This is a genomic window from Streptomyces sp. NPDC020362, from assembly GCF_040642095.1.
GTDB lineage: Bacteria > Actinomycetota > Actinomycetes > Streptomycetales > Streptomycetaceae > Streptomyces.
This window is the reverse complement of the sequence record NZ_JBFAET010000049.1, coordinates 1-53455: the sequence shown is the minus strand read 5'-3', so window position 1 is coordinate 53455 and position 53455 is coordinate 1. Positions and strand designations below refer to the sequence as shown.

Below are 53455 nucleotides of genomic sequence, written 5' to 3'. Positions count from 1 at the left end.
GCCCTGAGCACCCGGGCGGTCGCCCTGCGCGCCGAGGGGCCGGTGCCGATGCGGTCACCCGGGCCAGGACGGGCGCCGCCACGGCGCCCGGCGGAGGCCCGCCGGAGCCGTACCGGCCCGACACCGGTCCGCGCGTCCGGGTCAACCAGGTCGCCTACCTGCCCGCCGGTCCGAAGAACGCCACCCTCGTCACCGCCACCACCACCCCGCTGCCCTGGCAGCTGAAGGACGCCGGCGGACGGACGGTCGCCCACGGCCGGACCGTACCGCGCGGCACCGACGCCTCCTCCGGACAGAACGTCCACTCGATCGACTTCGGTGCCTTCCAGGGGCGCGGCACGGACTTCACCCTGACCGCGGACGGGGAGAGCAGCCGCCCGTTCGACATCGCGTCCGGCGCCTACAGCCGGCTCGGCCTGGACTCGCTGAAGTACTACTACACCCAGCGCAGCGGCACCGCGATCCGCGACGACCTCCGCCCGGGCTACGGCAGGCCCGCCGGCCATCTGAACGCCGCCCCCAACCAGGGCGACGCGCACGTGCCCTGCCGACCGGGCCTGTGCGACTACACGCTGGACGTCACCGGCGGCTGGTACGACGCCGGAGACCACGGCAAGTACGTCGTCAACGGCGGCATCTCCACCTGGGAGCTGCTGAGCACCTACGAGCGGTCCCTGCTCGCCCGCACCGGCGAGCCCGCCCGCCTCGGCGACGGCAGCCTCGACCTGCCCGAGAGCGGCAACAACGTGCCCGACATCCTCGACGAGGCCCGCTGGGAGCTGGAGTTCCTGCTGAAGATGCAGGTACCCGACGGCCGGCCGCTCGCCGGCATGGCGCACAGCAAGGTGCACGACGCCCAGTGGACCGGCCTGCCGCTGCTGCCCGGCGACGACCCGCAGAAGCGGGAACTGCACGCCCCGACCACCCAGGCCACCCTCAACCTGGCGGCGACGGCAGCCCAGGCCGCCCGCCTGTACCTGCCCTACGACCGGGCGTTCGCGGCACGCGCCCTGACCGCCGCCCGCACGGCATGGCAGGCCGCCCTCGCCCACCCGCGGATGTACCCCGACCCGGACGACGGCACCGGCGGCGGCGCCTACGCCGACGACGACGCGTCCGACGAGTTCTACTGGGCGGCCGCGGAGCTGTATCTCACCACGGGGGAGCGGCAGTTCGCGGACCACGTCCTCACGTCGCCCGTCCACACGGCGGACGTCTTCGGACCCCTCGGCTTCGACTGGGGCCGCACGGCGGCGGCCGGCCGACTCGATCTCGCCACCGTGCCCAGCGGGCTGCCCGGCCGGGACGAGGTCCGCCGCTCGGTGACCGAGGCGGCCGACACCTACCTGGCCACGGCCGCGTCCCAGCCCTACGGCATGCCGTACGCACCCGGCGGCAACGTCTACGACTGGGGCTCCAACGCCCAGGTCCTCAACAACGCGCACGTCATCGCCACCGCCTACGACCTCACCGGCAGTCCCCGGTACCGCGACGGCGCACTGGAGAGCATGGACTACATCCTCGGCCGCAACGCGTTGAACATCTCGTACGTCACCGGCTACGGCGAGGTCGCTTCCCACCATCAGCACAGCCGTTGGTACGCCCGCGAACTCGACCCGAACCTCCCGGACCCGCCCAGGGGCACACTCGCCGGGGGCCCGAACTCCGGCATCCAGGACCCGTACGCCCAGAGCAGACTGCAGGGCTGCACGGGCCAGTTCTGCTACATCGACGACATCCAGTCCTGGTCCACCAACGAGACGGCCGTCAACTGGAACGCGGCGCTGGCCTGGATGGCCTCGTTCGCGGCGGACCAGGGTCAGGGCCCGTCCGCGCAGCGGAGCGGCCGGAGTCGTGGGCCGGCCGAGCCGTCATGGCGCGGAAGTGCTGCGCCCTGCCTGCCCGTTGCCGTACCGGGAGAAGGCCCGGTGGGAGACGCCGTGGCGGGGGCCGCTCACCCGGGCGGCACCGCCATGTGTTCCAAAGCCTTGCGAGCGGCGAGACAGCCCGCAATTCTGAACGCCGGCTCGTGGGAGCCCATCGTCAGGGCGCGGGCTCGCCGCAGCACCACCCTGGTGGCGACCACGACACCGTGCTCGGCCAGACTCAACTGCTCCCTGATGCCCGCGGCGGCCGCGGCGAAGAAGAGCGGCAGATCCGCGGCGGGTTCGTAGTCCACCGTCAGCCCCTTGGCCACGTCGAAGGCGAAGCCCTGGGCCGCGGGCTCGAAATCCACCACGATCTCCGCGAAGTGCGGCGCGCAGTTCTGCCTCTGATGCAGCACACGCACGCCACGGATCGGATACGGGGGAAACCGGGACGGCGCTGACGTCATACCGCAACGCTACCGCTCCCCGGTTTCCTCGCACCGCCGGAAAGGCCGACCTTCAGCAGTCGGGTGCCGGGGCGAGGCGTCCGGGTGCCGCCGGGCCGTCCCGAGCCGGCGCACGGTGGATCGGGCACCCTCGCATCGGAGCCGGGGAGCCTGCTGCAGGACGCCAGGACGTTGCTCACACGCACTGGCTCCTCGCGACAACCGACGGTTTGATGCCTGAATCACCACAGCCACGCCGGAGCCTGATCGGACAACCGGTCCTCGGCGAGCCACAACGATTGGTTGGGCGCGCCTAAGATGAACCAGTGGACACCGAGGCATTGCGATCGTTCGTCCGGGCAGCCGAGTTCGGACAGTTCCAGCATGCGGCCGATGAGCTGGGCGTGACACAGCAGGCGGTCTCCAAGCGGATCGCCGGCCTGGAGCGCGAGCTGGAAGTCCGTCTGTTCACACGTACGGCCCGAGGGGTTGAGCTGACGCTCGATGGCCAGGCGTTCCTCCCCCACGCGCGGAGCATCGTCGCGGGCGTCGAGCGCGCCGTCACCGCGGTGAGGCCGGGCTCCCGGGCCCTTCGGATCGACGTTCTCGGCCTGCGCAGCGCGCAGGCCGTTGTTCTGCACGACTACTGGCGGTCCCATCCCGAAACCAATCTCGACGTGGTGACCCTCAGGGTCAACGACCCGCGTGTGGCGGTCGCCGCCGTCGAAGCAGGCGATGTCGACGCCTCGTTCCGTACCGTCACCGATCCGGCCGCACTGCCGCCCGAGGTCCAGATGATCCACGCGTTCGACTCCCCGCTGGAACTTCTCGTCGGCCCGAGACATCCGCTCGCCTCCGCGCGAAGACTGACGCCGGCGCAGCTGCGCAAGCACCGGATTTGGGTGCCGGGTATCGCACCCCGGAGTGAATGGGCAGAGTTCTACGATCAGCTCGCCACCGGCTTCGACCTGCGCATCGACGCGGCAGGCCCGCACTTCGGAGACGAAGTACTCCTGGACACCCTTGCGGACTCACGGACGTGGCCACCCTCGTCGGGGTACGCGACCGGTACATGTGGCCGACGAACTACGACCTGCGCCGCATCCCTGTCGTGAATCCGACCCTCGCATACCCGCTCTCGCTCATCCTCCCCAGAGCGAATCCACATCCAGAACTTCGTCGCATCATCACCCACCTCGGAACCCTGCCAAGACTTCCAGAGGCGGTCTGGCGTCCGTCCTGGGCAACGACGCCACAGCGCGGTGACAGCGACGACATCGCGAATGCTCGCAGGTCCTCACCCCGACAACGGTGACTCGATGGGCTCCTGACAGCATCTACCACCAGTGCCTTGGTGAGGCATGAGGCTCTCTCGGGCAAGGTGTGAACAGGGGGACAGGGGCCACGTGTTGGCAGCAACCGTGCACATGGTGCTACACCGCTCAAGTGCGTACGGTCGCGGGGTCCGGGGAGGGTGAGGAATCGGCGTACGTTCCGTGTGCGCCTCGGGTGCCTCGTCCTGTGAACCCGGCTGCCGGGGGACAATCCCGGGAACGGGGGAAGGAGCCGCAGCCCATGCTGTCCGCAGTCTTATGCCGTGCTCTCAGACGTCGCGCCGCGCTGGGGCTGTCCGCGTGGGCGACGGCCGTCGCGCTGACGCTGACTCCCGTGCTGCCGCCAGGAGTAGCGGCGGCCCAGTCCGCGGCGGCCGCCGACACCGCCGCCCGGGGCACGCCGAAGAAGCCGCCCGCGCAAAAGCCCCGGGGCAAGCAGATCACCAAGTGGTTCCAGGACCCCGTCGGCAACCTGGCCTACCAGGCGCGCAAGACCGCCGGGCTGGACCGGGCCTACGGCCGCAACCTGGCCATCGGGTTCGTGGACATCACCGGCCTGGACAACGCGGACACCACCGGCTACCGCGTGGTCGAGGCCGAGGAGCTGAAGCAGAACGACCCCGCGCTGTACAAGTCGCTCGGCCTTGCCAAACGTCCGCAGGTCGAGCGGTTCGTGATCGTTCCCACCTTCAACAACCCCTCCACCGGAGACGTCGACGGGGCGCACTCCGAAATCCGTTTCTTCTCACAGGAGCTGCTGTACATGGGGGTGACGGACCCCGCTCGTACGTTCCTCCTGTACTCCGACCTGTCGCCGTGCGACGGATGCGCGCCGAAGATCCCGGCGAACACCGAAGTGCGCTGGATGACCAAGCAGGGGGAGGGCTCGTACCAACGCAGGGAGCGCATCCTCAACGCCGCCGCAGCCGCGGACCACGAGGCGAACATGACGGACGCCGACCGCGAGCGCAACGCCAAGGCGGTGGCGCGCACACGGCAGCAGACGCTGGAGAAGCGGGCACGCGAAGCGGAACGGCTGGCGAAACTGTGGGGGAAGACGCCGTCGACGGCCTGCGCGACACCGCTCGCGGCGCCGCTCCCGGGAGGCGGGTCCGGTGTCCTGGCACGTGCGGCCCGCTGGTACGTCGTGGCGGCCGACTGCGAGGAGCCGGACGAAAAGGCCGCTGTACGGGCCGCCCCGAGCGGACTGGGCCGCGCACTGGCCGGACCCGTCGCCCAGGCACCCGGCGGCATCGACTTCTCCGCCCTCCAACTGCGCTACCTCTCCGACCCGGGCGACGGCAGCGGCCTGCAGTACTCCTTCGAGGCCCCCGCCTCCACCACCGGCGGAACCCCACCGACAGCAGGAACGAACGCCGCCCGGCTCAGTTCGGACGCCTTCTTCGTCTGGTTGGAACTGAACCCCTCGACGTTCTGGGTGAACCTCAACCCCACCGAACCCGACCGCATCGTCGACGCCGACATGGGCCGTACGGACGTGGGACGGGTCATGCTCCAGGCTGACCTGCGGCTGAAGAAGGACGTGGGCAGGCTCATCCATCCGGGCACGGAGCTGGGCGAGGAGTACCACGACCGGCTGAAGGGCACCTGCTCGTCGTCACGCGTGTGGATCGTGCCCGACCCGGCCGACGTCCACGTCGACGGTGACAAGCTGTACATCCTCAAGGCACCGCTCAAGGTCAAGATGGAGTCCGAGTACGTCCATCTCCCCAAAGGCCAGAGCGAGTTGGGCAACTGTCCCAAGGAGGACGACTCGACCCGCAGGCACAACGAGTCGCTCTTCCGTGGCCTGATCCTGCCGAAGCTCACCGAGCTCGTGAACATCGACTCGCACTACGCCGACCTGCGCCGCGTCCACCTCTCCCGCGTCGCCGCCCAGTGGTACCGGGACCTCGGCGCCTCCCGGCACACCACCTACCGTGATCTCGTCGATCAAGGCGACATCAACTCCTGGACCACCAGGACCGGTTGGAAGCCCAAGGACACCTTCGACCGGTACGTCAGCTCGTACACGAAGGGTGACTACCACTACACCCGCAGGGAGACCAAGGGGAAGTACATCTACACGTACACCTATGTGTACGGGGGAGTGGACCTCACCTCCGTGCCGCTGCGGAAGATCCCGGACAGCACCTTCGTCGCGCAGTACTCGAAACTGCCGAAGGACATCGACGCTTCCCTGACGCGCCCGGCCGGCGGGGGCGGGGCCGACGGCTCGCTGTGGCTGGGCTCCGGTACTCCGCGCCGGGCGGCAGCAGGCCCTGGCGCATCCGAACGCAACGACAGGCCGGGTGGGTCCGGACGGAACCTGACGACAACGTGGGTGCTGCCGCCGGCCCTGCTGATCCTCCTCGCTGCCGTCCTGTTGTGGCGGCGCCGCCGTCGCCTGTCCACTCCCGGTACGGCAAACCCCTCGCGCCGCTCCTCCGCCGGCACGGGCGCCGACCGGCCCCGTTCGCCCTACGACGACTACCTGTGAACCCGGACTCGACCACGGCTGCCCGGGACGGATACACCGTCCGGGCGTGTCACGGTGACCGACTTGGCGCCCGTGCGTGTGCCGGCGCGTGCTCGGGCAGTTCTCCACCTCGACGATCCCGTCCTGTGTCCGACCGCCGCCGTACACGGACGGGGGGTCGCACGGGTACCGCAGCCCGCCGGGCGCCACTTGGGCGGGCTGCGGTCCGGCTCTGCTGTTGCTTCACCTCGGTTCTGATCGTTCGTGGCGGTTACTTGCGGTATCCGAGGACCGTCATCATGCCGCTCTCCGAGTGGTACTGGTTGTGGCAGTGGAGCATCCACAGGCCGGGGTTGTCGGCGTCGAACTCCGCGACGATCTTGCGGTGGGGGAGGATGATGGCGGTGTCCTTGCGCGTCCCGGCCCCGTCCAGACCGGTCAGCGCGAAGGTGTGGCCGTGCAGGTGCAGCGGGTGCCACATGCTGGTGGCGTTGATGAGGGTGAGCCGCACCCGCTCGCCGGTGCGGACCGGGTGGCGCTCGCGGACGTCGTAGGCCTTGTGGTCGAGGCCCCAGTCGTACCTCTTCATGGTTCCGGTGAGCCTGATGCGCATCTCGCGGTCGGGTTCGCGGTCGTCCAGGGCCACTGAATCGTGGGGCACGAGCCGGCGGGCGGGGACGACCTTCCCGTCCAGTTCGTCCGGGCGGACATTGGCAGGCGGAGCGTTTCTTCCCTTGCTGGTGCGCAGGATCGCGAGGGCCTGACCCTTCTTCCCTTCGGCCAGCGCGACGAAGGGGAAGACGCCGTCCTTGGCGGTGACGAGCACGTCGTAGCGCTCTGCCATGCCGATCAGGAGGGCGTCGGTCTCCTTGTGCTCCACGGGATAGCCGTCGGTGTGCGTGACGGTCATGGCGTGCCCCCCCAGCGCGACACGGAAGGCGGTCTCGGAGCCGGCGTTGATGATGCGCAGCCGGATGCGCTCGCCGGGCTTGCACCGGAACTCCGAGGGATGGGTGGCCACACGGCCGTTGACGAGATAGAGGGGGTAGTTGACGCTGCCCGCCTCCCCGTGGAGCATGCGGCTGTGCGAGCCGTGCAGCACACGGTAGGGGCCGCTCGCCTTGTGGGAGTGCATCGCGTGCGGGCTCGCCGCCCGGCCGGGGCCGGAGCGGCCGCTTTCGGGGCCCATGGCCATGCCGCCCGCCTCCATGCCCGGCTTGAGCTGGGCGAGCACGTTGTCGGGGGTGGAGCCGTCGACGCCGTCGAGCCAGTCGTCCAGGACGAGGATCCATTCCTTGTCGTACTTGAGGGGCTCCTTGGGGTCGTCGACGATGAGGGGCGCGTACAGGCCCCGGTCCGGCTGCATTCCGACATGCGAGTGGAACAGATACGTCCCTGGATGCGCGACGGTGAACCGGTAGGTGAAGTCGGCCCCCGGATCGATGGCCTTCTGGGTCAGGCCCGGAGCGCCGTCCATGTCGCAGCGCAGGCGCACGCCGTGGGAGTGGAGCGTGGTGGTGTCCGGCAGCCGGTTGGCGAGGGTGAGGCTGAGGACGTCACCGGCGGTGACGCGCACGAGCGGCCCGGGCAGCATCTCGTGGTAGGCCCAGGTCCGCACGTGCCGCCCGCCCAGGTCCAGCGTGGACTCGGCGGCGGTCAACCTGAGCATGCGCACCGGACCGGTGCCGCGTCTGCGCTCGGCGGCACGGACCTCCGGACCCGACGGGTCGACATATCCCTTGGGCCCCGGAGGAACGAAGTCCCTCTCGGCGACCGCCATGCCCTCGGGGCCGGAGGGGGCACGGGAGCCGGAGCCGGTGCAGGCAGCCAGGAGTCCCGCACCGGCAGCAGCGATCGGGGCTCGAAGCAGGGTACGCCGCGAAGGTGTGTGCATGTAGGAAATGAGACACGTTTTGGGCTGATATCTGATGGATCTGCGGCGGCGCGTCTGATGATCGGATACTGGAGGCCGTAGGTGCCCCGCCGCTTCAGGCGGCGTCGTGGAACACCAGCCCCAGCGTGCGCCGCCGCCCCGAGCGCACGGTGCTCACCCCATGCCGCATCGCCCCGGCCGACCAGCCTCGGCGCGTCCGGACCGGGCGGTCCCGCGTCGTGAACACCATGCCGTGCCCCTGCCGCAGGCCATTCGCGGTCCCGCGCGACTGGGCCCGTGGCCGCTGTTCCACCATCAGGAACTCGCCGCCGGTGTAGTCCGTGCCGTACGCGTCCAGGGCGATCACCACCTGGAGCGGAAAGACCAGCTCTCCGAACACGTCCCGGTGCAGGGCGTTCCAGTCGCCCGGGCCGTAGCTGAGCAGGATCTGTGCCGACCGGTCCTGGCCGGCCGCGTGGCAGCGCTCCAGCCATGCGTCCAGGGAGTCCGGCCAGGGCGCCGGGCGGCCCAGACGGGCCGCCCAGTCCCGGGCGACGGGCAGCAGGCGCGGGTAGAGAGCGGCGCGCAGCGCGGCCACGGGAGCGGGCAGGTCGTGCGTGAAGTAGCGGTACGCACCCGACCCGAACCGGTGCCGGGCCAGGTCGACGGTGGTGCGGAACAGGTCCGGCTCGTCGTAGAGACCCGCCAGTTCGGCACACTCGCCGGGTGTCAGCAGGGGGCCGGTGGGCGCGCTGCCGAGCTCGTCCAGCCCCGTCGCGAGCGCGGTCCAGTCGGTGCGGGCGGCGCGCCGTCCGGCCTCGGCAGGGGTGAGGTCCATGTCTCTTCCTTCCCTCACACCAGGGTCGGCTGCAACGCACCCTCATGGGTGAGCAGCCACATCTTGCGCTCCACCCCGCCGGCGTACCCGCGCATCGAGCCGTCCGTGCCGATCACCCGGTGGCAGGGGCGCACCAGCAGCAGGGGATTGGCGCCGAGGGCCTGCCCGACCGTGCGGATCCCCTCCCGGGGCACGCCGAGGCGCGCGGCCAGGTGGCCGTAGCTGACGGTGGTGCCGTACGGGATGTCCTCCAGCGCCCGCCACACCTGCCGGTGGAACGCCGTGCCGGTGACGGCGAGCGGCAGACGGAAGCGGGTGAGGCGGCCGTCGAAGTACGCGTCGAGCTGACGGCGCACCTCGGCGAACGCCCGGTCGTCCCGGTCCTGCGCACGCACCGCGGGCGCGCCGCGTCGCCCCGGGAGGGTCACGGAGGTGAGGGTGAGGCCGTCGGACTGCTCGCCGGTCAGCAGCAGTTCTCCGAGCGGGCTCGCGCAGGTGGTGTGGACGGTGTGCGTGGTCATCGGATCCTCCTGGGTCTCTCCGGGTCCGCCCTCGAGTCTGCTGCGCCCACCCACCCGGCCACCGGCGGAAATCGGACCTGGCCCTCGCCCCCTGTAGGTACCGCCGAAAAGATGGCCTGACCTGGTGGTATTTACGAGTAAGTACCCTCGCGGTACCGTGTGGGCATGCCAGCTCTCAACGTGGAGTTCAGCGAACGCGAACTAGAGGACCTGCGCCAGATCGCCAAGGAGCGCGGTACGTCGATGAAGGCGCTCGTGCGCGAGGCCGCCGCCGCCGACATCGCCCGGCACCGTGCGCTGCAGGAGGGCGCGGAGGCATTCCGGAGCTTCTTCACCGCCCATGCCGAGGAGTTCGCGGCCGCGTTCCCCGACGACGAGCCCCCCGCCAAGGGCGAGGCCGCCTGAACGATGTCCTCCGTCATCCATATCGACGTCCCGTGGCTGCTCCAGCGCCACGAGGAGGTTCTGCCCGACCAGCCCACGGTCGACGACTTCTCCGCGCTGGTCGCCGCCGTCGCCCGGCATCGCGTCGACCCGCCCCGGCTCGGTGTGGACTCCGACCCCGCCTGGCGGGCCGCGGCCCTGCTGCACACCCTCGCCGTCCTCAAGCCGCTGCCGGCGGCCAACGCCCGCTTCGCCTGCGCCACCGCCGTGGCCTACATGTTCACCAGCGGCGTCGGCATCGACCCGCCCTACGGCGCCCTCGTCGACCTCGCCCGCGACCTGATCTCCGGCAAGACCGACGTGTACGGCGCGGCCGACCGGCTCCGCTCCTGGCAGATCTGACACCGCCCGGCCGGCGGGGGAAGCCGCCGGGGCCGCCGGCCGGGGGCGGGAGGAACGGGCCGGCGGCCGGCTTCGCGCAGGAGAGCCGCCGTCCTGCGCGGGCCTTCCGAGAAGGGCCGTGACCCAGTCCACTCCCGGGGCGCGTGACTCGGGAGCGCGCGCGGCCCCCCGGTGTGTGCGCGCCCTTCACACGGGGCGCGGGCAATGCCGGAAACCGGCGTACCGGACCTGGCTCTGCGCCGGATTTCTGACTTTCTTTCAAACCTGTTGATGTCTTACGCGCGCCTTGTTGCGTGTGTGGAAGTTGTGCAAGGGTTGAAACACTCGTGCGGGGGATAATGGCCGGTGCTCTTACGGCAGTTGGGGAACCGGCCCGTCACGGCGCCGGTGAATTCCCGCTCCCCGCGCACGCGACCCAATGGTTCGCACCAACGCACCACACGCATCAAAGGAATCAACTCCGTGCCAACCCCCCACCCCCCTTGTCCGCCCTACCCGCCTCCCGGCGGCGATCCCGGAGAGTCCGACGAGTCCGTCGCCGGGCCCCTGCGTGCCGGTTCCGATGTGGAGGCCGCCCGGTCCGCCGCACTGCTGATGGCCCGGCACTGGCAGCCGGTGCAGGACTACGCGGTCATCTGTCTGGCCGCACCCGGGCCTCTCGCCCACATGGTCACTGCCACCGCCTTCCACCAGGTTCTCGACCGGCTCGCGTTCGGCGAAGGAGCCGACGCGCTGCGGCCCCGCCTGCTCGTGGCAGTGCGGGACACGGTCCTGAACTGGGCGACCGCGGACCGAATAGCCGCCATGCTGCCCGGCCTCCAGAAACCCGCCGGGGGCCGCGGTATGCGCACCGCGAAGTCCCTCATACCGGAAAACCGCGCACTGTCCGAACGTTCTTTCCATAGCCTTCCCCGGCTCGAACAGGCGTTGCTGTGGCACACCGAGGTCGAGGCCGAGCCGATAAACATCCCCGCGGGTCTGCTCGGCATGGATGTCGACAGCGCGGGGGTCGCACGCGAACAGGCCCGTGAGAAATTCCGGGAAGGCTGTGTCCGCGCGCACCGGGAACTCGCGCCCAGTACCGAATGCCGCCACTACAACCGCCTTCTCGACGGGCCGATCCGCCGGGGCGGACCCCTGCTGCCGGACGTCCAGCAGCACCTCGCCGCCTGCCCCTACTGCCGGTACGCCGCCGAGCAACTGGGGCAGATCGAGGCAGGCATCGGCGTGCTGCTCGCCGAAGCGGTCCTCGGCTGGGGCGCCCGCCGGTACCTCGACTCCCGGCCGGGCCGCCGGGGACCGGGCCCCACCCGCGCCCGCAGTGATTCCCGCCGCTCCGGCGGACGCCGGCGCGGCGGCGGAAAACCCGGGCTGCTGGGCCGGATCCCGGTGCCCGGCGGGCGCCGGAGCGGCGGCGCAGTGCCCGGGGAACTCGACGGGATCCCCGCGCCCGCGCATCGCGCCCGCGGGGCCGACCGGGCCGGCTGGTCGTCCAGGACGCTGCTCACCGGCGTCGGCGTCGCCTCGGCCGGACTGCTCGCGACGGTCCTGGTGATCAGCCTGTGGCCGCACGGCGGCGACGGCACCGACCCGGTCGCCTCCAAGGGCGCGGCGGGCGGCACCGACGCCCCGTCACCGCCCGCGTCCGCCACGGCGCCCGGTACGGCGGGCCTGCCCTCGGCCGGCCGGCCGACCCGGCTGCACAACGCCGCCGCCGACCTGTGCCTGGACATCAAGGGCAAGCCGGCCGCCGGCGCGGACGCGGTCCTCGCGGCCTGCTCCTCCGCGCCGACGCAGCAGTGGACGTACGACGCCGACGGGCTGCTGCGCAATGGCGCCGACTCCGGCCTGTGCCTGGACTCGCACGCCGACGCCGGCGTGGTCATCCTCGGCACCTGTCCCGACGCCGGCGCACAGCGCGGGGACGACGCGCGCTACGACCTCACCGTACGGGGCGAGTTGCTGCCCCGCTGGGACGAGACCCTCGCCCTCGCCCCGGCCGGTCAGGAAGCGGGCGCCGACATCGTCGTCAAGGTCCGGGACCGCTCCGCCGGGCAGCGCTGGCTGACCGACGGGCCGTCGGCCAGTCCCGGCTCCCTGTCCGTGGCCGGCACCGGCGGACGCTCCGCGCAGCCGGCGGAGCTGCCCGGGACGGGCACCTAGCACCCTGCGGAGGAGGACACCGCGGGAGCCCCCCCGGGGACGGGGCGGCCGTCCTCGAGGGCTCCCGCAACGCAACGACGGCCGGACCTCACATGTGTCCCTCGTCGAGGTCGTCCGCGGTGACCGTGCCGGGCGTGGCGTGTCCGGCCAGGGCAAGGGTGAGGTCGAACTCCGCGAGGAGACAGCGGATCACGTGCTCTACGCCCGCCTGTCCGTCCAGGCCGAGCCCGTAGACGTACGGGCGCCCGAGCAGCACCGCCCGCGCGCCGAGGGCGAGCGCCTTGAACACGTCGTCCCCGGTGCGCACTCCGCTGTCGAACAGCACGGTCAGCCGGTCGCCGACCGCGGCCGCGACGCGGGGCAGCGCGTCGGCCGCCGCTACGGAGCCGGCCACCTGCCGGCCGCCGTGGTTGGAGACCACCAGGCCGTCCATCCCGGCGTCCGCGGCGAGCCGGGCGTCGTCCGGGTGCAGGACGCCCTTGAGGACGATCGGCCCGTCCCAGTGGTCCCGCAGGAAGGCGAGGTCCGGCCAGGTGTGGCCGGCGTCCCCGAACAGGCCGAGGAAGTGCATCACCGCCGCGTTCGGATCCTCGTGCACAGGTTTGGCCAGGCCCGCCCGGAAGGCCGGGTCGGTGAAGTAGTTGGCGGTGCCCACCCCGTGCAGGAACGGCAGATACGCCTGGTCCAGATCCCGGGGCCGCCAGGCCAGTATCGGCGTGTCCAGCGTGACGACCAGCACCGTGAATCCGGCGGCCTTCGCGCGGGCGAGGAAACTCCGGGTCACCTCGCGGTCCTTGCCCCAGTACAGCTGGAACCACCGCTCCCCGTCCCCCATCGCCGCCGCCACCTGCTCCATCGGCGTGCTGGCGGCCGAGGACAGGACGTACGGCACGCCCTGCGCGGCGGCCGCCCGGGCGACGGCGGACTCGGCGTCCGGATGCATGATCGATACGGTGCCCACCGGAGCCAGCGCCAGCGGTGCCGGCAGGGCACGGCCCAGCAACTCCACCGACAGGTCGCGTTCCTGCACGTCCCTGAGCATGCGCGGGACGATGCGGCGCCGGGCGAGGGCGGCCCGGTTGGCGCGGGCCGTGCTGCCGTCGCCCGCGCTGCCCGCCACATAGCCCACCGGACCCGGCCCGAGCCGGTGTTCGGCCAGTTCCTCCAGGCGGGTCAGGTCGGTGGGCAGCCGGGGCACGGCACCCGTCATCCCGTTCAGATAGATCTCGTACTGGAAGTCCGCCCAGTGCTTCGCCATCCGGCCCTCCCGCCGCTCGTCGCTGAGGTGCGCTGCAGGCCGACGATACGGGCCGGCCGAAGCGGTGCACAGGCGCCCTCAGATCCGGGCGACCGCCCGTACCGGAGCGCCGTCCGCCCCGGGGATCCGCAGCGGGAAGAGGAACACCTCGATCTCGTCGGCGCCCACCAGCCGTTCCAGGCCGGTCAGGTTCTCGGCGATCACCCCGCCTGCGCCGCACAGCACCCGATGGGCCGGCAGGCCGGAGCCGGCGTGCGGATCGCCCGGCCCGGGAGTCGGGTCGACGCTGAGCGCGTCCACGGCCACGGTCCGGGCCCCGGCCCCCACGACGGCCTCGGCCGCCTCGGGAGTCAGCCAGGGGTGGGCGAGATACGCGTCGGTGCCCCAGTGCGCCGACCAGCCCGTGGCGAGCAGCAGCAGCGCGCCGGGTGCCGCCGCGAGCGCGTCGAGCGCGGAGGCCAGCAGGGCCGGGGTGATCGGCGCCCGGGCGGGCAGCCCCCGCACGTCGGCCACGACCGCGCGCCCGGCGAACCGGTCCAGCGGCAGCTCGTCCAGGCGGGGCCAGGCGTCGTCGATGTGGTACGGCGCGTCGACGTGCGTGCCGGACTGCGAACCCAGGTGCAGCGCCAGCACGTTGACGCCGTCGGCCGGCGCCCGCAGGGCGGGCGAGACCGTGACCTCCGGGTCGCCGGGATACACGGGCATCCCGGCGACCACGGGCACCGACAGATCGAGCCAGCCGGTCATCGGCCGCCCTCCGCCGCGAGCGCGGGCACGTCGGCCGCCGGGGCACCCGGTCCGGTGATCGGCGGCACCGGCGCCTCCACGGTACGAGCCAGTCGCGCCCCCTCGGGCCCGTAGGCCGCCCGGGGTTCGGGGAACAGCCGCAGGAGCGTCAGGAAAAGGATCGCGGCGACGGCGAGGGAGAGGGGAAGGCTGATGTCGACGCCGTTCGCGAGGTCGCCCAGCGGGCCGACGAACTGGCCGGGGATGTCGGTGAACAGCACGCCGATCACCGCGGACACCCACCAGGCGGTCATGCCGCGCCAGTTCCAGCCGTGTGTGAACCAGTAACGGCCGCCGCGCTGACGGCGGTTGAAGACCTGCAGCGCGTCCGGGTCGTACCAGCCGCGCCGGGTGTGGAAGCCCAGCATCATCACGACCATCCACGGTGTGGTGCAGGTGATGATCATCGTGGCGAACGTCGAGATGGACTGCACGAGGTCGAGGCCGAACCGGCCGATGAAGATGAACGCGATGGACAACACGCCGACCAGCAGCGTCGCCTGCACGCGGGACAGCCTCGGGAACACGGAGGAGAAGTCCAGGCCCGTGCCGTACAGCGAGGTGGTGCCCGTCGACATGCCGCCGATCAGGGCGAGCAGACACACCGGCAGGAAGAACCAGCCCGGCGAGATGGCCAGCAGCCCGCCCACGAAGTCGGGGGCGGCCGGGTCGACGTACTTGGGGGCCTTCGTCGCGATGATGCTCGCGGTGGCCAGGCCGAAGACGAACGGCAGCAGGGTCGCGAGCTGGGAGAGGAACGCGGCGCCGACCACCTTGCGGCGCGGCGTGGCCGCCGGGATGTAGCGCGACCAGTCGCCGAGGAAGGCGCCGAACGACACCGAGTTGGAGAGCACGATCAGGGCCGCGCCGATGAACGAGGGCCAGAACATCGACTGCGTCGCCGCGTTCGACGAGGCCGTGAACGCACCGGCGTACGACGGGTCGAAGTCACCGGCGAAGGCGATCGCGCCGAGCAGGAACAGCACGGTCGCCGAGGTCACGGCGATCTTGTTGACGAACAGCATGAACCGGAAGCCGTACACGCACACGGCCAGGACCAGCCCCGCGAACAGCGCGTACGCGACGACGTACGACAGGGTGTCGCGCTCCAGGCCGAACAGCCGGTGCGCGCCGCCGACCAGGGCGTCCCCGGAGCTCCACACCGAGATGGAGAAGAAGGCGACGGCGGTGAGCAGGGACAGGAACGAGCCGACGACACGGCCGTGCACGCCCAGGTGCGCCGAGGAGGACACGGCGTTGTTGGTGCCGTTGACCGGTCCGAACACGGCCATCGGGCACAGGATCAGGGTGCCCGCGACGACACCGAGGACGGTGGCCGCGAGTCCCTGCCAGAAGGAGAGCCCGAACAGGATCGGGAACGCGCCGAGGACGCAGGTGGAGAAGGTGTTGGCGCCGCCGAAGGCGACCCGGAAGAGGTCGAGCGGGGTTGCGGTGCGGTCCGCGTCCGGGATGCGCTCGACGCCGTAGGTCTCGACCTCGGTGAGGGACGGCGGCGCGGCGGGGGACTCGGGGGACTGAGGGGTCAAGGAGGGCTCCAGCGAGGTTGCGGCGGTGGAGCGCTTGGTGGCGCGGCAAGGGTGAACGACCGGTCGCTGCCGCAGGGGTGTGCGACGCGGGCGGGGGCCGTCCTCGAGGGGTCTGGCGACGGTACGGCGCCGCCGAAGACCCCTGCCAGAGGACGATTCATCCATCTGCACCGTCGTCGTTGGAGGAATCGGCCACCTCCTCGGCGTCCGGTCCCTGTGCCCGGACCCGCTGGACGTGTTCCAGGGACTCGCGCAGCTCGGTCAGCCAGTCGTCGGTGTGGCGCTGGACCAGGCGCACGCACCAGGCGAGGGCGTCACTGCGGCTGCGCGCGACGCCCCCGGCGATGAGGGTGTCCAGAACCTGCCGCTCGGGCTGCCGCAGCCGGGTCATCACCGGCGCCGCGACGTGCGTGAACAGGGCTCGCTGGGCACCGCACACCACGCCCCACGACACCTTGCGGCGGAACAGGTGCTCGGCCTCGCGGGCCACCTCGATCCGTTCCTCACGGGTGCGCTCCCGGAACTCCTGGATCCGTGCCTGCACGGCGGCCTCCCGCTCGGCGTCCGAGGCGCCCGTGGCGAGCCGGGGCTCGGGGATGCGCCCGATCACCGTGATCTCCTCGCGGTCAGCGGTCACCTCGGCCAGTTCCTCGAAGAGGTCGTCGGGCAGCCGGCCGGCGAACCAGCCGCGCAGCTTCTCTTTCTGCTCCGTTGTAATCATGTAATGAGGATTACTCCGTGCCCTCCATGAACGCAAGGAGTCGTGAAGAGGTCGTGAAGGGGTTCGCCGAGGGGCGAAGGCGGAATGTTTCAGGCCTATTAACGAGGCGGTCTTTTTCAGCCATGGGATCGCTCTCAGCGATCAAGAACCGCTCAGTTGTGCGGTCGAACTGCTCGGATTCCGTGACTTCACGCCACTGCTTCAACACGCAAGGTTACTGAAAGCTGTGGGTGGGATGTGTGTTTCGGAGGCGGACTCGGCAGAGTGGCGCTCGCCGCTCCGGCGCCGACCGGGTCGGAGTGGGCACCCGTCAATTCGAGCGGAAGGATGCATACAATGCGGAACCCCGCGCGCTGGGCAGCGATCTTCGGCCTCACGGCCACGACCGTCTGCGGACCCCTGATCGGGGCTGCCGCCGCTGCACCGGACGCCGCCCCGTCGTCGCTCTACGCCCCCTCGGCGCTGGTGCTCACCACCGGCCACGGCGACAACGCGGTCACGGCCACCCCGGAGCGCGCCGTCACCCTGAACTGCGCCCCGACGGCCTCCGGCACCCATCCTGCCGCGGCCCAGGCCTGCGCCGAACTGCGCGGCGTCGGCGGCGACTTCGCGGCCCTCAAGCCCCGTCCCGACGTGTGGTGCACCAAGCTGTACGACCCCGTCGTGGTCACGGTCCAGGGGGTCTGGCAGGGCAAGCGCGTCTCGTACGAGCGCGTCTTCGGCAACACCTGCGTGAAGGACGCTCTGGACAGCAGCGTCTTCGCGTTCTGAGGACCGGGATCGCAGGGTCTCCTTAGCGCCGGATCAGGCCCGCAAATGGGGAGTGCGGCCCCCTGGAGCGGGGATCTGCGATCTCGTACCGGGAGCGGTGGGCGGAGTGGGGCCGCCCTCCGGTTCCCGGGCACACAGCCGCTCCCCGGGCAGGTCCGTGGGGGGCCCGTCCCGGGGAGCGGCGAAAAACAACTGGTTTCGTCCGGCGCCGCGCTCTCATGTGCCCCGCCATGGTGTGCGCCGCGGCCACCAGGCCGGTACGGCCCGACGGTAGCGCTCGTAGTCCGCACCGAACCGGCGCACCAGCGCCGGCTCCTCGTACCAGCGGACGAAGGCCAGGCTCAGCAGCCAGGCGCCGGCGGCGTACACGAACAGCACCGGCCGCGCCAGCAGCAGCCCCTGCCCGGCCAGTACGGCGGCCACGGCCACGTAGATCGGATTGCGCACGTACCGGTAGGGCCCGCTCACCACCAGCCGTGCGGGCGGCGCGATCGGGGCAGGGGTGCCGAGGCCCTCCAGCGCGAACCGCGCGAAGGCCTCCAGGATCACGGCGGCGCCGGCCGTCAGGGGAACCAGGCCGAGCAGCCGCAGGGGCAGCCACCAGTCACCGGCCCGCCAGCCGCCGGTCAGCCACCACGGCACCAGTACGGCCGCGCTGCCCGAGACCAGGACCAGGAACAGGGCGGTGCCGAGCGCCGCCGACGCCTTGCGCACACCACCACCATGACAGCGTGAAGGGGCCGCCGTCTCCCTGCTGACGGCGGCCCCTTCGTCGTGGGCGGCGGCTACATGTGGACGACCGGTGCCGCTGCGGCGTCCTGTCGCGGAACCCCGCGCCGGTAGAGCAGGAACGCGAGGACCGTGCCCGCGGCGAAGAAGCCCGCCGACCACCAGAAGGCAGTGGTGTAGCTCTCGATCGTCGCCTGGGCCTGCGCCAGCTTGTTCGTGGGGTCGTGGTCCGCCAGGTAGTCGGTGGCGGCGCTCGCGGCGAGGGTGTTCAGCAGCGCCGTGCCGATCGAACCGCCCACCTGCTGCATGGCGTTGACGGTCGCCGAGGCGACACCCGCGTCCTCGGCCGCGACCCCGCCGGTGGCCAGCTGCATGGCCGGCGGCATCACCATGCCGAGGCCGACGCCGATGACGATCAGCTGCGGCAGCACCGCGCTGAGGTAGTGGGAGCCGAGGCCGATGCCGGTCAGCCAGGCCATGCCGGCCGTGGCGATCGCGAAGCCCAGCGGGATGACCGCCTTCGGGCCGATCCGGGGCAGCAGGACCGTGGTGCCGACCTGCGCGGTCACCATCAGCGCGCCGACCATCGGGAGGAAGGCCACGCCCGTCTTCGTGGGGCTGAAGCCGAGGTTGAGCTGGAGGTAGTAGGTCAGGAAGAGGAACACGCCGAACATGCCCGCGCCGGTGATCAGCACCGCGAGGAACGAGGCGCCGCGGTCGCGGTCGAGCAGGATGCGCAGCGGCAGCAGCGGGTGCGCGGCCCGGGTCTGCCACCAGGCGAAGGCCGCCAGCAACAGGCCGCCCGTGATCAGGAAGCCCCAGGTCAGCGGCGAACCCCAGTCGTGCGTCTCGGCGTTGGAGAAGCCGTACACCAGGGAGAACAGACCGGTGGCGACCAGGACCGTGCCCGGCACGTCCAGCTTGGCGTCCGCCGCGTCACGGTGGTTGCCCAGCAGCACCCAGCCGCCGGCGAAGGCGACGACCGCGATGGCCACGTTGACGTACAGGGTCCAGCGCCAGTCGAGCGCGTCCGTCAGCACACCGCCGAGCAGCAGGCCCACCGCACCGCCGGCGCCGGCGATCGCGCCGTAGACGCTGAACGCGCGGGCGCGCTCACGGGCGTCGGTGAACGTGGTGTTGAGCAGGGACAGCGCGGCCGGTGCGAGCAGCGCGCCGAAGGCGCCCTGCAGGGCGCGCGCGACGACCAGCATGGTGAAGCCGTTCGCCGCGCCGCCGAGCGCGGAGGCCGCCGCGAAGCCGACGACGCCGACGAGGAAGGCGGGCTTGCGGCCGAACAGGTCGGCGATCCGGCCGCCGAGCAGCAGCAGTGAGGCGAAGGCCAGCGCGTAGGCGGTCACGATCCACTGGCGGCTGCCGTCGGAGAAGCCGAGGTCGGCCTGGGCGGAGGGCAGGGCAATGTTCACGATCGTGGCGTCGAGCACCACCATCAGCTGGGCGACGGCGATGACCGCAAGGATCCACCAGCGTGTGGGGGAGGCGGCCGGCGGCGCCTCGACGGCGACCTCGGGGGCGCCGTCGGTCAGGGTCTTCTGGGCCATCGGAACTACTCCAGGGAAGTCGTTCGAAACAGGAAAGTGGGACACGGACAGCTCATAAACGAAACTGTTTCGTACGCTTCGAGGCTAGACCAGCTTGAGCGAAACGGCAACGTTTCGTTTCTCGGGACTCGTGCATTCCTTGACGGGCATATAACTCACGAGGCATATTGTCTGTATGTCCGACGCCGCACTCTGGAGCGCCCTCGCCGACCCCCACCGGCGGGCCATCGTCGCGCTGCTCCTGGAGCGGCCCCGGCCCGTCGGGGAGATCGTGGAGGCATGCGGGCTGAGCCAGCCGAGCACGTCCAAGCACCTGAAGGTGCTGCGACAGGCGGGTCTGGTCCGGGTCCGGCAGGACGCGCAGCGCCGCGTCTACGCACTCGACCCGGCTCCGATCGCCGCCCTCGACGCCTGGCTGGCGCCGTACCGCGCACTGTGGAACCGCAGCCTCGACGCCCTGGGCCGCCGCCTCGACGGGACGGGCGAGACGCCGGACGACACCTGAGCCCCCACCACGAAGGACCGAGCGCCATGTCCGTCGACCTCACCGGCACCTATCTGACCCTCGACGACGGCCGCCCCGCCGTTCGCTTCAGCCGCACCTACGACCACCCCGTCGACCGCGTCTGGCACTTCGTGACCGACCCGGACGAGCTGGCGGGGTGGTTCCCGTTCCAGGTCGCGATGGAACTGCGCGCGGGCGCACCCATCCGCTTCTTCGGCGAGCCGGGCACGCCGGAGTTCACCGGCCGGGTCCTCGCCGTCGACCCGCCCAGGCACCTCTCCTTCGCATGGGGCGGCGACGAACTCCACTTCGACCTGGAGGAGGCGGGCGACGGGCGGACCCGCTTCACGCTCACCGATGTCCTCGTCGCCGAGAACACCGCCGCCCGCAACGGCGCAGGCTGGGAGGTGTGCCTGGCCGCCCTGGACGCCAGGGCCCGCGGCGAGCGGTCCGAGGGCCCGCACGCCGGACCGGGCGCGCCCTGGAAGGAGTTCTACGACGGGTACGTCGGCGCCGGAGTGCCCTCGGGTGCACCCGTGCCCGGGCTGGAGTGAGGAGCCCGGTCCGGGGCGGCCGCGCCAGGGAGCCCCGGCGACCGAGGCGGACGGCGTGTCGCCGTTCTGCGCCTGGCGGGCGCGCTGGACGACCATGCCGGCGATCCCCGACAGAACACCGGAGTCGAGTTCCTGGTAGCCGCCGCCGTAGCTGACGCGGAGCACGACGGTGCCCGCCCGGGCGACGGTTGCCATGGCGTAGGTGTACTCCGAGCCGGTGCACTGCCGCTGGGGGAACGCGACGCTCTGGTCGCCGAGCCGGCCCAGCGACATCGACGAGACGTCGTCCCCGAACCGACCGGCCCGGCTCGGTGCCGGTAGCCCGCGGCCGCCGCGTCGGCGCTGTCGTACGCGTCGACGAGGATCGATGCCTGGTCGGAGCCGCCCGGGACGGCGTAGGCGACCTCGCCTTCGCTGAGCAGCCCCCCACAGCTGCCCATGGAACTGTCCGTCGTCCTCCTGGTGTTCGCCTTCTCCGAGAGCGACCAGCCGGAGGGCATGCTCTGCAGGTCCGGCAACACGCCCTTGGCGAGCGCGAGATCCCGGACCGGCGCCACCTTGGCCTGCCCGCCGGCGGGGTCGCCCACGTCCTTCAGGGGAGTCTGTGCGCCGTCGCCGTCCCCCGCGCCGGTCGCACCCGCCGACGTCGTGCCCTGTGCGCCGGAGTCTCGGCCGTCGACAACTCGCACCAGGCCGTAGACGGCGAGGCCGAGGATGACGGCCACGACCAGCACCAGGGCGGTCGGCTTGGCGCCTGTTCCGTTCGTCCTGTGAATGGTCAACGGGCCGAAGGTGATGGTGTTGCCCTTGGTGTGGGCGCCGAGCACAGCGGTGTTCATGTCCCGGCCCGCGTATCGCGGCGACGGTGCCTGCTGCCGGACCTCCTCGCGCAGCTGTATGGGCTGGTCCGCGAACGCGGCGTCCGCGCCGATGGCCGCGGTGAGGCGCCGCTCGACCTCGCCGGGCTCCTCGCCGATCCGGTCGAGAGCGGCGTTCCCCCCGGGGGAGGACCCCAGTCGCTCGCGCACCACCCGCACGACTTCCGCTCCCGCGGCCCCTTCCACCGTGCCCGCCGCCCCGCTCGACACCTGGTTCAGCAGCGGCATGATCCAGGCCGTCGACTCCGATGCTTCCACGCCCAAGGTATGGCCATGTGCATGACCGACAGAGCGGGCGTTTCCGGTCATGGGGGCGTCAGGTCGGCTGGCGCGCCATGGCGGCGTCAGGTCAGCTGCCGCCGCACCAACTCGTGCAGTCGGCCGCCGGTGTCGGCGAGCAGCTGTGCGGGCGCGCCCTGCTGGATGACCTTGCCGTCCTCCATCACGACGACCCGGTCCGCGTCCAGCACCGTCGACAGACGGTGGGCGATGACGATCCGCGTGGCATTCAGCTTGCGGGTGCTCTCGATGACGATGCGCTGCGTGTCGTTGTCGAGTGCGCTGGTCGCCTCGTCGAAGAACAGGATGCGGGGCCGCCGGATCAGCGCCTGGGCGATCATCAGGCGCTGCCGCTGTCCCCCGGAGATCGCGCCGTTGCCCGCGACGATGGTGTGCAGGCCCATCGGCATGCGCTTGATGTCCTCCGCCAGACCCGCCATCTCGGCCGCCGCCATCGCCTCCTCGGGCGTGTACGGCTCGGTGCCGCAGATGACGTCCAGGATGGAGCCGGTGAAGGGCTGCGCGTGCTGGAGGACGACCCCGCACTGGCGGCGCACGGCCGACTGGTCGAGGGCCGCCAGGTCCTGCCCGTCGTACAGGATGCTGCCCGAGACCGGCTTGTCGAAGCCGATGAGCAGGCGCAGCAGGGTCGACTTGCCGCAGCCGCTGGGCCCCACGACGGCCACGAACTCGCCCGGACGGACACTGAAGGACACATCGTCCAGCACGAGCGGGCCGTCGTCCGCGTAACGGAAGGAGAGCCGGCGGGCCTCCACGGCGCCGGACAGCGGGCCCGGGCGGGTGCTCGCCGTGCGCACCTCGGGCGTGGCGTCCAGGACCGGCCTGATCTCCTCGAACAGCGGCAGCGCCGCCACCGCCGACACCAGCGACCCGGTGAGCTGGGTGACCGAGGTCAGCACCATCGTCACCGACGTGTTGAAGGTGAGGAAGGCCGCCGCCGACATCGCACCCTTCGCCGGACCGGCCAGCAGCATGAACATCACCAGGGTGCACACCGGCAGATAGACCGCGCCCAGCACCGAGGTGAGGTTCTTGATCCGGCCGACCTTCTGCTGCAGCTCCCGGCTGCGCGCGAACTCCGCGGCCCAGGCGGCGTACGCGTAGTTCTCCGCGGCCGCCACCCGCAGCTTGGGCAGGCCCCGCAGGGTCTGGAACGCCTGGTTGTTCAGCTTGTTGCCGAGCACCACGAGACGGCGCTGCCAGCGCACCTGCCACAGCCCGAGCCCGAGGAACACCGCCGCAATGACGACGAGCATGCCGATCGCCGCGAGAGCCATCGGCACGCTGTACCACAGCAGCAGACCGAGGTTCATCGCACCGACCGTCACCGACTGTGCGACCACCGGGCCGACGCCCGCCAGCAGCCGCCGGATCGCGCTGATGCCCATGGCGGCACTGGCGAGTTCACCGGTCGAGCGCTGGGTGAAGAACCGGGTCGGGAGCCTGAGCAGCCGGTCCCAGACGGCGGGCTGGAGCGCCGACTCGATACGGCCCTCCAGACGCAGGATGGTCAGGTTCTCCAGCAGTGTGAACGCGGCCGACACGACGGCGCTGATCATCACCGCCAGACAGACCTGGACGATCAGGCCCGTCTGGGCCCTGGGCACGTACTCGCCGAGCACCTTGCCCGTCGCGATGGGCACCAGCGCGCCGATCGCCACCGTCACCAGCCCGGCGAGCATCAGGTTGAGCAGGTCGCCGCGGGTGCCGCGCAGGCTGAACCGGAGCAGCCCGAGCGGCCCGAGCCGTCGTTCGGGCAGCGGCCGGTAGAACATCACCGCGCGCGGCTCGAACTCCTCGGCGTTCGCCTTCTCGACCGGGGTCTCGCGTCCGGTCGCCGGCTGCACGGCCACATAGCCGCCGCGCCGCCACAGCAGGGCGACCGGCGCGCCGGACAGCGCCCGGTGCCCGATCAGCGGGCCCACGTTCTCCCGCCACCAGCGGCCGTCGAGCCGCACGGCTCGGGTACGCACCCGGGAGGCCAGGGCCACCCGCTCGACCGGGTCGAGGCGTTCGCTCTCGGTACCGCTCTGCGCGGGCTCGGCCAGGGTGATCCCGGCAGCCTCGGCGACCAGCTTGCAGGCCGCGTAGGAGGCGTCGGCGTCGGCGGCCGTCGTGCGTCGGGCCGAGCGCTTGCCGATGGCGGCGAGCAGCGTCCGGTCGGCCTGGGCGCGGACCGCCTCGCCGGCCTTGATCCCGGCGGCCGTGCGTGTCTCGTGGGTGCGCTCCAGCTGCTCGATCCACCGGTCCAGCGCGGTCAGCAGCCGGTACTGCTGGTCGACCAGGCTCTGCCACAGGGCAGGGTCCATCAGCAGATCCGCGGCCGCCTCCGCGCCGTACAGGGAGCCGTACTGCACGCTGCCGGGCGGCACCTGCATCCAGAACACGTCGTCGTCGTCCCCCACGCCCGACTGAGCTCCCGCGGGGGCACCCCCATGCGCCGCGGCCCGTTCCTCGGCCATCGGCGCCTGGAAGAGGACCGACAGACCGCGGCCGACGCCCAGCGCGAGGGCGTACTCCAGCGGGCTCGAAGCGGGCGGCACGTACTGGGGGTTGCCGTACTCGTCGTACGACCAGGTCTGGGTGTGCGCGCCCTGGTACAGCTCGCGCAGGTTGACGCGGTGGACCACACAGTCACGGACCGGGCGGGCCACCAGGGTGTGCTGGGGTCCCGCCACCGGGCCGAGCAGCAGCGATCCCGCCTCCAGCCGGCCGAGGTGGTGCCAGTGGCCCTGCTGGGCGGCGTCCACCGCGAACAGGTCCAGGGCGCCGGCCGCGACCAGCCACAGTACCTGCGGACCCTCCAGGTCCAGACGGTTGAACCCGGCGCAGTCGACCCGCGTGCCCAGCGAGCCGAGCGCGCCCACGACGAGGTCGCCCTCGTACCCCTCCTGCACTGTCGTCATCTCACCGCTCCCTGACCAGCGCGGCGTACGCGCCGCCGTGCGCCACCAGCTCCTCGTGCCGCCCGCGCTCGACGACCGTGCCGTGCTGGAGCACCACGATCTCGTCGCTGTCCCGGACCGTGCTCAGCCGGTGGGCGATCACCACACAGGCGCAGCCGCGCCGGCGCAGGTTGTCCATCACGACCAGCTCCGTCTCCGCGTCCAGCGCGCTGGTCACCTCGTCCAGGACGAGGATGCTGGGCCGCCGTACCAGCGCCCGGGCGATCTCCAGGCGCTGGCGCTGCCCGCCGGAGAAATTCCGGCCGTCCTGCTCCACCTTGCTGTGGATGCCGCCCGGCCTGCGCATAACGACGGCGTACAGGGCCGCGTCCTTCAGCGCCTCCACCACGGCCTCGTCCGGGACCGACGGATCCCACAGCGCCACGTTCTCGCGGACCGAGCCCTCGAAGAGGAACACGTCCTGGTCGACGAAGGAGACGGAGGAGGCGAGCGCGCCGCGCGGAATGTCCTCCAGGCGGCGGCCGTCGATGCGGATCACCCCGTCCCAGGGCGCGTACAGACCCGAGATCAGCCTGGAGACCGTGGACTTGCCGCTGCCCGAGCCGCCGACCAGGGCCACCTGCTGACCGGGTCCCACGGTCAGGTCGAAGCCGGTCAGCAGCGGCTGGTCCAGCGGGCTGTAGCCGAAGGTGACGTTCTCCAGTTCGACGTGCCCGTGCAGCCGGCGGGTGGAGTCGCCGCCGGTGCGGGCGTAGAGCGGATCGGCCTGGAAGTTCTCCACGTCCTTCAGCCGCGCCACGTCGGCCGCGAAGTCCTGGATGCGGCCCGCCACGCCGTTGAGCCGGGTCAGCGGGGCGGTGAAGCGGGTGACCAGCGCCTGGAAGGCGACCAGCAGACCCACCGAGATGTGCCCCTCGACCGCACGCATCCCGCCGATCCACAGGATCAGCGCGCTGTTGAGCGTGGCGAGCGTCGGCGCGACCACCCCGAGCCAGGCACTCGGCACGCCGAGCCGCTGCTGCTCCTCCAGCGTGGTGGCGTGCTGCCCGGCCCACTTGCGGAAGTAGCCGTCCTCGCCGCCGGTCGCCTTCATCGTCTCGATCAGCTGAAGACCGGTGTACGACGTGTTGGTGAGCCGGGCCGTGTCCGCGCGCAGCTTCGCCGTCCGGGTCGCGCGCAGCCGTACGACCAGCCGCATCGCCACCACGTTCAGCAGGGCCACGCCGATGCCGAGGAAGGTCAGCTGCGGGTCGTAGGTGTAGAGCAGCACGGCGTACAGCACGACCACGATCGCGTCCACGCCCGCCGCCGCGAGGTCGCGGGCCAGCGTCTCGGCGACCTGGTCGTTGGACTGCAGCCGCTGCACCAGGTCGGCCGGGCTGCGCTGGGAGAAGAACGTGACCGGCAGCCGCAGCAGATGGCGCAGGAAGCGGGCGCTGGAGAGGGTGGAGGAGATGATCCGGCCGTGCAGCAGATTGGCCTGCTGGAGCCAGGTCAGCACCAGGGTGAGCAGCACACAGGTGGCCATCGACGCGAACAGCACGCCCAGCAGCGAGGTCTGCCCGCCGATGAGGAACATGTCGATGTAGGTGCGGCTGAGCGCGGGCACCGCCGCGCCCACCGCCACCAGCAGCAGGCTGGCCAGGACCGCGGCGGGCAGGGTGCCCGCGGTGCCGCGCAGCCGGGCCGGCATCGCGCCGAGCACGCCCGGCCTGCGGCCGCCCTTGGTGAAGCCGTCGCCCGGCTCCATCACCAGCACGACACCGGTGAAGCTGCCGTCGAACTCCTCCATGGGCACGAACCGGCGGCCCTTGGCGGGGTCGTTGATGTACACCCCGCGCCGGCCGAAGCGGCGGCCCATGCCGTCGTAGACGACGTAGTGGTTGAACTCCCAGAACAGGACGGCCGGTGCCGCGACCTCGGCGAGGGCCGCGAGGTCCATCTGCATGCCCTTGGCCGTGAGGCCGTAACTGCGGGCCGCCTTCAGCAGGTTGCTGGCACGCGAGCCGTCGCGGGAGACACCGCAGGCGATGCGCAGCTCCTCCAGCGGTACGTGCCGGCCGTAGTGGCCCAGCACCATCGCGAGGGAGGCGGCGCCGCACTCGACGGCCTCCATCTGGAGGACGGTGGGGGTACGGACCGTGCCGCCCCGGGACTTGGGGACCGGGCGCCGGGCCGGGGCTGCTCGTCTGCGGCCTCGGGCTTCCTGGGTGGTGCTCACGGCAGCAGCCAATCGACGGGACGCTGGTCCGCCAGCCGGATCGAACCGGAGGCGAGGGTCATGGAGTCGAGCCGGTACGGCGGCCCGTCCGCGGACGACCACCGGTAGCCGCTCTTCGTGGACGCGGACTTGTCCAGTGCGACCAGCACGGCCACCGGGCGGCCCTTCTTGGTGAACTGCTCACCGAGCTGGCTGTCGCCGAGGAACGCGGCGATGGACTGGGCGGACTGTGCGGTGCGGTCCACCGACTTCACATGCCCGCGCAGCACGCCGTACTGCTGGGTCGGCACCGACGACACGGTCAGGTCCACCGCGGCGTGCGCCGGGACGGCCGCGGCGTTCTCGGCGGGGACGTACACCGTGGCGTACAGCGGGTCGGAGGCGTGCGCGACCTTCTCGACGGCGGCCACGTTGGCGCCGGTCTGGATGATCTGGCCGATGGTGGCGGCGAGCGCGGTGACGCGGCCCGCGGCGACCGTGCGGACCACCGAGTCGCCCTGACTCGTGCGCACCTTGAGGACGGGGGCGTCGGCGGGCAGCCGTTCGCCCTGCTTGGCGAGTACGGCGGTGACCTGGCCGGCCACGGGGCTCTGCAGCAGATAGCTGCCCTGCCCGTGGGTGAGGATGGCCTGCGCGCCGACCGTGGAGGCGACCGAACCGGTCACCGCCCACACCGAGGCCGCAGCCATGACGACGACGGTGACGCCGAGCGCGAGCCAGCCCTGGGGACGGGCCAGCCGCACCGGAAGGTCCAGCTCCTCCGGCGACTGGAGCTTGGCGAGGGCCTGTTGGCGGAACTGCACGGAACTTCCCTCACCCGAGGAGAGACATCGCTACGACAGGGTTCGGGTGCCTTCAGGCACCCGAGAGTCCCGGAGCCGGGGGGCGGCTCCGGGACTTCGGTTGCACCGAGGTGCGATCAGAGACCGGCGACCAGGCCGGAAACCGGGGCCACGTTCAGGCCGGTGACACCCTCGACGGTGCCGACGGCCGTGTCCACCAGGCCGGAAACCGGGGCGAGGCCGTTCACGGCGCCGGTCACGGTGTTCAGGGCGTTGACGGACAGACCACCGGAAACGTTGTCCAGCTCGGCGTCCGAGATCTCGACGGTCTCAACCTGGGGGGTGGAGTTCATGGTGGAACTTCCCTTCGTATGGATATTTCACAAGGGGGAAAGCGGCCCCCTCTGGGGACAGACGGACGGCCGCGCACCGCGGGCGCCGGGTCTCCGTTTCCGGAGGCCCGGGGGGAGCCCTGCGGTGCGATGGATCAAAGCACGCACGCGGGGCGCGCTTCCAATCAACCAGGCCTCTCACCAGGGAACTTGGCTCCCGCAGGGGCCCATCCGTGCAGGTGCGCGCACGCCTTGTCGGCGACTCCTTCACATGGCACACCGCATCGCCGCACCCCGGCTCTTGTCCGTGCGACCGCGAATCCGGCACTCCGCGCCAAAGGCGTACCGGGGGGCGTGCGGATGTGCAGAACCAGGGGCGGCGGTGACTTGGTTGAGTATTCAATGTGCAGATTCCCTGAAGCAGGGATTCCGGTACGTGTTCGGAACGGACCGTTGCCGATCAGTGGCTGAGCGTGTCAGCCCATGAGTGCATAGACCGTGCTCGCGCGCGCCGCGAGGGCGCCCGAACCGGCGTCGCTCAGCGTGATGTCCGCGAACGCCGTCCGCCGGCCCAGCTTGGTCAGGACCGCTTCGATCAAGACATCCGAACCGGTCACCGCCCGCTGGAACGACGTCGATTGCTGCACGGTCGTCATCGGCACGAAGCCACCCCGCGCGGCCGAGACCGCGATCACCGTCGCCGTGTCGGCGGCCGCCATCAGCGCCTGCCCCGACAGGCCCCCGCCTTCCCGGGCCAGCCGGTCCGACCAGGGAAGACGCAGGATCGCGCGGTCCTCGCCCACCGCCTCCACGGACAGCCCGAGGTCGAGGACCCAGGGGGCGAAGCGGTCGGAGAGGATCTTGTCGGCTTCAGCGGTGGTCATCGTCATATGGGGGATTCTTCCCGGCCGGACGGCCCGACACGCGGTGCGTGGCCGATTCCCGGTCACGGGACGGAAGTTGGCAAGCGGAATTGAACGCACCGTGTGACCCGCCCGTACCTACAGCCATCCAGGCGCCCCCGATCAACTGCCCGACAGCGGCAGACCCCCGTCCCCAGGAGGTCGAGAAGTTTGAGTCACAAGCGAATGCCCAAGCGCAAGGCCGCGATAGCGGTGGGCGGTGTCGCGGCGCTCGGAGCAGCGGCCCTTCTGCTGCCCAACGCCAACGCGTCCCAGGGCAAGAACGATGCCTCGGGAGCCGCCGGCACCGCGAAGACCCTGAAGGCCTCGGACGCCTCGAATCTCGCCGCGCAGCTGCAGAAGGCGCTCGGCGACGCCGTCGCCGGCTCCTACTACGACAGCGGCAAGAAGCAGCTCGTCGTGAACGTGGTCAGCGGCGACAGCAACGTGGTCGTCCAGGCGAAGAAGGCCGGTGCGCTGGTCCGCCAGGTCGAGAACAGCACCGCCGAACTCAAGGCCGCCGCGCACACCCTGAAGACCAGGGCGACCATCCCGGGCACCGCCTGGGCCGTCGACCCGCGCACCGACAAGGTCGTGGTCACCGCCGACTCCAGCGTCACCGGCGCCAAGTGGGACAAGCTCCAGTCGACCGTGCGGAGCCTCGGCTCGGGCATGGCGACCCTCAAGAAGTCCTCCGGTGCCTTCAAGACCTTCGTCTCGGGCGGCGACGCCATCTTCTCCCAGGTGCAGGGCGGCAATGTGCGCTGCTCCCTCGGCTTCAACGTCAAGGCATCCGACGGCAGCCCGGCGTTCCTGACGGCCGGTCACTGCGGAGTCGCCGCCAAGGACTGGTCCGACTCCCAGAACGGCCAGCCCATCGCCACCGTCGACCAGGCCAAATTCCCGGGCAACGACTTCTCCCTCGTGAAGTACAACGACGCCACCACCCAGGCGCCCAGCGAGGTCAACGCCGGCAACGGCCAGACCGTGCAGATCACCCAGGCCCAGGACGCCACCGTCGGCGAGACCGTGTTCCGCATGGGCTCGACCACCGGTCTGCACAACGGCCAGGTGACCGGCCTCGACGCCACCGTCAACTTCCAGAGCGAGACGAACCCGGGCGGCGTCGACACCGTCAACGGCCTGATCCAGACGAACGTCTGCGCCGAGGCCGGCGACAGCGGCGGCTCCCTGTTCACCCAGGAGGGCGGCGCGGTCGGCCTCACTTCCGGCGGCAGCGGCGACTGCACCAACGGCGGCGAGACCTTCTTCCAGCCGGTCACCGCCGCCCTGCAGGCCACCGGCGCCACCCTCGGCGACGGCGGCAACGGCGCGGGTGGCCAGGCGGGCGCCGGTGACCAGAGTGGTTCGGCCGATCCCTCGGCCTCGGCCGGTGACCAGTCCGGCGCCGGCGACCAGGCGGGCGGCAACCAGATCGGCGGCTCCGCCGACCCGTCCGCCTCGGCCGGCGACCAGAGCGGCGCGGGCGCCGGCGACCAGAGCGGCGCCGGCGCGGGCAGCGGCGACCAGTCCGGCGCAGGCACCGGTGACCAGTCCGGCGCGGGCACCGGTGACCAGTCCGGTGCGGGCACCGGCGACGGGTCGTCGTCCCTCACCGGGAGCAACTGATCCGCCCGCAGCGGGACCTCGGGGTCACCCGGGCCGTCTCGTGACTCCCTGACCGGCCCACAGCGGGCCCGACGACAGGAACGGTCCGGCCCTCCCGCGGGAGGGCCGGACCGTTCCTGTCGTGCCGTTCAGCCGGCGTCGTCGCACGCCCGCAGCAGCAGCACCGCCGTGTCGTCCACCCGCTCCCGTGCCGCCACGCTGTGCCGCACCAGCTCGTCGGCCAGCTGCTCCAGGGGCTGGTGGCCGATCTCGGCGAACAGCGCCCCCAGGTCGACCAGGGCGTCCTCGATGTCCATGCCGGGCGACTCCACCAGACCGTCCGTGTACAGGGCGAGCACCGAGCCGGGGGTCAGGGACACCTCGGTCGTCGGGTAGACCGCCGCCGAGTCGATCCCCAGCAGCGGGCCGCCGGCCAGGTCCAGCACCCGTACCCGTCCGTCCGGGCGCCGGAGCAGCGGAGGGGGATGCCCGGCCCGTGCCATCACCGCCCGTCCCCGCGCCGGGTCCAGCCTCAGATACAGGCAGCTGGCGAACAGGTCGGCGCCGAGGTCGATGAGCAGCCGGTTGGTACTGCCCATCACCTCCTCGGGTGCCTGCCCCACCGTGGTGTACGCGCGCACCCCGGTGCGGATCTGGCCCATCAGCGCCGCCGCCGTCACGTTGTGCCCCTGCACGTCCCCGATCACCGCCGCCGCCAGCGGCCGGGTCGGCACCAGGTCGTAGAAGTCGCCACCGATCTCCATGCCCTGGGTGGCCGGCAGATAGCGGGCGGCCGCCTCTATGCCGGGCAGCGGCGCCAGCGAGTGCGGCAGCAGCGACTCCTGGAGCCCCTGCGCCAGACGATGCTCGGCGTCGTAGAGCTGGGCGCGTTCCAGCGCCTGCGCGATCAGGCCACCGAGGCTGCTGAGCACCGCCCGTTCGTCGGCGGGAAAGACATGCGGCTCGGAGTACGCCAGCACGCACGTGCCCACCGGCCGTCCCGACGCGATCAGCGGCAGATACGCCCAGGCGGCGAACCCGTCCGGGGTTTCCGGCGGGCCCGGGTACAGCCGCTCCAGCTGCTCCCGCGAGTCGAAGAACGCCGGCACCCCGCTGGTGAGCACGTGGGCGCCCGGGTTGCGCTCGCTCAGCGGCAGCCCGTCGAGCCGCGCGACGGCGTTCGCGTCCCGGTAGCCGCGATGCCCGAGCACATGCAGCCTGCCGCCCTGGGAGCCGAGGAACACCAGCGCCTGGCTGCCGACCGACGGTGCGACCTCGTCCGCGACCAGCTGCACCACGTCCTGCACCCCCACCGCCTCGGTCAGCGCGCCGGCCAGGCTCAGCACCTGCGAGATGGACACCAGCCGCGAGGGCCCGGGACCCGGCTGCGGCCTCCCCGCGGTCATCTCCGCCACCGCCCGGGCCCGGCTGATCCGTACGCTCAGCCCGGACGTGCTCGGATACAGCCGGAACGACAGCCACTCGCCCGGCGGCCGCAGCGCCACGAACGAGGTCACCTGCTGGCTGATCAGCGCGGCCCGGTACCGGTCCTCGTACATCGGATCGTTCAGCCACGGCACCGACACCCACGGCAGCGTGCCCAGCAGCTCCCCCACGGGCCTGCCCAGCAGCTCGGCGGCCGCCGGGTTGGCGAAGGCGATGCGCCCGTGCAGATCCAGTGACACCAGCCCGTACGGCAGCCGGGCCACCAGCCGTACCGCCTCCACCGACCCCAGCGTCCCCGCCACGCCCGCAGGCGTCATCAGCAGGTCGGCCTCGGGGCCGAGGGGGCTGTTCTCCTGGTCGGCCCGCGCCATCCGCAGGGCCAGCCGCTCACAGCCGGACGTCAGGACGTCGCGCTCCCAGTCGGACAGTTCCGGCGGATGTGCTCCGGGCCAGGTGACGAACACGGCACCGTAGACCCGGTCCGCCGTCGCCACCGGCAGCGCTGCCAGCGCGAACGGGTACGGCAGCACCACCGCGATCCGCGGGTAGCGCCGCGCCATCTCCTCCTCGCCCCCCACCCACACCACCTGCCGCCCCCGCACCGCTTCCGCGACCGGGATCGGCGCGCTCAGCCCGACCCGTTCCCACGGCGCCGCGAACGCCCGCGGCATGCCCGCCATCACCGACATCTCCAGGACCGGCTCGTCGGGCCTGAGCAGGTACACCGCACCGGAGTGCGCGCCCACGTCCTCCATCATCGCGGCCAGCGCGAGCGACAGCACCGGCCTGCCGACCGGCGCCCTGGTGGCCGCCGGTGCCTGCGCAGGCCCTGGCGCGTCGGACACGCCGACCACCTCCTCGTACGGCCGCGCGTCGCACCCCCGGCTCAAGGCTCCCTCGCGGGGGCGCGCCACGCACGGCGAACGCCTCCTGTATGCGCGGGGGCTGCCCTGACCTGCAAAGGGGCGCGGCTGCCCCGGTGGTCCTCCGGATACCCCGTCCGGCCCGGCCCATGCGCCCCGGGCCGAAGCGCAGGGCGGCGTACGGGCGCCCTGCGTGCGCCCCCGCGCACCCTGATGGCCGGTTCTCCGCGCCCGCCAACGGTGACGTTGCCCAAGAATGGGGCACGCGCTGAACACCTGAAGACGTGAGCACGGCGATGCAGGTCGATGTACGGCCAACTGGAGGGGCGGGCAGTGATCCGGGTACTTCTGGTCCACGACGCGTGTCTGGTGCGATCGGTTCTGGCCGAATGGCTACGGCGGGCGCCCGGTCTGCAGGTGGAGGACACACCGTGGCGCGGCGCGGCCTCCAAGGTGCGCTCCTCGCGCCCGGACGTGTGCGCGGCGGACCTGGAGTACGGCGACGGCCACGGCGTGCCGCCGCTCGGCGACCTGTGCCCGCCCGGAACCGCGAGCCGGCCGCCGGCGCTCGTGGTGCTGGCCAGTGCGAACCGGCCCGGGCTGCTGAAACGGGCGGCCGAGGCGGGGGCGCTCGGCTTCGTCGACAAGGCCGGCTCGCCGGACGGGCTCGTGCGCGCGATCCGCTGTGTCGCGGGGAGGGAACGTTTCGTCGATGCGTCGCTGGGCTTCGGCTTCCTCAAGGCGGCGCAGATGCCGTTGACCAGACGCGAGCTGAGTGTGCTGTCGCTGGCTGCCGCGGGGGCGTCCGTCGCGGAGATCGCCGGGAGCCTCCATCTGTCCCACGGCACCGTGCGCAACTACATGGCGGCGATCACCCGGAAGACCGGGGCGCGCAACCGCATAGACGCGATCCGGATATCGCGGGGAGAGGGCTGGGTGTGATCACCGCACCGGTGTGGCCGGACGCGCCGTCCACCCTCCGACCAGGTCCCGGTACAGGGACGAGGTCCGCAGCAGCTCGTCGTGGGTGCCGCAGGCGGTGCACGGTCCGTCCATGACCAGGATGCGGCCGGCGCGCCGGGCCGAGCTGATGCGGTGCGCGACGACCACCAGGGTGCCGTCCGGGCGGGCGGCGAACGCCCGCTCGGCACGGGCCTCGGCCTCCGGGCCGAGATGGCAGGTCGCCTCGTCGAGCAGGGCGAGGGGCGCGGGCGAGAGATAGGCCCGAGCCAGCGCGATCAGCTGCCGCTCGCCCGCCGACAGGGCGGCCGGGTCGACCCGGCCCGCAGGGCCGCCGTGCGCCTCCAGCAGCGGGGTCAGCCCGATCGCGTCGGCGGCGGCCAGCAGCTCCGCCTCGGGTACCGGCTCCGGGCGGAAGAGGCCCAGGTTCTCGGCGAGGGTGCCGCTGTGTACGTATGCCTCCTGCGGGATCAGCACGCGCGACGCGGCAGCCTTTGGTCCGGGCACGGCATGCCCGCACACCCGGATCTCCCCCTCCCTGGGTTCCAGCAGCCCGGCGACCAGCCCCGTGAGCGTCGACTTCCCGATCCCGCTCGGGCCCACGACGGCGAGATGGCCTCCCACGGGCAGGCTGAGGTCGAGCCCGTCGAGGACGGGTTCACTGGCGGGCCCGTAGGCGAAGGAGACGGAGGCGAAGGTGAGCGCGGGACCCGGGGCGGGGGCGCCGGTTGGTGTGGGCGTGGCGTGCGACGTCGGCTGTTGGTGCGGTTCGGGCGTGGCGTGCGACGTCGGCTGTTGGTGCGGTTCGGGCGTGGCGTGTGACCTCGGTTGTTGGTGCGGTTCGGGCGTGGCGTGTGACCTCGGCTGTTCGTGGGGTTCCGGCGTGGCGTGAACCGTCGGCTGCTTGTGCAGGCCGGGCGAGTCATGTCGGGTCGGTCCGTCGTGCGGCCCTGCGTGCGCTCCGTCGCACGGCTCCTCGCGCGGTCCGGCATACGGCCCCCCGCACGGCCCGTCGTGCAGGTGCGCCCGCCCTGTCGCCGGGGACGGACCGGGTCGGTCGTCGGGGCTCGGTGTCCCGGAGGCTGACGGGGGGATCAGGCGGCGCAGGACGACGGTGAGGCGGGAGCCGCTGGTGCCCAGGCCGTGGACGAGGTTCTGGAGGGCGGGGAGCAGGGACTGGGTGATGTAGGCGAGGGCGCCGACCAGCGCACCCGGGGTCACGCCGCGCCCGAGCAGCCATGGCGCGCTGGCGAGCAGCAGAACCAGGGGCAGCTCGCCGCCCACCGCCAGGGCGGCCACGCGGGTCACGCTCCAGCGGGCGAGGGCGCGGGCGGCGCGCCGCTCCGCCTCGATCCGCTCACCGGTGTCGGCCGCCACCTGCGCTTCGGCGCCGGCGGCGGTGACGTCCCGCAGGCCGAGACACACCGCGCCCAGGTCCTCGGCGAGTGCTTCGTCGGCGGCGAGGAACGCCTCCTGACGGCGGGCCAGCGGCCGCAGGGTGGCCACGAACAGGCACACTCCGGCCAGCAGCGGAGGCACGACGACCGCCAGCAGCAGCGGGGCCAGCGAGAACAGGCCGATCAGCGCGCCCGCGGCCGTGAACAGGAACGAGCGGGAGACCAGCACCAGGCCCGCGAGGGTGTCCCGCGCGATCTCCACCTGCTGGGTGAGCCCGGACAGCGCCCCGGCGTCCGCCTCCCGCACCCCGCGCCCGACCACCGCCGCCACCAGGCGGTCCCGTACCGGTTCGACCAGCGCGGCGACCATGCCGTACACCCGCCCGGTCCCGTACGCACCGGCCAGTACCGCGAGCCCGGCCGCTCCGAGCCACAGCAGACCGGCCCGGGTGTTCCCGGCCAGGAACCCGGCGTCGAGCGCCCGTGCCAGCGCGTACCCGGCCAGGAAGGTCTGCCCGGCCTCCAGGACGGACCAGACGCCCAGCCGGACCAGCACCCGCCACCGCGTCCGCAGGAACCGCCCCGCCCGGCTTCGGACGGCCGTCGGCGACTTCCTCTCCCGGCGGGGAACCCGGTGCGCGTTCACGCGTGGTACCCCTCACCGAACACCGCCCGGTACTCCGCGTCCCGCCACAGCTCGGCATGCGGGCCCACCGCCCGTACCCGTCCCCCGTCCAGCCAGGCGACCGTGTCGGCGCGGGCCGCCGTGGCCGCGCGGTGGGCGATCAGCAGACGGGTGGGGCCCGCGCCGGGGGCCAGCAGGGATTCGGTGATCTCGTGCTCGGTGACCGTGTCGAGGCTGGAGAGGGCGTCGTCCAGGATCAGCAGGCGGCCGCCGTGGGCGAAGGCGCGGGCGAGACCGAGGCGTTGCGATTCGCCGCCGGAGCGGGGCGCTGCCGCGCACGGCGTGGCATAACCGTGGGGCAGCCGGCGTACGAAGGTGTCGGCGCGGGCCGCGGCCGCGGCCGACCGGACCCGGGCGGGCGAGGGTGCGCCGAGCCCGAACGCGATGGTGTCCTCGACGGTCGTGCCCAGCAGGGCGGGGCGTTCGAAGGCGTAGGAGACCGCGCGGCGCAGGTCCGCGTGGGCCAGGACGCGCAGCGCAACCCCGTCGAGGAGCACCTCGCCCGCGTCCGGGTCGGCGAGTCGGCCGGCGAGCTGGGCGAGCAGGGACTTGCCGCTGCCGGAGCGGCCGACCACGGCGAGGGTCGTGCCGCCGGGGACGACCAGGTCGACGCCGTCCAGGGCGGTGTGCCGGCCCCGGCGCGCCGTCACGCCCCGCAGCTCCAGCCGCCCCGGGCCGGGCGGCAGGTGCAGGGTGCCGAATCCGGGCGCCGGCTCGGACAGCACCTCGGCGAGCCGCCCGGTCGCCGCGCGGGCCCGGGAGAGCGCGGCCAGGTGGCCCACCAGCACCCCGACGCCCGTCGCGAGGACCGCGTAGCGGGAGGCGGCCAGCAGCTCGCCCACCGTGAGCCGGTGCCGCACGAGCAGGAGCCCGGCCACCGCGACCACGCCCAGGTTGAGCAGCGGTGCCACGGTCATCGCCTGTGCGGCGGCTCGCCCCTGCACCCGCCACATGCGGTGCCCGGCGCGGGACAGCTCGGGCAGCGGCGCGAGGATCCTGGCCGCCTCCCGGTCCGCCACGCCCGCGGCGCGTATCGTGCGGGAGCCGCCGACCGCCTCCGCGAGCGCGCCGGCGAGCCGCCCCTGCACACGCAGGTAGTCGGCCGCGCATGCCGACGTGTCCCGGGCGAAGGCACGCAGCAGCAGCGCCAGGACCGGGGCACCGGCGAGGAACACGGCCGCCAGCCACGGGTCGATGAGCCCGAGTGCCACCACACCCCCGACCGGCCCGGCGAGCGCGGCGAGCAGTGCGGCCAGCGCGCCCGGCGCCGTCCCGGCCTGCGGGGCGCTGCCGACCAGCCGCGCCACGAGGTCCCCGGCGCCGAACCGGGCGCCCGCGCGCGGGCCCACGGCCAGCAGATGCCCGGTGACCCGGACGCGCAGCCATGCGGTGGACCGGGCGTCGAGCGTGCCGGTGAGAACGCCCGCGCACCCGTCCAGCGCCGCGAGCAGCAGCACCAGCCCCGCACAGCAGGCCACCCAGCGGGCGGCCGGCGCATGGGCGAGCAGGAGGTCGAGGGTCCGGCCGAGCGCGGCGGGCAGCAGCAGTGCGGCGGCCGTGGCGGCCGTGCTCACGGCGCACAGGGCGGCACAGCGGGCTCCGGCGTGCCGGAGCACGGCGCGCGGCAGACGGTCGGGAGTGTCGGGACTGGGCGTCATCGGCTGCGCCTCGCGTCGGATCGGACGGGAAGGCTCCGGACGCCCCTCCCGCACGGGGAGAGGGACGCCCGGAGCCATGGCCTCACCGGCCGGGTCAGAGACAGAGCAGAATGCTCGCCGCCGAGACGCAGGACAGCAGGCTCAGCGTGCTGGCGCCGCCACCGCCGTTGTGCTCGTCGGAGTCGAGGATCTGCAGGTCGAGAAGTGCCATGGTCGTGTCCTTTCCCTTTGTTGGGGACGGGGGTTGTGTCACGACTCCGTCAGGTTGCGGAGCCGCGGGTGTGGGCCGCCGGTGGCGGCGGGAGGAAGGGCAGGTGTGCGGTGCGCTCGTCGCCGAGGGCCGAGGCGAGCGCGAGCAGGCAGCCTGCCGTTCCGGTGGCGAGGTCCATGGAGAGCCGCATCATCTGGTGCCCGGGGAAGGCGAGTTGGCCCTGGTAGGCCATCGCGAACCAGCCGAGCCCCGCGATCTGCCGCTCCAGCCGCTCCCGGGTGGCGCCCGGCGCGGTGCTGCGGGCCAGGTGCAGGATCATTCCGGCGCGGCCCTGGAAGAGGCCGGGCTGGGCGTAGAAGCGGGAGGTGGCCGCGGTGACGATGCCCGTCCGCGCCTGCTCGAACTCCTCGGCGGCGCCCGCAGCGTGGGCGAGTCGGGCCGACTCCCGGCTGTCGTCCGCCGCCCGGGCGAGCGACTCGAATCTCCGGCCGCCCTCGCCCGCCAGGGCCAGGTAGTCGTCGAGGACCAGCCCGATCCCCACGCTCCCGTCACCGAGGTACGGCAGCGTCCGCCGGCCCTCGTCCACCTCCAGACCGCCGCCCGCCTCCTGGACGACACAGCAGGCCAGGTCGCGCCGGAGCGCCTCGGCCGCCGCCGCCGCGAGACGCGGCTCACCGGTCTGCGCGTAGCGCCGGAGCAGGAACAGCGCGGGCCCGCCGGCGCCCCGCAGCAGACCGGCCCGCCGCCGGGGCGGGTCCGCAACCGGCTCGGTCAGGCGTCGTACGAGGATCTCGGCGGCCTCGGCGGCATGCGTGCGCAGCTCCGGCTCGCCCGTGGAGTCCGCCAAGTGGCCGAGGACCAGGCCGAGTCCGGCGAGGCCGCCGTGCAGGTCGGACGAGAGGCTGCGCCAGTTCTCCCGCAGGATGCCCCCGACCAGGTCGAGCGCCCGCTGCCGGTGGCCGAGCCGGTCGAGGACCAGGGCCACGCCCGCGAGACCGTCGTACAGGCCGAGCGGTGTGCCGGGCGGGGGCGGCGCGGTGTGGTCCAGAAGCCAGCGTTCGCCCTCGTCGTAGCGCCCGGCGCCGCAGGCCTCCAGCGCATACAGCACCCCGGCCGCGCCGTGCGCGAGCCCGAGGCCGCCGCCGTCGGAGAACTGGGCTATGTCGCCGGGGAAGAGCCGGTCCTCGCGCTCCGGGGTCGCGGAGGCCAGGATCGCCTTGACCATCGAGTCCCGGCTGTAGGGCCAGTCGCCCGGCACCACCAGGGGAGCGGACGCGGGACGGGCCCTCCCCGCCGCCGTGTCCCGGGTGATCTCGGCGACGGCCTCGTCCAGGAAGCCGCGCGGCACGTCGGGGAACTGCTCGGCGATCACGTCCGCCAGATGGGCCGCCTTGCCCCGGTCCACCACGAACAGCGTGGTCACGGGAAGGAACAGGGCGAGGCGCAGACAGGCCAGCGCATACCGGTCGACGTCCTTGCCGCGGCGGTCCGGCGGGGCGAAGAAGCCGGGGTGGGCCACCGTCTGCCGGCCGTTCTCCGCGGCCGGGGCCGCCGCCTCGAAGTCGATGAGGTACACCGTCTCCTCGTCCGGGGCGACCATGATGTTGAAGACGTGCAGATCGTTGAAGGCCAGCCCGCGTGCGTGCACGGTCTCCACCGCTCGCTCCACGGCCCGGTGGATGCGCAGCGCCCACGCCGTGTAGTCGGCGATCTTCGACGGATCGGGGTCGGGTGTGAGCAGAGGATGCCGTTCGGCGAAGAAGGCGTTGAGCGGGCGGCCCGCCACATGGTCCATCACCAGGAACCGGTGGTCGCCGAGGGTGAACCAGTCCCGCACCTCGGGCACCACACCCGTCCCGGCGACCCGCTCCAGGGCCTCCTTCTCCCGCTCCAGCCGGGCCACCGCGTCCGCTCCGTCGGCGGCCAGCCCTGCGTGCGGGCGCCCCTCCTTGAGCACCACCCGGCGTCCGTCCCGGGTGTCCGTGCCGACGTACACCCCGCCGCCGTTGGAGAAGTGCAGCGCCTTCTCGATGCGGTAGGGCAGGTCGCCCACCGTCGTGGTGTTGCGCGCCTCCAGATGCGGCCGCAGGAACTCGGGCAGGGTGGTCCAGTCCGGCACCTGGAAGGAGGGCGCCCGCCGGTCCGGGACCAGACGTCCTTCCCCGTCGGTCACCGCTGGCACCAGCGAGCCGCGCTCGTCGACCACGTACCGGCGCGCGAAGGCCCCGTAGCGGACGTAGAGCGGGCCCTCGCCCCAGCGCAGATCGGTCAGGATGTACGGCCCCTCGCAGCCCTCGAGCAGCACGCCCAGCTCGCGCAGCACCTCGTGCAGCTGTTCCTCGCCGGCCGGGTAGACGGTGACGAACTTGCCGCTGGTGTCGCGGCCCGCGTACTTGGCGTTGCGCAGGTGCAGCAGATGTGCGGACGGCACGAACTTGAACGGGATGCGGCGCAGCACGCAGTAGTCCCACACGGTGCGGGCGATCCGCTCCGCGTTCGCCCGGGTGGCCGAGGAGTGGATCTTCCAGCCCTGGGCCGGCGACGGCAGCGGCGCACCGTCCTCGCCGAGCGGGGTCAGCATCAGCCAGTCGCCGGTACGTCCCGCGTGCCAGCCGTCCGGCACCGCACGGCGCGCCGTCGCGAACAGCGGAGCCGGCTCGCTCCCGTCCGCCGAGAGCCGGTCGGGCGTGTCGTAGAAGTGCCCGTCGGCGAGCGCGTACACCTCGTACCGCTTGTCCATGCCCCTTGTGCCCCCTCCTTCGGTGACCCGGTAGACACTCGCAGGAGGCGATCGGTCGCGGACAGTAACGACTGTCACGAGATCACTGTGCGGAACGCACGGGTAAAGATGTGTTCGGTGGCTTTCGAGCGCACCGTGCATGCGGGGCGCCCCGCGGCGTTCACAGGGGCTGCGCAGGCGGCTCATACGCGCTGTAATGGCGAAGTGGCCAGTGAGGGTGCTGCGGTGCGCAGAACGAGAGCCGAGCGTGCCGAACTTGCCCTTGAAACACTCCTTGCCGTACCCGCCTCTCCCGACCGGCTGCGCCGGGTACTCGAGCAGGCACTCGTGCTCGCAGGGGCGGCGTTCGTGGGTGTCTACGTGCCCGGCGACGACCCTTCGACGCTGTGCCTGGCCGAGTCGGCCGGCCTGCCGCGCACGCTGTACGGCCTCAGGGACGGCTATCCGGCCGCGGGCGGCTCCCCGGTCGCCGAGGCCCGGCGCATCGGGCGACCGCTGTGGCTGGGCCCGGACGAGCTGGCCGACTTTCCCGAGGCGCGCCGGACACCGTCGGCGGACTTCTCCGTGGCCGTCCTGCCGCTCGGCCAGGCCGGCAGCGGCTGTCTGGTCGCCGCGACCGAGCACCCCGGCGGCTTCGGCACCGACGACCGGGCCTGCCTGGAGCTGATCGCCCGCGCGGTCGCCGCACCCGTACCGGCCGGTGCGGCCGCGGACGGCGGCGAGCTGCCGCCGGACGCGTTCAGCCTGGCCATGGACACCGGCCGGGTCGAGGTCGGCGACGAGATCCTCGGGCTCTTCGGGATCGCCCGGGACGAGTTCGACGGCCGGGTGGAGACGCTGCTCGGTCTGACCGAGCCCGAGGACCTGCCCGCCCTGATGTCGGTGGTCGAGGCCGACCACATGTCGATCGGCGACCGCGAACTGGACTTCCGCATCCTGCAGCCTTCCGGACCACCCAGATGGCTCCGGCTGCGCGGCCGGCTGCTGCCGGGCGGCGAGGGGCGCCCGGCCCGGCTCGCCGGCACCGTCGCGGACGCCTCCACCCTGCGCTCCGACGTCACCGACGTGGCCCGGGTGCAGCGCCTGGCCGCCTCCCTCGCCATGGCCGGCACGGTCAAGGACGTCGGGAAGGCCGTCGTCGCCGCCCTGCGCCAACCCCTTCGGGCGGACCGCATCGCCCTGGCCGAACTGGAGAACGACCGGCTCGTCGTCACCGTCCTCGACCCGCCCGAACCCGAGGCCTGGCCCGAGCTGTGGCGCTCCGAATGGCGCACCGAATGGCCCGACGCACCGGTGCGCGCCATGCCCACCCTCGCCACCGCCCTGCGCGAGGGCCGCGCCCGGATCTGGCCCGCCGGCACCCCGCTGGAGCCCGCCCTCGCCGACGTCGGACCCGGCGGCCTCGCCGTCCTGCCGCTGCCCGCCGGAGGCCGGATGGCCGGCGCCTGCCTGATCGGCTGGGACCGGCCGCACGACTTCGGCCCCGACGAACGCGCCCTGCTCACCGCCTGCGCGGGCCTGACGGGGCAGGCTCTGCTGCGCGCCCACGCCTTCGACGCCGAGCACGAACTCGTCGGCATGCTCCAGCGCACCCTGCTGCCGCGCCGCCTGCCCCGGCTGCCCGGCGCGGTCGCCGTGGCCCGCTATCTGCCCACCACCGCGGGGCTGGAGGTCGGCGGCGACTGGTACGACGTGATCCCGCTCGCCGACAGCCACGTGGCCTTCGTCATCGGCGACGTCCAGGGGCACAACGCGGGCGCGGCCACCCTGATGGGCCAGATGCGCACCGCCCTGCGCGCCTACGCGACCGAGGGCCACACCCCGGACGTGGTCGTCGCCCTGGCGAACCGGCTGCTGCTCGAGATGGAGACCGACCTCTTCGCCACCTGCTGCTACGTCGACGCCGACATGGAGCAGGGCACCGCCTGGTGCGTCCGCGCCGGCCATCTGCCGCCCGTGCTGCGCCACCCGGACGGCTCGACCGAGATCGTCGTCGCCGAGGGCGGCCCGCCGCTCGGTGTGCTCACCCAGGCAGAGTTCCCGATGACCCTGCTCAGGCTCCAGCCCGGCACGGTCCTCGCGCTGACCACCGACGGGCTGGTGGAGTCCGCCGAGTCGGACATCGACGTGGGCCTGGACCGGCTCACCCGCGAGCTGGCCGCCGCCGACCCCGCCCACCTGGGTCTCGTCGCCGACGTGTTGCTCGCCGCCGCCCGCCGCGACGACGACGTCGCCCTGCTGCTGGTGCGCTACGACGGCCTGGCCATCCGCCCGCTGCGCGAGACCTGGACCGTGTGGCGGGTCCCCGAAGCCGCCCGGCACGCCCGCCGCTTCACCCGGCGCACCCTGCGCACCTGGGGCGTGTCGCCCGCCACCATGGACACGGCCCTGCTAGTCGTCTCCGAACTGGTCACCAACGCCCTCGTGCACACCGACGGCCAGGTCCGCCTCGACCTCAGCCTGATCAACCACCGGCTGCGGCTCTCCGTCGCCGACGCCTCCCCGCGCAGCCCCGTCAAGCCCACCAACATCGGCTGGGAGGCCACCGGCGGCCGCGGCATCCTGCTGGTGGAGGCGGTGTCCCAGGCCTGGGGAACCGTGCCGGTCAGCGGCGGCAAACAGGTGTGGGCGGACATCGTCCCCGAGAGCTGACCCGCCACTCGGGTACCGGTCAGGGCCGCGCACGGCAGGTCGGAGCGGCCCGCACGCCCCCGGTGCCTAGGGTCGGTCGGCGTGGCACACACCTTCGAAGAACTCGTGGAGAAGCAGCGCGCGGCCGACGCGGCACAGCGCACGGTCGAGGAGCTGCGCGACACCTACGGGCCGCCCGCCGAGCAGGGGATGAAGGGCGCCCAGTCGGGCACCTACGAGACCGCCCTGCGCGCCTGGCGGGACCTCGCGCGGGACGTGCAGACCGCGGTGACCGACTACGCCCGCGAAACGGGCCGGCCACGCGTCGAGGTGGAGGCCGAAGTGGAGCGGGCGGCGGCGGAGGACACATGAGCCGGGCGGGCCGCCGCGCCGAGCGGCTCGCGGACGCCACGGACGCCAGGCTGCCCGTCATGGAGGGCGGGGCACTGCTGCGCAAGGCGTTCCCCGAGCACTGGTCCTTCCTGCTCGGGGAGATCGCCCTCTACAGCCTCCTCGTGCTGATCCTGACCGGGGTGTGGCTGACGTTCTTCTTCCAGCCGGAGATGCGCGAGGTCGTCTACGACGGCACCTACGTCCCGCTGCGCGGGGTGCTCATGTCGGCGGCCTTCGACTCCACGCTGCGCATCAGCTTCGACGTGCGCGGCGGACTGCTGATGCGGCAGGCCCACCACTGGGCCGCGCTGGTGTTCGTCGCCGCGATCGGCCTGCACATGCTGCGGATCTTCTTCACCGGCGCCTTCCGCAGGCCCCGCGAGCTGAACTGGGCGATCGGTCTGACCCTCTTCGTCCTCGCGCTCGCCGAGGGCTTCGCCGGCTACTCGCTCCCCGACGACCTGCTCTCCGGCACCGGCCTGCGCATCGCCCAGGGCATCATGCTCTCCCTGCCGGTGGTGGGGACGTACGTGGCCTTCTTCGTCTTCGGCGGCCAGTACCCGGGCCACGACCTCATCACCCGGCTCTACCCCGTGCACATCCTGCTGCTGCCGGGCGCCCTCATCGCGTTGGTGACGGTGCATCTGATCCTGGTCTTCACCCTCAAGCACACCCAGTGGCGCGGTCCCGGCCGCAGTCGGCACAACGTCCTCGGCAAGCCCCTGTTCCCGCACTTCACCGCCCTGTCCGCGGGCCTGTCGCTGACCCTCGCGGGCGTGCTCGTGCTGCTGTCCGGCCTCGCCCAGGTCAACCCGGTCTGGAACTACGGCCCCTACCGCCCCGACGTCGTCTCCACCGGGTCCCAGCCCGACTGGTACGTCGGCTTCCTGGAGGGCGCCCTGCGCCTGGTCCCGCCGTGGGAGACGAACGTCGCCGGACACACCCTCATGTGGAACGTGCTGCTCCCGGCCGTCGTCCTGCCCGGCCTGCTGTTCACCGTGCTGTACGCCTACCCGTTCGTGGAGCAGCGCCTGACGGGGGAGGGGCGGCAGGAGCAGCACCTGTGCGACCGGCCGCGCGAACGCCCCGTGCGCACCGGCCTGGGGGTGGCGGGCACGGTCTTCTACGCCGTGCTGCTGCTGGCCGGTGGCAACGACATCATCGCCCAGACCTTTCGTATCTCCGTCAACGCCCTGACCTGGATTCTGCGCGTCGCCCTCGTCGTGGCCCCCGTCCTCGCCTTCGTGCTCACCCGCTGGGTGTGCCGGGCGCTGACCGCGGCCGAGTGCGAGCGCCTCGCCGAGGGCGTGCCGACCGGCGAGATCCGCCAGAGCGTCACCGGCGGCTACGGCAGCGACCACGAGCCGGTCGGGAGATTCCGTCCCGGCGCACCGCGCAGACCCCTCACCGGTGCACGTACTGAAACACCAGACCGAACACGCCGCGGGCCAGAACACCCAGACCGATGAGGAACAGCCACAGCCCGTAGACCACACCGGTCGCCGTCACCGCGAACCCGAGGGCGGTGACGACGGGCCACAGGCTCTCGTCCGGGAAGAACGCCACCGGACCGGCCCCCTCCGTCACCTCCGCGTCCGTACGGTCCTGGGCCCGCGTCCCCCTGCGCCGGTACTGGATCAGGCAGAAGAACGCGACCAGCGCCGCCATCCCGAACGCGACGACCAGCGCGGTCGTGCCCGTCTCGTCCTCCGACCACACCCCGTACAGGGCCGCGGCCCCGCCGAAGAACACCGCCACCCCGCCGAACAGCATGGCCTCCGCCTTCACCGCAGCCCCTCCCGCTCGGCGGTCCGGACGACCTCCGGATGGTGCAGGTCGAAGGCCGGCGACTCCGAGCGCACCCGGGGCAGTGCCAGGAAGTTGTGGCGCGGCGGCGGGCAGGACGTCGCCCACTCCAGGCTCCGCCCCCACCCCCACGGGTCGTCCTCGGTGACCTTCCCGGCCCTGGTCGCGGTGCGCCAGACGTTGTAGAGGAACGGCAGTGTCGACACGCCGAGCAGGAACGCACCGGCCGACGACAGGGTGTTGAGCAGCGTGAAGCCGTCCGAGGGCAGATAGTCCGCGTACCGGCGGGGCATTCCCTCCTCGCCCAGCCAGTGCTGCACCAGGAAGGTCAGCTGGAACGCCGGGAACAGCAGCCAGAAGTGCAGCTTGCCGAGCCGCTCGTCCAGCATCTTCCCGGTGAGCTTCGGCCACCAGAAGTAGAACCCGGCGAACATCGCGAACACCACCGTGCCGAAGAGCACGTAGTGCAGATGCGCCACGATGAAGTACGAGTCGGTCAGATGGAAGTCCAGCGGCGGCGAGGCGATCAGCACCCCGCTCAGCCCGCCCAGCAGGAAGGACACCAGGAACCCCAGCGACCACAGCATCGGTGTCTCGAACGAGACGGACCCGTGGACCATCGTCCCGATCCACGCGAAGAACTTGATGCCCGTGGGCACCGCGATCAGGAAGGACATCGCCGAGAAGAACGGCAGCAGCACCGCGCCCGTGGCGAACATGTGGTGCGCCCACACCACCGCCGACAGCATGGTGATCGCGATCGTCGCCCCGATCATCGGGAGATATCCGAACAGCGGCTTGCGCGAGAACACCGGCAGGATCTCCGAGATGATCCCGAAGAACGGAAGCGCGACGATGTACACCTCGGGATGGCCGAAGAACCAGAACAGGTGCTGCCACAGCAGTGCACCCCCGTTCGCCGCGTCGAAGACGTGCGCCCCGAACTTCCGGTCCGCCTCCAGCGCCAGCAGCGCCGCCGTCAGCACCGGGAACGCGGGCAGCACCAGGATCGAGGTGAACAGCACGTTCCAGGTGAAGATCGGCATCCGGAACATCGTCATGCCCGGCGCCCGCAGGCACATGATCGTCGCGATGAAGTTGACCGCGCCGAGCGTTGTCGACACACCGGCGACCACCAGGCCCATCACCCACAGGTCACCGCCCGCGCCGGGGGAGAAGTAGGCGCTGTTCAGCGGCGCGTACGCGAACCAGCCGAAGGCGGCCGCACCGCCCGGCACCAGGAACCCGGACACCACCATCAGCCCGCCGAACAGGTACATCCAGTACGACAGCGCGTTCAGCCGCGGGAAGGCCACGTCCGGCGCGCCGATCTGCAGCGGCATCACGGCGTTCGTGAAGCCGGCGAACATCGGCGTCGCGAACAACAGCATCATGATGGTGCCGTGGATGGTGAAGAACTGGTCGTAACCCTGCTCGCTCAGGAACTGCAGTCCGGGCCGGGCCAGTTCGGCGCGCATGGCGAGGGCCAGCAGCCCGGCCAGCAGGAAGAAGCAGAACGCCGTGACCATGTAGAGCCGGCCGATCACCTTGTGGTCGGTCGTGGAGACCCAGCGCAGCACGGCCCGGCCCGGCCGCGGGGCGGGGGCCGTGTACCGGGCGACGATCTCCTGGGTATCCGGCAATTCGGGTAGTTCGGTCATCGCCGGTGACGCTACTCCCCGTGCCCGAAGCCCCGCCCGCGCCACGCCCTGCACACGCCGCCACGTGTACCGCCCTCGGCGCCGGAGCGGCATCGCCGTGCCGGACAGCAGCGCGCGGAAAGCCCCGCCGGGACACCGAGGAGCTGGGCCGGGCGGGCGTCAGGTCGTAGCCGGTGGCCTCCAGGACTCCTTGATCGCCACCGGTTGGCGCAATGACACGGCGCGTGCGTGGCCGAATGCCAACCCGGCCCCCGGTGCGAGCAGATGTCCTGGCGAGCACCCGCCGGTGCGGGGGGCCGGGCCTGTCGGCCGGTCAGGCGTGGGTCTTGGCCAGCAGCTCCAGGACGTCCGCCGTCGTTCCGCTCTCGCCGAGCCGCGGGAAGATCCGCTCGACGCTGCCCGCGTGCGCCTGCGGGTCGCTGTCGGCCATCGCGTCGGTGGCGAGGGTGACGTGGTAGCCGTGGGCGTAGGCGTCACGGGCGGTGGACTCGACGCCGATGCTGGTGGAGATGCCGGTGAGGACGATCTGGGTGATGCCGCGGCGGCGCAGCTGGACATCCAGGTCGGTGCCGTGGAAGGCGCTCCAGTTGTGCTTGGTCACGCGGATGTCTCCCGGATGGCCGGACAGTTCGTCGACGATGACGTCCCAGCCTTCCGGGAAGGCCAGACCACGGGCCTGCCTCTCGGTGCGGCCGGGGACGGCGTCCGCCCAGTCGGGCGCGAAGGAGACCCGGACGAGGACCACGGGCAGGCCGCGGGAGCGGAACGCGTCGGCGAGTTCGGCCGTGCGGGACACGACGTCCGCGGCGGGGTACGGCTCGGTGGGCATGCCCGTGATGCCGGCCTGGAGGTCGATCGCGACGAGGGCGGTACGGGGGTCGAGGGTGGTGAGCGACATGAGTCGGTCAGGCCTTTCGAGGGGTGGGCCGGCCGAGGGGACGGCCGGGCGGGATCGCCGCCGGCGGCAGAGCCGGACCGGCGGGCATGAACAGGGTCGGGCCGTGTGGTCCGGCCGGATCGGTGCGGTACGGGGGGAGTGCCGCGGTGGCCGCGATCGCGCCGAGTCGGGGGTGGAGCGTCGCGGTGACCGAGGACGCGCCGAGTCGGCGGGTGAGTCCGGACGTCACGGACGCGAGAGCCGTGCCAGCAGCTCAATCGCCGTCAGGACCGTCTGCCGCTCCTCCTCGGTGTAGCGGTCCTGGAAGGCGCGGGCCAGCCACTCCTCGCGCAGCTGCCTGTTGCCCTCGACCCGTGCCCGGCCGGCCTCGGTGAGGGTGACCAGCTGGCGGCGGCCGTCGTCGGGGTCGGGGGCACGCCGGATCAGGCCGTGCTGCTCCAGGGCGGCCAGCGTGGTCGCCATGGACTGCGGCCGCACCCCCTCGGCGGCGGCCAGGGCGCTGGCGGTGGCAGCGCCGTGCTTGCCGACCAGGGAGAGTGCCGACTCCTGGGACGGCGTGAGGTCGGCGTCCTGCGCGACCTCGCGGATACGGCGCCGCAGCCGGCTGAAGACCACGCGCAGGTCCAGCGCGGCGCGGCCGGCGGAGTCCGAGATGTGCTCCATGCCGCCAGGCTAGGACGGGCAGCTGAAACTGTCCAGTCGAAACTGTTCAGTCCAACCTGAATAATTCCCCCGAGGTCGCGGGCCTCCCGGGTTCCCTAGGCTGGTGGTGTGCGCCTTCTCCTGATGTCCGACACCCACCTCCCCAAGCGTGCCAAGCAGCTGCCCGACCAGCTGCTCGCCGAACTCCCGCACGCGGACGTCGTGTTCCACGCCGGCGACTGGGTCGATACCGCCACTCTCGACCTGCTGGAGAGCCGCAGCCGCCGGCTCATCGGTGTCCACGGCAACAACGACGGCCCCGACCTGCGCGCCCGGCTCCCCGAGGTGGCCTACGCCGAACTGGGCGGCCTGCGGTTCGGCGTGGTGCACGAGACGGGCCCCGCCGAGGGCCGCGAGACCCGCTGCGCCGCCCGCTTCCCCGACCTCGACGTACTGGTCTTCGGCCACAGCCACATCCCCTGGGACACCGTCGCCCCCGGCGGCCTGCGGCTGCTCAACCCCGGCTCCCCGACCGACCGCCGCCGACAGCCGCACTGCACCTACCTCACGGCGACCCTCGCCGACGGCGCGCTCACCGACGTCACCCTCCGGCGTCTGCCTCAGCGGTAGCGGGCCTGTGGCACGATGCGCTGATGATCAACGAAATCGACATACCCGACGTCGTCCCCGCGGGCCGCATGGCGAAGGGCGACCAGCCGGTCCTCGACCTGCCGGGCGGCCTGGAGCTGAGGCCCTGGCGGGCCGACGATGCCGACGCCGACGCGCTGCTGGCCGGCGGGCAGGACCCGGCGATCCGGCAGTGGAACCTGTTCTCCGTCTCCAGCCGTGACGAGGCCCGCGCCCGGATCGAGCGCATGCACGAGCGGTGGCGGGCCGAGACCGGCGCCGTGTGGGCGATCGCCCAGCCCGGCGGTGCGCCGCTCGGTCTCGCCGGGCTCCACGCCGTCGACCTGGCCGGAGGCAGCGCCGACGTCATGTACTGGGTGCTGCCCGCCTCGCGCGGCGGCGGCATCGTCGTCGAGGCGGCCCGGCGGCTCGGCCGGTGGGCCCTGGACGACCTGGGCCTGCACCGTCTGCGGCTGTGCCACGCGGTCGCCAACGCGGCCTCCTGCCGTGTCGCGGAGAAGGTGGGATACGCCTTCGAGGGCACCATGCGCTCCTCGCTCCTGCACGCCGACGGCTGGCACGACGAGCACCTGCACGCCCTCGTGTCCGGGGCCGACTGATCCGGGCCGACTGATCCGGTTCGGCCGTGCCGCAACTGCCTGAGCCGAGGCCGATCACGCCGGGCCGTCCGAGCCGCGGCCGACCGTGCCGGGACTGGTTGAGTCGGAGCTGCCTGATCCGGCGGCGACTGAGCTGGGCCGACCGTGCCGGACTGTCCGAGCCGGGCTGACCGAGCTGGGACTTTCCGAGTCGGAGTTGTCTGGGCCGGGGCTGACCGAGCTGGGACTTTCCGAGTCGGAGTTGTCTGGGCCGGGGCTGACCGAGCTGGGACTTTCCGAGTCGGAGTTGTCTGGGCCGGGGCCGACCGTGCCGGGACTGGTTGAGTCGGAGCTGCCTGATCCGGCGGCGACTGAGCTGGGCCGACCGTGCCGGACTGTCCGAGCCGGGGCTGACCGAGCTGGGACTTTCCGAGTCGGAGTTGCCTGAGCCGCGGCCGACGGTGCCGGGACTGGCTCGGCCGGAGTTGCCCGGGCCGGGGCCGACTCGTGGGCGTCGGGTGCGGTGTCTACCGGTGCCGGTGCCGGTGCCGGTGCCGGTGGGCGGGTCGGGTCTGCCTCCGGTGCCGTACACAGGTGGCCACCAGCGCCAGCGCCGCGCCCGCCGCCACCGCGACACCGGCCCGCTTCGCCACCGGCAGCCCCGCAGCGCGCAGGAGGTCGAGCGGCTCCACCGCCTCCTCGTCCCCGGCGGCGGGAGGTCCCGGTTGTTCCCCGGGCGTCCGTGGCGGTCGTTGCCCGGTCGTCCGTGGCGGCGGCTCGCCGAGCCGCTGCGCGAGGCACGCGGCGAACTGACCCACCAGCCGGTCGCCCACCTCCGCCAGGACGCCGCGGCCGAACTGCGCCGGACGCCCGGTCACCGTCAGATCGGTCCGCACCGACACCGCCGTGCCGCCATCACGCTCGCTCAGCGCACCGGTGACCGTCGCTCTGGCCGTGCCCTGCCCGCGCGTCTCCCGGCCGCTGGCCACCAGCACCATCCGGTGCGCCGCCTCGTCCTTCTCCTCGAAGACCGCGGTGCCCCGGTAGATCACCGTGACCGGCCCGACCTTCACCTTCACCGAGCCGGTCACGGTCGTGCCGTCGTACTCCTCCACCGCCGCGCCCGGCAGACAGGGCGCGACGCGTTCGATGTCGAGGAGCGCGTGCCAGGCGTCCTCGACCGGGACGGGGACCGTGAACTCGTGGTGCAGCTCCATGGGTTCCTCCTCGCACCCGCAACTCACAAAGCGGCGGGGTGGTGGATGGCTCCGGCGGTCGTGGTCAGGGGTGCGCCACTGCCGCCCCAGCGCAGCGCGACGATCTCGGCGGCGACGGACACGGCGACCTCCTCGGGTGTGCGGGCCCCGAGGTCCAGCCCGAGCGGCGAGCGCAGCCGGGCCAGTTCGGCCTCCGTGAGACCGGCCTCGGTCAGCCGCTCGCGCCGCTCGTCGTGGGTGCGGCGGCTGCCCATCGCCCCGATGTAGGCGGCGGGCCGGCGCAGCGCCTCCTCCAGCAGCGGCACGTCGAACTTCGGGTCGTGGGTGAGAACGCAGATCACCGTGCGCTCGTCGGTGTCGGTGCTCCCGAGATAGCGGTGCGGCCATTCGACGACGACCTCGACGCCCGCCGGGAAGCGCTTGGGCGTGGCGAAGACCGGGCGGGCGTCGCACACGGTGACCCGGTAGCCGAGGAAGTCGCCGATGCGGGCCACCGCGGCCGCGTAGTCGATCGCGCCGAAGACCAGCATGCGCGGCGGTGGCGCGAACGACTGCAGGAACACCGTGACGGCGTCCTCGCGGCGCTCCCCGTGAGGTCCGTAGTGCCTGAGCACCGAGGCGCCGAGGGCGAGTTCGCCGCGCGCGTCGGCGGTGACCGCGGCATCGAGTCCGCTCGCGCCGAGCGTCCCGGCCACGGTGCCCGGCCAGACGGCCAGCGTGGCCCCGCGCGGGGCAGGCCCGTCGACCACTGTGGCCGCGGTCACCGGCTCGCCCGCGGCGACGGACGAGGCGACCTCGCCGAAGGCCGGGTCGGTCTCGGGCGTCACGGACCGCACCAGCACCGTGATCTCGCCACCACAGGTGAGGCCGACCGCGAACGCGTCCTCGTCGCTGTACCCGAAGGTCTCGAGCCGCGCCTCGCCGCCCGCCACCACCTCCTGCGCGAGCTCGTACACCGCGCCTTCCACACAGCCCCCGGAGACGCTCCCCACGACCTCGTCGTCGGACCCCACGGCCATGGCGGCGCCGGGGCCGCGCGGCGCACTGCGGCTGACCGAGACGACGGTGGCCAGACCGAACGGCATCCGGGCCGCGTACCAGCGCTCCAGCGCGGGCAGAATCTCACGCACGCTCCGCTCCTTTCCCGACGGGCACGGGGATATCTCCGGCCTCCGCCCCGCGCACCACCGCCGCCAGCCGCTCCAGCGCCGCCAGGCTGTGTCCCTCGACGAAGACGTCCACACTGGGCAGGGCCGCCGCCATCCCGGCGGCCAGCGGCGCATAGCCGGGGCGGGCCTTGCGCGGGTTCGCCCAGATCACCTGGTGCGCCAGCGCGTGCAGGCGGCGCATCTGCGCGCCCAGCAGCTCCGGATCGTCGCGCTCCCAGCCGTCCGAGAGCAGGACGACCACCGCGCCGCGTGCCATGCCGCGCTGCCCCCAGCGGTTGAGGAACTCGCGCAGCAGCTCGCCGAGCCGGGTGCCGCCGCGCCAGTCCGGCACGGCCGCCGCGAGGGCGGCCATCGCCAGGTCCGGGTCACGGTGCGAGAGCTCGCGGGTGGCCCGGGTCAGCCGCGTGCCGATGGTGAACACCTCGGTCCGGCCCGCACGCACCGCCGCATGGGCGAACCGCAGCAGCGCGTCGGCGTAGGGCGCCATCGAGCCGCTCACGTCGACGAGGAGCACGACCCGACGGGGCTGTTGCACGCGCGCGTGCCGCCGCAGCAGGGCCGGCTCACCGCCGCGCCGCAGCAGCTCCCGTACGGTGCGGCGCGGGTCGATGTCCCCGCGCCGGGCGGGCCGGCGCCGTGCCGAACGCCGGGTCTGCCCGTGCAGGGCGAAGGCCGCGAGCAGCCGGTGGAGCTGGGCGCGCTCAGCGGTGTCCAGGTCGGTGACGTCGCGGTGCCGCAGTACCTCCGCGGAGCTGGCGAGGGCGGCGGAGGGTGGTCCGAGGGGCTCGCTCTCGCCCGGCGCACGCGTCCCGGCGGGCGCATCCCGCACGACGAGCCGCATCCGGGGCGGCGCAGCTGCCCGTACCGGATGCCGGGCGGGCTCGCCGACCGGCCCGAAGTACGCGGCGAACACCCGCTCGTACCGCTCCAGGTCGTCGTGTCCGCCGCACAGTGTCGCCCGACCCGCCCAGTACACGTCCGCCCGGATCCCGGGCCGCAGCACGTCCACCGCGCGCAGGAACGCGTACAGCCGCTCGGTACTCGCGTCGACCCCCGCCGCCCGCAACGCCCGCACGAAGCCGACCAGCACGGCATCCGCCGCCCGCCCCGCGCCCCCCGGCCCGCCCGAACCGCTGGGCCTGCCTGCACCGCCCGAACCGCTGGGCCTGCCTGCACCGCCCGAAC

General features: G+C 72.6%; 43 protein-coding genes and 1 pseudogene. 16 read left to right on the top strand and 28 right to left on the bottom strand.

What is annotated here, in order from left to right; genetic code table 11:
* The 3 genes and pseudogenes from AB0H32_RS19875 to AB0H32_RS19865 form a co-directional block, all read left to right on the top strand.
* The coding region (locus AB0H32_RS19875) for a glycoside hydrolase family 9 protein (protein ID WP_361121908.1) at positions 1-2174 on the top strand (2174 nt) is incomplete at its 5' end.
* A gap of 466 nt (positions 2175-2640) precedes the next feature.
* Positions 2641-3629, top strand: a pseudogene (locus AB0H32_RS19870) (LysR family transcriptional regulator).
* A 260-nt stretch (positions 3630-3889) separates the two neighbouring features.
* Complete coding sequence (locus AB0H32_RS19865) at positions 3890-6148, top strand: hypothetical protein (RefSeq protein ID WP_361121905.1); 2259 nt, start codon at positions 3890-3892, stop codon at positions 6146-6148.
* Between the two features lie 250 nt (positions 6149-6398).
* Here the strand turns inward: AB0H32_RS19865 and AB0H32_RS19860 are convergent, their stop codons facing one another.
* From AB0H32_RS19860 to AB0H32_RS19850, 3 genes are all read right to left on the bottom strand, one after another.
* A complete protein-coding gene (locus tag AB0H32_RS19860) occupies positions 6399-8021 on the bottom strand; it encodes a multicopper oxidase family protein (RefSeq protein ID WP_361121902.1) in 1623 nt (540 codons plus the stop codon).
* Positions 8022-8115: 94 nt separating this feature from the next.
* Positions 8116-8838 carry a 2OG-Fe(II) oxygenase gene (locus tag AB0H32_RS19855; RefSeq protein ID WP_361121899.1) on the bottom strand — a complete coding sequence of 241 codons (723 nt, stop codon included), beginning with the start codon at positions 8836-8838 and terminating at the stop codon, positions 8116-8118.
* 14 nt (positions 8839-8852) lie between these two features.
* Entirely contained in the window at positions 8853-9359 is a 507-nt protein-coding gene (locus AB0H32_RS19850; RefSeq protein ID WP_361121896.1) for a methylated-DNA--[protein]-cysteine S-methyltransferase, read from the bottom strand.
* A 165-nt stretch (positions 9360-9524) separates the two neighbouring features.
* Between AB0H32_RS19850 and AB0H32_RS19845 the strand changes: the two genes are divergently transcribed.
* The 3 genes from AB0H32_RS19845 (at position 9525) to AB0H32_RS19835 (ending at position 12308) form a co-directional block, all read left to right on the top strand.
* Entirely contained in the window at positions 9525-9764 is a 240-nt protein-coding gene (locus tag AB0H32_RS19845) for a hypothetical protein (RefSeq protein ID WP_225829764.1), read from the top strand.
* A 3-nt stretch (positions 9765-9767) separates the two neighbouring features.
* On the top strand, positions 9768-10145 hold the full coding sequence (locus tag AB0H32_RS19840; protein ID WP_361121893.1) for a toxin Doc: 378 nt from the start codon (positions 9768-9770) through the stop codon (positions 10143-10145).
* 462 nt (positions 10146-10607) lie between these two features.
* Positions 10608-12308, top strand: coding sequence for an RICIN domain-containing protein (locus AB0H32_RS19835; RefSeq protein WP_361121890.1), 1701 nt, complete (start codon positions 10608-10610; stop codon positions 12306-12308).
* A gap of 88 nt (positions 12309-12396) precedes the next feature.
* Here AB0H32_RS19835 and AB0H32_RS19830 read toward each other — a convergent pair whose 3' ends face one another.
* From AB0H32_RS19830 to AB0H32_RS19815, 4 genes are all read right to left on the bottom strand, one after another.
* Positions 12397-13566, bottom strand: coding sequence for a lactate 2-monooxygenase (locus tag AB0H32_RS19830; protein ID WP_361121887.1), 1170 nt, complete (start codon positions 13564-13566; stop codon positions 12397-12399).
* 78 nt (positions 13567-13644) lie between these two features.
* Positions 13645-14313, bottom strand: coding sequence for a cyclase family protein (locus AB0H32_RS19825; protein WP_361121884.1), 669 nt, complete (start codon positions 14311-14313; stop codon positions 13645-13647).
* Positions 14310-15899 carry a cytosine permease gene (locus AB0H32_RS19820; protein WP_361121881.1) on the bottom strand — a complete coding sequence of 530 codons (1590 nt, stop codon included), beginning with the start codon at positions 15897-15899 and terminating at the stop codon, positions 14310-14312. Before AB0H32_RS19820 ends, AB0H32_RS19825 begins: the two co-directional genes overlap by 4 nt.
* A 157-nt stretch (positions 15900-16056) precedes the next feature.
* The gene (locus AB0H32_RS19815; RefSeq protein WP_361121878.1) at positions 16057-16620 is read right to left on the bottom strand and encodes a hypothetical protein; all 564 of its coding nucleotides are present in this window, start codon (positions 16618-16620) and stop codon (positions 16057-16059) included.
* A 336-nt stretch (positions 16621-16956) separates the two neighbouring features.
* Here AB0H32_RS19815 and AB0H32_RS19810 point away from each other — a divergent pair, with 336 nt between their 5' ends.
* Positions 16957-17391, top strand: coding sequence for a protease inhibitor (locus AB0H32_RS19810; protein ID WP_361121875.1), 435 nt, complete (start codon positions 16957-16959; stop codon positions 17389-17391).
* A gap of 216 nt (positions 17392-17607) precedes the next feature.
* Here AB0H32_RS19810 and AB0H32_RS19805 read toward each other — a convergent pair whose 3' ends face one another.
* Positions 17608-18105, bottom strand: a complete 498-nt coding sequence (locus AB0H32_RS19805) for an isoprenylcysteine carboxylmethyltransferase family protein (protein ID WP_361121872.1) — start codon at positions 18103-18105, stop codon at positions 17608-17610.
* Positions 18106-18176: 71 nt separating this feature from the next.
* Positions 18177-19679, bottom strand: coding sequence for an MFS transporter (locus AB0H32_RS19800; RefSeq protein ID WP_361121869.1), 1503 nt, complete (start codon positions 19677-19679; stop codon positions 18177-18179).
* Between the two features lie 175 nt (positions 19680-19854).
* Between AB0H32_RS19800 and AB0H32_RS19795 the strand changes: the two genes are divergently transcribed.
* Both AB0H32_RS19795 and AB0H32_RS19790 read left to right on the top strand, forming a co-directional pair.
* Positions 19855-20184, top strand: coding sequence for a metalloregulator ArsR/SmtB family transcription factor (locus tag AB0H32_RS19795; protein ID WP_361121866.1), 330 nt, complete (start codon positions 19855-19857; stop codon positions 20182-20184).
* A gap of 26 nt (positions 20185-20210) precedes the next feature.
* On the top strand, positions 20211-20738 hold the full coding sequence (locus AB0H32_RS19790; protein WP_361121863.1) for an SRPBCC family protein: 528 nt from the start codon (positions 20211-20213) through the stop codon (positions 20736-20738).
* Here AB0H32_RS19790 and AB0H32_RS19785 read toward each other — a convergent pair.
* The 6 genes from AB0H32_RS19785 to AB0H32_RS19760 form a co-directional block, all read right to left on the bottom strand.
* Complete coding sequence (locus AB0H32_RS19785; RefSeq protein ID WP_361121861.1) at positions 20678-21874, bottom strand: hypothetical protein; 1197 nt, start codon at positions 21872-21874, stop codon at positions 20678-20680. The two genes, AB0H32_RS19790 and AB0H32_RS19785, sit on opposite strands and share 61 nt — an antisense overlap.
* An 86-nt stretch (positions 21875-21960) precedes the next feature.
* Entirely contained in the window at positions 21961-24822 is a 2862-nt protein-coding gene (locus tag AB0H32_RS19780) for an NHLP bacteriocin export ABC transporter permease/ATPase subunit (RefSeq protein WP_361121859.1), read from the bottom strand.
* A gap of 1 nt (position 24823) precedes the next feature.
* Positions 24824-27043: an NHLP family bacteriocin export ABC transporter peptidase/permease/ATPase subunit gene (locus tag AB0H32_RS19775; RefSeq protein ID WP_361121857.1), complete on the bottom strand. Its 2220-nt coding sequence runs from the start codon at positions 27041-27043 to the stop codon at positions 24824-24826.
* On the bottom strand, positions 27040-27846 hold the full coding sequence (locus tag AB0H32_RS19770) for an HlyD family efflux transporter periplasmic adaptor subunit (RefSeq protein WP_361121855.1): 807 nt from the start codon (positions 27844-27846) through the stop codon (positions 27040-27042). The genes AB0H32_RS19775 and AB0H32_RS19770 overlap by 4 nt, the downstream gene beginning before the upstream one ends.
* Before the next feature lie 116 nt (positions 27847-27962).
* Positions 27963-28178, bottom strand: coding sequence for a hypothetical protein (locus AB0H32_RS19765; RefSeq protein ID WP_073890947.1), 216 nt, complete (start codon positions 28176-28178; stop codon positions 27963-27965).
* Positions 28179-28633: 455 nt separating this feature from the next.
* Complete coding sequence (locus AB0H32_RS19760) at positions 28634-29047, bottom strand: PaaI family thioesterase (protein WP_361121853.1); 414 nt, start codon at positions 29045-29047, stop codon at positions 28634-28636.
* A 183-nt stretch (positions 29048-29230) separates the two neighbouring features.
* Here AB0H32_RS19760 and AB0H32_RS19755 point away from each other — a divergent pair, with 183 nt between their 5' ends.
* Entirely contained in the window at positions 29231-30688 is a 1458-nt protein-coding gene (locus AB0H32_RS19755; RefSeq protein ID WP_361121851.1) for an alpha-lytic protease prodomain-containing protein, read from the top strand.
* Positions 30689-30816: 128 nt separating this feature from the next.
* Here AB0H32_RS19755 and AB0H32_RS19750 read toward each other — a convergent pair whose 3' ends face one another.
* Positions 30817-32967, bottom strand: coding sequence for a SpoIIE family protein phosphatase (locus AB0H32_RS19750; RefSeq protein ID WP_361121920.1), 2151 nt, complete (start codon positions 32965-32967; stop codon positions 30817-30819).
* Positions 32968-33309: 342 nt separating this feature from the next.
* On the opposite strand from AB0H32_RS19750, the gene AB0H32_RS19745 reads away from it, so the two are divergent.
* The gene (locus AB0H32_RS19745; RefSeq protein WP_361121849.1) at positions 33310-33918 is read left to right on the top strand and encodes a response regulator transcription factor; all 609 of its coding nucleotides are present in this window, start codon (positions 33310-33312) and stop codon (positions 33916-33918) included.
* On the opposite strand, the gene AB0H32_RS19740 is transcribed toward AB0H32_RS19745, so the two are convergent.
* From AB0H32_RS19740 to lanKC, 4 genes are all read right to left on the bottom strand, one after another.
* On the bottom strand, positions 33919-35889 hold the full coding sequence (locus AB0H32_RS19740) for an ATP-binding cassette domain-containing protein (protein ID WP_361121917.1): 1971 nt from the start codon (positions 35887-35889) through the stop codon (positions 33919-33921).
* Between the two features lie 86 nt (positions 35890-35975).
* A complete protein-coding gene (locus AB0H32_RS19735) occupies positions 35976-37676 on the bottom strand; it encodes an ABC transporter ATP-binding protein (RefSeq protein WP_361121846.1) in 1701 nt (566 codons plus the stop codon).
* A 94-nt stretch (positions 37677-37770) separates the two neighbouring features.
* Complete coding sequence (locus tag AB0H32_RS19730) at positions 37771-37887, bottom strand: SapB/AmfS family lanthipeptide (RefSeq protein ID WP_361121843.1); 117 nt, start codon at positions 37885-37887, stop codon at positions 37771-37773.
* 49 nt (positions 37888-37936) lie between these two features.
* Complete coding sequence (gene lanKC / locus AB0H32_RS19725; protein ID WP_361121840.1) at positions 37937-40627, bottom strand: class III lanthionine synthetase LanKC; 2691 nt, start codon at positions 40625-40627, stop codon at positions 37937-37939.
* A 204-nt stretch (positions 40628-40831) separates the two neighbouring features.
* Here lanKC and AB0H32_RS19720 point away from each other — a divergent pair, with 204 nt between their 5' ends.
* The 3 genes from AB0H32_RS19720 to AB0H32_RS19710 all read left to right on the top strand — a co-directional run bounded on the left by AB0H32_RS19720 (position 40832) and on the right by AB0H32_RS19710 (position 45120).
* Positions 40832-43279 (top strand): SpoIIE family protein phosphatase, encoded by a 2448-nt coding sequence (locus AB0H32_RS19720; RefSeq protein ID WP_361121837.1) that lies wholly within the window; start codon positions 40832-40834, stop codon positions 43277-43279.
* An 81-nt stretch (positions 43280-43360) separates the two neighbouring features.
* Positions 43361-43630 carry a hypothetical protein gene (locus tag AB0H32_RS19715; RefSeq protein ID WP_361121834.1) on the top strand — a complete coding sequence of 90 codons (270 nt, stop codon included), beginning with the start codon at positions 43361-43363 and terminating at the stop codon, positions 43628-43630.
* Positions 43627-45120 carry a ubiquinol-cytochrome c reductase cytochrome b subunit gene (locus AB0H32_RS19710; RefSeq protein ID WP_361121831.1) on the top strand — a complete coding sequence of 498 codons (1494 nt, stop codon included), beginning with the start codon at positions 43627-43629 and terminating at the stop codon, positions 45118-45120. The genes AB0H32_RS19715 and AB0H32_RS19710 overlap by 4 nt, the downstream gene beginning before the upstream one ends.
* On the opposite strand, the gene AB0H32_RS19705 is transcribed toward AB0H32_RS19710, so the two are convergent.
* The 5 genes from AB0H32_RS19705 to AB0H32_RS19685 all read right to left on the bottom strand — a co-directional run bounded on the left by AB0H32_RS19705 (position 45056) and on the right by AB0H32_RS19685 (position 48679).
* Positions 45056-45439, bottom strand: a complete 384-nt coding sequence (locus tag AB0H32_RS19705; RefSeq protein WP_361121828.1) for a cytochrome c oxidase subunit 4 — start codon at positions 45437-45439, stop codon at positions 45056-45058. The two genes, AB0H32_RS19710 and AB0H32_RS19705, sit on opposite strands and share 65 nt — an antisense overlap.
* On the bottom strand, positions 45436-46986 hold the full coding sequence (locus tag AB0H32_RS19700) for a cbb3-type cytochrome c oxidase subunit I (protein WP_361121914.1): 1551 nt from the start codon (positions 46984-46986) through the stop codon (positions 45436-45438). The genes AB0H32_RS19705 and AB0H32_RS19700 overlap by 4 nt, the downstream gene beginning before the upstream one ends.
* Before the next feature lie 445 nt (positions 46987-47431).
* A complete protein-coding gene (locus AB0H32_RS19695; RefSeq protein ID WP_361121826.1) occupies positions 47432-48016 on the bottom strand; it encodes an isochorismatase family protein in 585 nt (194 codons plus the stop codon).
* A 7-nt stretch (positions 48017-48023) separates the two neighbouring features.
* Positions 48024-48245 carry a hypothetical protein gene (locus AB0H32_RS19690; protein ID WP_361121823.1) on the bottom strand — a complete coding sequence of 74 codons (222 nt, stop codon included), beginning with the start codon at positions 48243-48245 and terminating at the stop codon, positions 48024-48026.
* Positions 48242-48679, bottom strand: a complete 438-nt coding sequence (locus AB0H32_RS19685; RefSeq protein ID WP_361121820.1) for a MarR family transcriptional regulator — start codon at positions 48677-48679, stop codon at positions 48242-48244. Before AB0H32_RS19685 ends, AB0H32_RS19690 begins: the two co-directional genes overlap by 4 nt.
* 108 nt (positions 48680-48787) lie before the next feature.
* Here AB0H32_RS19685 and AB0H32_RS19680 point away from each other — a divergent pair, with 108 nt between their 5' ends.
* Positions 48788-49288, top strand: a complete 501-nt coding sequence (locus tag AB0H32_RS19680; protein WP_361121817.1) for a metallophosphoesterase — start codon at positions 48788-48790, stop codon at positions 49286-49288.
* A gap of 23 nt (positions 49289-49311) precedes the next feature.
* On the top strand, positions 49312-49905 hold the full coding sequence (locus AB0H32_RS19675; RefSeq protein WP_361121814.1) for a GNAT family N-acetyltransferase: 594 nt from the start codon (positions 49312-49314) through the stop codon (positions 49903-49905).
* A 506-nt stretch (positions 49906-50411) separates the two neighbouring features.
* Here the strand turns inward: AB0H32_RS19675 and AB0H32_RS19670 are convergent.
* The 3 genes from AB0H32_RS19670 to AB0H32_RS19660 are packed head-to-tail and all read right to left on the bottom strand — an operon-like array spanning position 50412 to position 53360.
* Complete coding sequence (locus AB0H32_RS19670) at positions 50412-51101, bottom strand: SRPBCC family protein (RefSeq protein WP_361121811.1); 690 nt, start codon at positions 51099-51101, stop codon at positions 50412-50414.
* Positions 51102-51124: 23 nt separating this feature from the next.
* Positions 51125-52231, bottom strand: coding sequence for an XdhC/CoxI family protein (locus AB0H32_RS19665; RefSeq protein ID WP_361121808.1), 1107 nt, complete (start codon positions 52229-52231; stop codon positions 51125-51127).
* Positions 52224-53360: a VWA domain-containing protein gene (locus tag AB0H32_RS19660; RefSeq protein WP_361121911.1), complete on the bottom strand. Its 1137-nt coding sequence runs from the start codon at positions 53358-53360 to the stop codon at positions 52224-52226. Before AB0H32_RS19660 ends, AB0H32_RS19665 begins: the two co-directional genes overlap by 8 nt.
* Positions 53361-53455: the final 95 nt, after the last annotated feature.

What these genes read in the sequence shown, in the direction of transcription:
- AB0H32_RS19810 (WP_361121875.1), top strand. Translation starts at nt 16,957, where the DNA reads ATGCGGAACCCCGCGCGCTGGGCAGCGATCTTCGGCCTCACGGCCACG.
- AB0H32_RS19840 (WP_361121893.1), top strand. Translation starts at nt 9,768, where the DNA reads ATGTCCTCCGTCATCCATATCGACGTCCCGTGGCTGCTCCAGCGCCAC.
- AB0H32_RS19825 (WP_361121884.1), bottom strand. Translation starts at nt 14,313, where the DNA reads ATGACCGGCTGGCTCGATCTGTCGGTGCCCGTGGTCGCCGGGATGCCC.
- AB0H32_RS19765 (WP_073890947.1), bottom strand. Translation starts at nt 28,178, where the DNA reads ATGAACTCCACCCCCCAGGTTGAGACCGTCGAGATCTCGGACGCCGAG.
- AB0H32_RS19845 (WP_225829764.1), top strand. Translation starts at nt 9,525, where the DNA reads ATGCCAGCTCTCAACGTGGAGTTCAGCGAACGCGAACTAGAGGACCTG.
- AB0H32_RS19780 (WP_361121859.1), bottom strand. Translation starts at nt 24,822, where the DNA reads ATGACGACAGTGCAGGAGGGGTACGAGGGCGACCTCGTCGTGGGCGCG.
- AB0H32_RS19730 (WP_361121843.1), bottom strand. Translation starts at nt 37,887, where the DNA reads ATGGCACTTCTCGACCTGCAGATCCTCGACTCCGACGAGCACAACGGC.
- AB0H32_RS19710 (WP_361121831.1), top strand. Translation starts at nt 43,627, where the DNA reads ATGAGCCGGGCGGGCCGCCGCGCCGAGCGGCTCGCGGACGCCACGGAC.
- AB0H32_RS19850 (WP_361121896.1), bottom strand. Translation starts at nt 9,359, where the DNA reads ATGACCACGCACACCGTCCACACCACCTGCGCGAGCCCGCTCGGAGAA.
- AB0H32_RS19800 (WP_361121869.1), bottom strand. Translation starts at nt 19,679, where the DNA reads ATGGCCCAGAAGACCCTGACCGACGGCGCCCCCGAGGTCGCCGTCGAG.
- AB0H32_RS19830 (WP_361121887.1), bottom strand. Translation starts at nt 13,566, where the DNA reads ATGGCGAAGCACTGGGCGGACTTCCAGTACGAGATCTATCTGAACGGG.
- AB0H32_RS19670 (WP_361121811.1), bottom strand. Translation starts at nt 51,101, where the DNA reads ATGGAGCTGCACCACGAGTTCACGGTCCCCGTCCCGGTCGAGGACGCC.
- AB0H32_RS19685 (WP_361121820.1), bottom strand. Translation starts at nt 48,679, where the DNA reads ATGGAGCACATCTCGGACTCCGCCGGCCGCGCCGCGCTGGACCTGCGC.
- AB0H32_RS19700 (WP_361121914.1), bottom strand. Translation starts at nt 46,986, where the DNA reads ATGGTCACGGCGTTCTGCTTCTTCCTGCTGGCCGGGCTGCTGGCCCTC.
- AB0H32_RS19760 (WP_361121853.1), bottom strand. Translation starts at nt 29,047, where the DNA reads ATGACGATGACCACCGCTGAAGCCGACAAGATCCTCTCCGACCGCTTC.
- AB0H32_RS19675 (WP_361121814.1), top strand. Translation starts at nt 49,312, where the DNA reads ATGATCAACGAAATCGACATACCCGACGTCGTCCCCGCGGGCCGCATG.
- AB0H32_RS19855 (WP_361121899.1), bottom strand. Translation starts at nt 8,838, where the DNA reads ATGGACCTCACCCCTGCCGAGGCCGGACGGCGCGCCGCCCGCACCGAC.
- AB0H32_RS19795 (WP_361121866.1), top strand. Translation starts at nt 19,855, where the DNA reads ATGTCCGACGCCGCACTCTGGAGCGCCCTCGCCGACCCCCACCGGCGG.
- AB0H32_RS19790 (WP_361121863.1), top strand. Translation starts at nt 20,211, where the DNA reads ATGTCCGTCGACCTCACCGGCACCTATCTGACCCTCGACGACGGCCGC.
- AB0H32_RS19735 (WP_361121846.1), bottom strand. Translation starts at nt 37,676, where the DNA reads ATGACGCCCAGTCCCGACACTCCCGACCGTCTGCCGCGCGCCGTGCTC.
- AB0H32_RS19695 (WP_361121826.1), bottom strand. Translation starts at nt 48,016, where the DNA reads ATGTCGCTCACCACCCTCGACCCCCGTACCGCCCTCGTCGCGATCGAC.
- AB0H32_RS19860 (WP_361121902.1), bottom strand. Translation starts at nt 8,021, where the DNA reads ATGCACACACCTTCGCGGCGTACCCTGCTTCGAGCCCCGATCGCTGCT.
- AB0H32_RS19815 (WP_361121878.1), bottom strand. Translation starts at nt 16,620, where the DNA reads ATGATTACAACGGAGCAGAAAGAGAAGCTGCGCGGCTGGTTCGCCGGC.
- lanKC (WP_361121840.1), bottom strand. Translation starts at nt 40,627, where the DNA reads ATGGACAAGCGGTACGAGGTGTACGCGCTCGCCGACGGGCACTTCTAC.
- AB0H32_RS19865 (WP_361121905.1), top strand. Translation starts at nt 3,890, where the DNA reads ATGCTGTCCGCAGTCTTATGCCGTGCTCTCAGACGTCGCGCCGCGCTG.